The sequence below is a fragment of the Flavobacterium sp. M31R6 genome (assembly GCF_013284035.1).
Classification (GTDB): domain Bacteria; phylum Bacteroidota; class Bacteroidia; order Flavobacteriales; family Flavobacteriaceae; genus Flavobacterium.
Map to the genome: position 1 here is coordinate 2,768,229 of NZ_CP054141.1, position 57,671 is coordinate 2,825,899.

Below are 57,671 nucleotides of genomic sequence, written 5' to 3' on the forward strand. Positions count from 1 at the left end.
ATTAGATTCATTTTCTATTAAAGTATTTTTTATAGTAATCTTTGATTTTTTACCCAAAACATAATTTTGGGCCAATTGCTTATAAAGCATTTCTTTTTTGTTGACATAAGCCGAATCAATATCACTGTAATCATTCGTTATTTTGGCAATATCTTCTTTAATTTCTGAGTGAAACTGTGCCACTTTATAATCATAAGTGGTTTTTACCAAATAGCATTGCACGGCAGATAAGACAATCAGAGCAACTATAGAAAATGCGATTAATAAATTAATTCTTTGTTTCATTTGGTAATAATTGAATTCAAAAATAATTCTTTTATCATTCAAATTAGCCATTAACTCCGCATTAACCTTCGATTAACTTAGATAGTGAGTATTTAGAATCATTTTTGCAGTGTTTCATAATCAAAAAACTTACTATTATAAATGAAAAATAGATTAGGATTTAAAAATGCATTAATCACCATTTGTCTTGTTATTTCTGGATTGAGTTACGGACAAAATACTACCGAAAATGACAGTATATCCAATAAATTAAAGGAAGTAGTTGTCACTAAAGAAAAAAAAATGTTCACCAATAAAAATGGCAATATAAAAGTTGATGTTGCTAATTCTATTCTAAATTCAGCCCCAAATACGATAGATTTGTTATCCAAACTACCCAATATTACTCTCAGTGCTGACAAAGAGAATATCACGGTTATTGGAAAGGGAAATCCTTTAATATACATAGACAATCAAAAAGTGGGAATGAATGATTTGACTGCCTTGTCGGTAGATGACATAAAAACCATCGAAATCATCAATAATCCATCATCAAAATATGAAGCCGAAGGAAGAGCGGTAATTTTGATAACCAGAAAATTTAGTAAAAAGGAAGGCTCACAAACGACTTTATCCGAGGTGGCTTCGTTCAAGAAAGAATTCAATAATTATTTGGGAATAAATTCGAGTTTCAAAAAGAATAAATTGGAATGGAAAGCTAATTTTAATTACAACAAACTAAGTCCTTGGGAAAGCCACAGCATTAATTATCAAATTCCATCTGAGGGTATAATTTCGAATTATAATGTTGCTACTGCAAATACCAAAAGAAAGCAATTTATTTTTGGTGGAGGCCTTTTTTATAAAATCAATGAAGAAGATTATTTTTCAATTAGCATGAACAGTAAATTACAAAGCGAACCTTTCGACATAAACACAACAACTTATAACAAAAACGGAGATGTCGAAAATAATGTTGTAACGTACAGCGATAATAAGAGCCAGAAGAATTTTATCAACTCTTTTGTTAATTATTCAAAGAAAATTAAATCTATTGACACGCAATTGTTTACGGGTTTACAATATTCTAATTTTAATCAGGATTCAAAGTCGTTGGCCCAGAACAATTTTAATGACACTCAATTTGAATTGGCACAAAACAGCGATCAAAAATTCAATGTAAATGTTTTTTCGGGTAGGGTAGATCTTGAAAAAAAATTAAAAAATGAGATGAAGTTGGAAGCGGGAGGCCTTTATTTATCAGCTGATGCAAAAACTGATTTTGCCAATTTTAATTATGATTCCAACGCTACAATCATTTCAAATTATAATTTTGAAGAAAAAAATAGCGCAGTATATTCTCAATTGTCTGGCAGTATGAAAAAGATTGGATATTCTTTTGGCTTGAGAGTTGAAAATACAAACATTATAGGAAAATTCAAAAATGACAATGTGCCATTAATCAATAAAAGTTATACCGATTTCTTTCCAAAAGCACAGCTTGACATCCCAATTGACAGTACAAAATCAATAACCTTAAATTATTCAAAAAGTATTCTGAGACCTAATTATTCATCGACAAGTCAGGGTTCAACTTATATCAATCCGTATTTTTTATATTCCAGAAATATCAATTTAAATCCAACTATTAACAATCAAATTTCGTCTAGCTTCCAATATCATGACAAATCGGTAAAGCTAAGTTTTTATCAAAATTTGGATCCTGTGTACAGCAGTTTTTTATTTGACAGCAAGAATAATATATTGATTTTTAAAGAAACCAATTTTGATAAAGAATCGGGACTTAACTTAGAATTTACTTTGCCTTTTACTTATAAAATTTGGACTTCAACCAACAGTCTAAGCTGTATTTTGAATAAAATAGAAGATGATTCTGCCGAATTTATTACATCAAAACCGTATTTATATTATTATTCCAGTAATGAATTTAAACTGCCAAAAGGTTACACAATTGTAGTATCAGCTTGGGGATTAACCGAACAAAAAGAAGGAGTATTTGAAAGAAAACCTGTATTCATAATGGATTTGGGCGTTTCAAAATCATTTTTAACCAATTGGAACTGCACCGTAAGTTATAATGATATTTTTAGAAACACAATTTATGAAGAAAGATTTACGATTAATGGAATAAGTTCAAAAGCTAGATATCTTGTCGATGCACATGAATTTTCGATAGCTGTTAAATATTCATTTGGCAAAATAAAATCGGCAGAGTTTAAGGAAAAAAATATTGATGATAATTCTAATAGAATTCGATAATAATTTTCCCAGTCAATTTTCTTAATCAGACAATCTTAATCTTATTAATAAACTAAAATGATTACAAACATGGTTTAAATATAATAATTGTATTACATTTGATTACAAATTAATTATTAGTACCAGCCTTTATGAAATTACTGCATCCCTTTGTTCTTTTTTTATTTTTTACACCTTTGATTAAAACAATTGCTCAAGACATGCCATCAGTTGAGAAAAATTTATTCAAAATTGATTTCCTAGATCCAGGTTTTACTTTCGAACATGGTTTAACAGCAAACAGCACTTTAAATTCGGAAATTGGATTAGGACTTGGTTATAAATATAGTGATTACTATGGCTCAACCTTTATTGCTTATCCTTTCATATTAGAAGAATATCGTTATTATTATAATTTTGCAAGACGAATTCGAAAAGGTAAAAGCATTTCGAGAAATTCAGGAAATTATTTTGGAGCTAACGCAGGTTATTTTTTTAAGCCAATTACGAAACAGCAGGAAAAATTTGTTGAATCTTCCCAAATAGCCGCTTTTTATGGTTTACAAAGAACTTATAAAAGAGGGTTTAATATTGGGTATCAGGTTGGAGTTGGGTATCAAATATCAAAATCTAATGATGATGGATTTACACCATATTTTAGATTTACAATAGGTTGGGTAATTGGTAAAAAGAAGTAAAAAACTAACTCCCTTATACAAATAAAGCCCTTGCGATTGCAAGGGCTTTATTTGTATAAATTCTTAAGTATCTTAACCTTCGTCTTCTTCTGTATCTTTTTGATTGGACTCATCGTCAATTTCTTCCTCTTTAACTGAATCCAATTCAAAGAAACTAAAAATAGAGCCACCATAACTTTTCTGGAAAGAAAAATTAATCATGTGATCCAGTTTGGTGTACTTCGAATGCTCAATAACCATCATGCCATCTTCATTGAGTAATCCTTTTTCGAAAATCAATAAAACAATTTTCTCAAATATTTTTTGATCTAAACCATAAGGAGGATCTGCAAAAATAATATCGTAAGTTGTTTTACATTTTTCCAAAAAAGAGAAAACATCACTTTTGGTGGCCGCAATATTAAAATCATATTCAGATGCCACTTGCTTGATGAATTTCACACACCCAAAATCACCATCAACTGAAGTAATTGGCGTACTTCCTCGTGAAGCAAACTCATAGCTGATATTGCCTGTTCCGGCAAATAAATCCAATACTTTCAAACTGTCAAAGCTGAAATGATTATTCAAAACATTGAATAATGCTTCTTTGGACATATCGGTTGTAGGTCGAACGGGGAGTCCTTTTGGTGGAGAAATGCGTCTTCCTTTGTATTTTCCAGATATGATTCTCATGAGTTAAAAAGTATAAAATGTTGCAGATTCTGTCCTGCTGAAAAGTTGTTGCTTTTTTGTAAATCTGTTACATCAAGAAAGGATACATTTCGAATGTATTTGAAAGCGATTTTATAAAAATCATCTTCTTCCGAAATGGCTCCTAATAATTCCAATTGGAAACTTTCGGGATTCATATTTAGCTGTTCGGCTGTAAAAAGCAGATAGTAAATGAAATCCTCTGGCGTTTTATATTCGAATGAATTGAATAAAAGTAATTTTTGATTCTGAATCACAATAATTTCAAAATGTCCAGGATTAAAATGGACAATCATTTTCTTATTGTCATTGTTTTTGGATGCATCCAAAAGCTTTGAAACCAAGATACTGTTGGCGTGTTTGTAATCGAAAGAACCAAATTGATCTATAAAAAAGTTATTGATATTCACATACGGAATGTAAACCGCATTCATCTGATAATTGTTGATTTCATCAAATGCAAAAAAGTCGGTTTCAAAAACTTTGGTGTTGTATTGCAAATAACTGCCTAGAAAATTTTCATCAAATAGGGCAGTGGGAACAAATGTCGAAAGATTGTTATTATGAATCACTTGAATTTCATCGTAACTGTCATTCAGTTCCGGATAATTTCGGAAAGCATCCGAAAACAATTCCTCAATCTTGGTCGATTTATGGAAAGTGTCAAAATGAATTTCATTTATAGATACAATTGTATTATGAAGCGTATCAAAACAACAAAAAGAGAGTCCTGTCAGTGAAACCTGAATGGAAAGCTTTTTGTATTTTTTATCGGTTATATTGGTGCTCATAGTATTTTCTTCAACAATGCAAACTTACGAATAAAAAGGCAATGGCAATATCAAAAATCAATGGCAATGGCAATATCAATGGCAATAGAAAAAAAATAAAGTTTAATAGTAAATAAAAAATGGAATAGGCTTTCAATCTAAATTGAAATTCCAAGTTAATAATGATTTTTGATATTGCAATTGTAATTGTTTTTTGCCATTGATATTGCAATTGATTTTTGAAATTGATTTTTGAAATTGAAATTGCCATTGAAATAGCCTTACTTTGCAATCAAAATATACCCAATGAATTCCTCCTCATTTTACAGCCATTTACAGAAAAAATTCCCTTTTCAGCCGACGTATAATCAGGATATATTTTTTCAAAAAATCGCTATTTTCTTGACCGACACTCAAAATGAAACCATTTTTGTGCTGAAAGGTTATGCAGGAACTGGGAAAACAACGGTTATTTCCACGATTGTAAATAGCTTACTGGAGATTGACAAAAAGTGTGTTTTACTTGCTCCAACTGGGAGAGCGGCCAAGGTAATTTCTAATTACTCGAACAAATCGGCTTTTACGATTCATAAAAAAATCTATTTCCCGAAGAAGAATTCAGGGGGAGGCGTTTCGTTTACTTTACAACAGAACAAACATAAAAATACTGTTTTCATAGTCGATGAAGCTTCGATGATTTCGGATACGAATTCGGATTCCAAATTATATGAAAATGGTTCTTTGCTCGATGATTTGATCTCCTATGTATATTCGGGAACCAATTGCAAAATGATTCTATTGGGGGATACGGCTCAGTTACCGCCTGTGAATTTGGACATAAGCCCGGCTTTGGACATACATACGCTTAGCATAAATTACAACAAAGAGGTAGAATATATTGAGCTTGATGAAGTAATGCGTCAGGAGGAAAATTCAGGGATTTTACACAATGCGACAGAATTGAGGGAATTGTTGAAAGATACTTTTATAACCGAATTCAAATTCAATGTTCGGAAATTCAAAGACATTGTTCGTTTGGTTGATGGCTATGATATTCAGGATGCAATTCATTCGGCTTACAGCAATTTTAGTATAGAAGACACCGCTTTTATTGTTCGTTCCAATAAAAGGGCAAATCAATATAATGAGCAAATACGGACAAAAATTCTCGATAAAGAAAGTGAACTCTCCACAGGAGATTTCCTGATGGTGGTAAAGAATAATTATTTTTGGCTAAAGGATTCGGATGAAGCCGGATTTATTGCCAATGGTGATATTATCGAGATTTTGGAAATGTTTGGCATAATGGAACTCTACGGTTTTAAATTTGCAAAAGTAAAAATCCGAATGATTGACTATCCCGATCAGAAACCTTTTGAAACTGTGCTTTTGATGAATACCATAAAAAGTGAATCCCCGTCTTTGACATTCGAGGAATCAAATCGTTTGTACCAAGAAGTGATGAAAGATTATGAAAGTGAAACTACAAAGTACAAAAAGTTCCAAAAAGTTAAGGAAAACGAATATTTCAATGCATTACAAGTTAAATTCTCGTATGCTATTACTTGTCATAAATCGCAGGGAGGGCAATGGAATACGGTCTTTATAGAACAACCGTATTTACCAAATGGTATTGACAGAGATTACATTAGATGGTTATACACCGCTATGACGAGAGCCAAAAATAAGTTATATTTGATAGGTTTTAAGGATGAGAGTTTTGTGGAATGATTAAAAAATTAACCACAGATTCGCAGATCTTGAATGAATAATAGATTACTATAGATTTATAAAAAAATCTGCAAATCTGCGGTAAAAAAAATAAATACAATGAACACACTAAATGACTTACATAAAATATCAGGTTCATTTTCAAATACTGAAAAAATGCCTGTTTTGTTTTTGGGACACGGAAGTCCAATGAACGCCATCGAAGAAAATCAGTTTGTGACCGGTTTTCGTGATTTGGCAAAAACGCTTCCCAAACCCAATGCTATTTTGTGTATATCGGCACATTGGTTTACTAATGGAACCAAAGTTACCGCAATGGAAATACCAAGAACAATTCATGATTTTGGCGGATTTCCACAAGAATTATTTGAAGTGCAATATCCCGCCAAAGGAAGCCCTGAATTAGCAACCGTAACCCAAGAATTATTATTGCCAAACAGTGTAGAATTAGATCAACATTGGGGTTTAGACCACGGAGCTTGGAGTGTAATTAAACATTTATATCCAGATGCTGATATTCCTGTAATTCAGATGAGTATCGATTATACAAAATCAGGACAATATCATTTTGATTTGGCGCAAAAACTAAGTGCGTTGCGCAGTAAAGGAATTTTGATTGTAGGCAGTGGCAATATCATCCATAATTTGAGAATGGTTGATTTTAGAAACATCAATACTGAAAATTACGGTTACGATTGGGCTGTAGAAGCAAGGGCAGATATAAACGATTATTTACTCGATGGCAATTTTCAACCGCTTATTGATTTTGAAAAACAGAGTAAAGCTTTTCAACTGGCAATTCCAACACCGGATCATTATTTACCTTTAATTTATACTTTGGGACTAAAAGGGAAATCAGAAGAATTGAGTTTGTTCAATGATAAATTGGTAGGAGGGTCGTTGAGTATGACTTCGGTGAAGATTTCGAATTAATTTATAGAAAAATCTTATATTTGACAAAAATATATAGCTTATATAATTTTATAAAATGTCATATTTAATTTAGAATACTCAATAGATGGCTAAAATTAAAGTTAAGGATACCGAAGTTACCGTAGTATCAATCAATAATAATGATTATATTTCTATTACAGACATTGCAAAACACAAAACTGATGATACAAGTGCAACCATTGGAAATTGGATGCGAAATAGAAATACATTAGAATTCTTGGGGCTTTGGGAAACATTATATAACCCAAATTTTAAACCCCTCGAATTCGAGGGGTTTAAAAAAGAGGCCGGTTTAAACGCCTTTACAATGTCTCCTCAAAAATGGATAAATACAACTGATGCCATTGGTTTTGTTTCAAAATCAGGGCGATATGGCGGAACGTTTACTCATAAAGATATTGCCTTTAAATTTGCAAGTTGGATTTCAGTTGAATTTGAACTTTATATTGTTAAAGAATTTCAGCGTTTAAAAGAAGAAGAGCAAAAACATATTGGTTGGTCGGTACACAGGGAATTAACAAAAATAAACTACCACATCCATACCGATGCTATTAAACACAATTTAACACCCAAAACACTTACTACTTTACAAATCTCAATAGTATATGCTAATGAAGCCGATGTATTGAATATGGCTTTGTTTGGGATGATTGCTAAACAATGGCGAGAACAAAACCCTGATTTGAAAGGAAATATTCGGGATTATGCCTCAATAAATGAGCTAATTTGTTTATCTAATCTGGAAAATTTAAACGCTCTTTTTATCAACGAAAATTTATCACAAAAAGAACGATTAGTAAAACTCAATCAAATAGCTATACAGCAAATGATTATTTTAAAAGAGGTAGAAAATAAAAAATTAAAATAAAACTTTGCAATTTACCACCTTCGTGGCAATTAAAAAACATATAAAGTAATGAAAATAATAGCAGTCATTCCCGCCCGTTACGCATCCACACGATTTCCAGCAAAACTGATGCAGGATTTGGGAGGTAAAACGGTTATTTTAAGAACTTACGAAGCAGCCATAAACACTCAATTGTTTGACGATGTCTTTGTGGTAACTGATTCCGATTTGATTTTTGATGAAATAGTTTCCAATGGAGGAAAAGTCATTCGAAGTATCAAAGAACACGAATCGGGGAGTGATCGTATTGCAGAAGCAGTTGAAAATCTAGATGTTGATATTGTTATCAATGTGCAAGGGGATGAACCATTTATTGATGCAGTACCTCTAGCAAAAGTCATCGAAGTTTTTAAAAATGATACTTCAAATCAAGTTGATTTGGCTTCTTTGATGAGAGAGATAAAAAACGAAGACGAAATCAACAATCCTAATAATGTTAAAGTGGTAGTTGACCAAAACGGATTTGCATTGTATTTTTCACGTTCGGTGATTCCGTATCCACGAGAGAAAAATGTTGGTGTTCGTTATATGCAGCATATTGGAATTTATGCTTTTAGAAAACAAGCGCTTTTAGATTTTTATAGCTTACCAATGAAGTCATTGGAAGCCTCCGAAAAATTAGAACAATTGCGTTATCTGGAATTTGGAAAACGCATCAAAATGGTAGAAACCACACACGTTGGAATTGGAATCGACACTGCAGAAGATTTGGAAAAAGCCAGAAAAATGATAGGATAAAAAAATCCCCGTTTCAAAGATTTTATTTATAATCTTCGAATCGGGGGTTTTATCTTTTTAAAACAAATTAGTATCGCAATCCAAACCCAAAAGCATACAAAGGATCTTTTGAATCATAAGGGACATCTTCTTTTTGGTTTCTGACCGCCTCCATTGATGAAGGTAATTCAAAAGGTAATTTACCTTCTGGTTTGGCAACACCAAAAATAACATCCAAAAGAGCAGCATCACTTGCTCCATAATTACCGAAAACAGCTTTGGCAGCCCCATTTATTTCAGGAAATACAGCAGGACGATCCAAATAAATGTCTATAATAGTTGGTACGGTTTTGCAAAGTGTCAAAACATCTTCTAAATCCTTTCCTTTAAAATCCAAGTCACCATGGTGAAATCCTTTGGCAAACGGATTGTCAGTATCAAGAGGAACCCAAGGCGTATTCAAACGGATAATGGCGATATCTGCTTGCTCAGGTAAAGCAACAATAATACCGTATTGAGAAGCAATTTTAGGATCTACATTTTTTACATAAATCTTCAATTTATTTGATACAGACAAAGGAAGTTTTAAATCATTTTTCAATAAAGTCATGGAGCGACGTTGGGTATCTTCACCTAATTTTTTAAAATCGGCACGACCTACTATTTTTGTTGCATTTTCTACATCAATATAAGGGTTATCAAATAAACCTAAAATGAATTTTTGGCGTAATAATCTTCGAACTGATTGATCAATTCTAGATTCTTTAATTTTTCCTTCTTTGACTAATTGAACAATATATTGAGGGCAATTTTCTCCACCGAATTGATCACAACCCGCATCAATTATCTTTTTTACTCTTTCAATTTCGCTAAGATTTTCAACTCCCCAAGCTCTTGCAGGCCATATTACAGCTCCCATGTGTGTATCTGAAACCAAACCCCAATCGGTACAAACTACTCCATCAAATTTATATTTTTCACGCAGTAATTTGGTAATTATGTCTTTATTGTAGGAGAACCCAACATTTTCTGAAGTTTGATCCATTGGTACTCCATAATACGGCATAATGCAAGCAGTATTTGCTTTGAATGCAGCTTCAAAAGGAATTAGATGATAATTGAAATTTTTTCCAGGATACACCTGACCTTTTTGATATTGAAAATGTGGATCCAAACCTTCTTTTTGAGGACCGCCACCCGAGAAATGTTTAGTCATACAAGCTACACTGGTATTTCCCAATTGTTTTCCCTGAAAACCTAAAATATAAGCTTGAATCATTCGAGCAGATAAATTTGCATCCTCCCCAAAAGTTCCACTTACACGAGGCCAGCGAGGTTCTGTTGCCAAATCGGCCATGGGATGCAAAGCTTCTCGGATTCCAACAGCTAGATATTCTTGTCGAGCAATATCTCCAAATTTTTGGGTCAAAACGGGATCGTTTATTGCAGCAAAACCCAATTGCTCTGGCCACTGAGAAAATCCATTGGCTTCCATCGCAAATACATTGTTACTGAAATAATGACGTGGATCTGATGCAATGGTTACAGGAATTCCAAGTCTGGATTCTTCGGCAACTTTTTGAATGGCATTATAACCCATTGCCAATTCTTTTACACCTGGTGCTTGCCAATAATTAAAATGATTCATTTTTTTATTAACAATCAAATCTCTTGCAGAAGGAATTCTAGCAGCCATTCCCGTAGCACCTTCTTGCTTATCAATACTTCCATCAGTGTTGATAAGCGTTCCATTGATGAACATCAATCCTGCTTTTTCATCAATATTCATTAGCGAAATAAGATTGTCAATTCGCTTTTCAATCGGAAGATTTATATTTTCATAGGGATCCATTTTACCATTTTTATTGAGATCTCGATATTTTGGAGGATCAATAAATGACAATGAAACAAAGCCAGTAACAAATAGTACTGAGATAAATAGTGGTTTGAATTTATTTCCCATTTTGAATATGAATTAAAAAATTATTACAATGTGTTATTTCGACACAATGTACAAACATTTTTTTAATTTCAAACAATAGATATACATAAAAGTTTGAATAATAGAAAATTACGATATTTGAAGTAAGTAAATTTGAACTTTTCAAACCATGTATTCACTATTTAAATTATTATTTTACTAATTCATTTTTTCAATAATAATTAATTCATTGTGAACTTCTACCCTTGGTATAGACTGTATTTTGTAATTATTGTCATTGAGTTCCTTAATTAAATTTTGATTTCTAAAATTATCTCCGGCGGTCAAACACATTGTATTAAAAAGCACAACCCCTTTGCTCTTTAGTAAAAAGCAAATTCTATTGATAAAAAACTTTTCAAATAAGAAATTAGGCATTGTGGTATCTTGAAATATATCAATTATAATCAAATCGTAACGATCTTTTGTTTTTAGAACAAATTCAAAAGCGTCATCAATTATAATATTCAGATTTTTTATTTCATGTAATTTGAAGTACTCATTAGCAATTTTAATGATATCTGGGTCAATATCAACACCAGTGATTTTACCTTCAAAATGAATTTCATCTACCAATGTTTTAATGACGCTTCCGCCTGCAACTCCAAGTACTAGTGCGTTATCCATTTTTGCAATTCTCTCAAATCCAAAGTGTTTCAGACCTTTTCTTAATATGCGTTGCAAGCTGCCATAAGAATAATTGGTGTTTTCAGAATCGAGTACTAATTCACCATTGGCCCATGTAACTTCAATGGTTTTACTCAAAGTAGATTTCGTTTTGAATATTTTAATGGGAATAATATAACTTAATAATTTACGCATCATTAATTTAGGTTTTTATCAAAAATAAGATAATAATTATTTAATTTGTATAAAAATAATCATAAATGAAGAGACGAATCTATAAATGGATTTTTGAGAATCTAATGGGCTGGAAAATAGAAGGTAGCTTGGATGAACAAATAAAAAAAAGTGTTTTAATGGTTATGCCACATACAAGTTGGCATGATTTTTACGTAGCCATTATTTGCAGAGGTGCTATAGGGGTAGATATCAATTGGGTTGGAAAGAAAGAATTATTTCGTTTCCCTTTTGAATATTTTTTCAAATCTTTGGGAGGTGCACCACTAGATAGAACAGGAGGGTTAAACAAAGTAGAATCTATAGTAAGTATTTTTAATTCGAAAGAAACGTTTCGATTGGGATTGTCTCCTGAAGGAACTCGCAAAAAAGTTGAACAACTCAAGACTGGTTTTTATTATATAGCCTTAAAAGCAAATGTACCAATCATTCCTGTATCAATAAATTTTGAAAAGAAAGTAGTCGATTTTGGACAACCATTTTACCCAACAAGCGATATTGAATCGGATTTGTCATATTTGAATAAACATTTTGTTGATGCTAAGGGCAAAATACCTAAACATGGATATAAAGTATCTTAAAATAAAACTCGCTGAGAATTGCATAAAATATTTTTTCTGAATCCTTGCAAAGAATATTCAATTCTCACAAAACGTATTTTATTTACTATTTTAATTGTTCCTTTTGAATTTTACGAAATTTCTTCTACTATTTATTTTCTTAAATAAGTTGGGTTCTGTTTTGTTTTTTTTATTCAAGAAAAAAACAACCTCAATTGATTTTAAAATTATCTTCAAATTTTAAAATCAATTGGGTGAATATATTTTAAATGTACCATTTTTATAAAAGAAGACAATTTTTTCTATTTCATCAGAATTTTCATTTTCTATCGAAGTTTTAATTTGATTTGTTTTTGGATGATCTAAATTAGAGTCTATAGGTGTCACAATTTGAGAAAATAAATCAATAGGGGTAGGAGTGTCAATCTTTGAAGCAATAGAATTAGAATTTAAATCTGGGCTTATTTCAGAATTCTTTGGAAAAAATCCCTTTCCATTCAATATCCAATACAAATCTACATCAGGAAAAATTTCAACAATTTTTAGAATAAAATCCAAACTTGGCTTGTTTCTTCCAGAGAGTAGGTGAGACATGCTGGAACGTTGTACGCCAATTTTATCGGCAAACGAAGAGGCATTTAGACTATAATAATCAAGTATAATCTCCAATCTTTTTATGAAATCATCCATGTTTACCATTGTAAATTGTGTTTCAAATTAGCGTATTTACAAATGTAACTAATAGGACTGTAGTAACCTAATTTACAATGTTAAATCATTAATTCAGTGTCTTTTGTACTAATGTATTCATAGAGATAAATAACTATAACGCATTGATTAATTGTAATTAATAGAAATATATTAAAACACCTATTAAATACAAATATTAATTACACTTGTCTACAGTTGACTTTGAAAAGATAGTTTACAATCTTAATATTTTGAAAAAATACATGGTTTACAAATGTAAAAATAAAGATGTTTACTTTTGTAAATCAAATATTGTAACATGAATTTAGAACAACTATTCAATCAAAATAAAGAACAGACAATTCACGGCCGCTATATTACGTTAGAGAATATTGAGCCAATATTAAATAGAGAATCCTTAAAAAAGGATGTGAAGATAATTGGAAAATCCGTCTTGGGAAAACCTATTTATAGCTACCAAAAAGGAACCGGTAAATTAAAAATTTATCTTTGGTCACAAATGCACGGAAACGAAAGTACTACGACTAAAGCATTATTCGATTTTATAAATCTACTAAACAGCGGATCGGATCTGGCCAATCAACTTTTAGAAACTTTTACTTTTTATTGCATTCCGATGTTAAATCCTGATGGAGCGCAACTATATACCAGAGCCAATGCTAATGATATTGACTTGAATCGGGATTCCCAGAACCTCACACAGCCTGAAAGTAAAGTATTGAGAACAATTTTTGAAGACATTAAACCTGATTATTGTTTTAATCTCCATGATCAACGTACTATTTTTGGAGTCGCAGATAGCGGGAAGCCTGCAACGGTATCTTTTTTAGCTCCTTCTTATAATGAAGAAAGAGAGGTTAATGAGTCAAGATTAAAAGCTATTAACTTGATTGCTGGTATTAATGAAGTTTTACAAAACTATATTCCAGGTCAAATAGGTCGATTTGATGATTCCTTTAATATTAATTGCATAGGAGATACATTCCAATATTTAGGAGTACCGACCTTGTTGTTTGAGGCTGGGCATTTTACAGGTGACTACGAGAGAGAAGTCACACGTAAATTCATTTTTATAGCTCTACTTTCGAGTTTTATTATTCTCAGCGAAAACGATATAGTTAGCAATATAAATGATAAATATTTGAACATTCCTCAGAATAAAGTCGTTTTTTTTGATTTTATGTATAAAAATGTCAAAATAAATTATGATGGTATCGAAATAATCACGAATTTTGTTGCTCAATATAAAGAAGAGTTAATTAACAATGAATTAAATTTTAATGCTTACATAGTTGAAGTAGGTGATTTAGAAGGTTATTATGGTCATTATGAATATGATGCGAAAGGAGCATTATATGGAGATGATTTTACTAATTTCCCAAAACCAAATCAAAAAGCCGATTTTAATTTAGATAAAAAAGTGTTTTTCGTTAACGGAACTATAATAAAATAATATTTTTGCCGTTTATTTAATTTTTATTTATAAATTTAACTTTTTTAGTATCAAATAACCATATAATAAAAGAATTATGAGTAAATTTCGTTTAGATGAAGTAGATCACCAGATTTTAGATATGTTGATAGACAACACAAGAGTTCCGTTTACAGACATTGCAAAAAAATTATTGATTTCAGCTGGAACGGTTCATGTAAGAGTAAAAAAAATGGAAGATGCCGGTATCATTATGGGATCCTCATTAGTCCTTGATTATGATAAATTAGGATACTCATTTATTGCTTATGTAGGTGTTTTTCTTAATAATACTTCTCAAACAAAATTTGTCTTAGAGCGTATTAATGAAATTCCTTTTGTGACTGTTGCTTCTGTAACTACAGGTAAATTCAATATATTTTGCAAAATCAGAGCAAAGGACACTAAGCATGCCAAAGATGTTATTTTTATGATAGACGATATCGAAGGAGTATATAGAACCGAAACTATGATCTCACTTGAGGAGAGTATAAATGATAAGAAGCGTTTGATGCACACCATTTTTAAGGAAATGTAAAAAAATCTTGAATGCTATATTATAAAATATAACCTCAAGTGTAATCTTGGGGTTTTTTTATGCCAAATTAACCAACCATTAAACTAATAGTATAATTATGTATACGTTGCCAAAAATAGAACGTTTTAATCAAAATGTTTTATCGAAATACCATATTTACAATAGTGTATTTATAACATTACCCTTTGATTCTGTTGATAATACGGGGGTTTTGTTGCCTATATTCACGGAACTTTGCGATAATGGATTTAAAAAACAAGAAACTCCAAAAGAAATTTTTGATTTCTTTTCAGATAAATATTTGACTAGCGCGACCGAAAAGGATAAGATTAATCTGATGTTTCATTTTATACAATATATTGAACGCCAAATTGTTTTATTTGATGCTATTGAAGATGCTGCATTTCCAGTGGTAAACAATATGGAAGGAAGAGGCTCGCTTCGTGATATCAAAGAGAAATCGGATGTAAGGGATAATAAAGAAGAACTGATTCATTTTCTTGAGAATTTTAATGTTCGTACCGTTTTAACTGCACACCCAACTCAATTTTACCCTGGGCCAGTTTTAGGAATCATAAATGATTTGACAGAAGCAATACGAAATAATAATTTATTGGAAATAAAACAGTTACTTGCACAATTAGGAAAAACTCCTTTTATTCAAAATGAGAAACCAAATCCTTTTGATGAAGCGGTAAGTTTAATTTGGTATCTAGAAAATGTTTTTTACAACACTTCTGGCGAAATGGTGCATTATCTGCAAAAAAACGTTTTTGAAGGAGAGTCCATAAATAATCAATTAATTAAACTTGGGTTTTGGCCAGGAGGAGATCGTGATGGAAATCCATTTGTTACAACTGAAATTACTTTAAAAGTAGCAGAGCGATTGAGAACTTCTATTTTAAAATGTTATTATATTGAGATACGAAATCTAAAGAGAAAACTTACTTTCCCAGTTGTGGATTCTTTAGTAATGGAGCTGGAGCAAAAATTGTATCGTTCTGTTTTTTATTCTAAAGGAGAAATTTTTATTACACTTGAAGAGTTCAAAACACAATTAAATAAAATAAAGACTATTATAATTGAGCAACATCAATCACTTTATGTAGATCAAATTGATGCTTTGCTTATTCGACTGAATTTATTTGGTTTTCATTTCGCAACTTTGGATATCAGACAAAACAGTAAAATCCATCAAAGTGTTTTTTATGATATCGTAGATTATTATTCTAAATCCAAAACAAATATTTTTCCAGCTAATTATTTTCAATTAACTGAAGATGAAAAAATTGAAATTTTATCATCTGTAAAAGGAAATTTAGATCCTGCCGATTTTGAAAACGAAATGACAAGATCCACAGTCGAATCAATTCAAGCTATCAAAACGATTCAGGAAAATAATGGCGAATTTGGTGCAAACCGTTATATTATCAGTAATAATGAGAGCGCACTTAATGTGATGGAAACTTTTGCGTTATTCAAATTATGCAATTGGGAAAATGCTACCGTAGATATTATTCCGCTTTTTGAATCTGTTGATGATTTGCAAAATGCACACTTGGTAATGGAAAAATTATACACCAATGCTGAGTATGCCAAACATTTAATAAATAGAAATAACAAGCAAACGATTATGCTTGGTTTTTCTGACGGTACAAAAGATGGTGGATATTTGATGGCGAATTGGAGTATCTATAAAGCCAAAGAAGCATTAACTGAAATTTCCAGAAAATATGGAATTCACGCAATTTTCTTTGATGGACGTGGTGGACCTCCAGCACGTGGTGGTGGAAAAACACATAAATTTTACGCATCGCTAGGTCCAAATATTGAAAACAACGAAATTCAAATTACAATTCAAGGACAAACAATTAGTTCAAATTTTGGAACATTGGATTCTTGTCGCTATAACTTGGAAAACCTTTTGAGTGCAGGTGTTGCCAATCAAGTTTTCAATCAAGGTCAAAATGAATTGTCAGTTGAAGAAAAAGAAATTTTGGATCAAATGGCCGATTTGGGATATAATAAATATTTAAATTTCAAAAATCATCCTAAATTTATTCCTTATTTGGAACAAATGAGTACTTTGAAATATTATGCAAAAACCAATATTGGAAGCAGACCTTCTAAAAGAAGTAAGTCTGAAACTCTTGATTTTGCTGACTTAAGAGCAATTCCATTTGTGGGTTCTTGGAGTCAATTGAAACAAAATGTACCAGGTTTTTTTGGAGTGGGTTCTGCTTTGAAACATTTTGAAGATACCAATCAATGGGAAAAAGCTCAGAATTTATACAATAATTCACTATTCTTTAGAACATTATTGGAAAACAGTATGATGTCATTGGCAAAATCATTTTTTCCTTTAACTGCTTATATGAGTAAGGATCCTGAATTTGGAGCTTTTTGGCAAATTATCTATGATGAATTTTTGGAAACAAAAAGATTATTATTGAAAATTGCAGGTCATACAGAACTGATGGAAAACTATCCTGATGGTATAGCCTCTATTCAAATGAGAGAGCGTATTGTCTTGCCTTTGTTGACTATACAACAATATGCTTTGTTGAAAATTAATGAATTGAACAAAGAAGAGAACCCAGATTTAAACCTAATAAAAGTGTATGAAAAAATTGTGACTCGATCACTTTTCGGAAATACAAACGCAAGTAGGAATTCAGCATAATTTGAATATAAAATTTATTATTTTTAATTCTTAAAAAAAAACTATCATATGAGATCTGATCAATTGCCGGTAAATGAATATTCAAAATTCAACGCGACTTACATAAACGCTCTTGAGAATGTTGAATTATTTGAAGAATTAGAAATTAGTTTACATGACTTTATCAAATTTGTTCAAAATATTCCATTGGATAAATTTGATTACAGTTATGCCGAAGGAAAATGGACGATTAAAGAAATTATTCAGCATATCATTGATGCTGAAAGGATATTTGCATATCGTGCACTTCGAATTTCCAGAAATGATAAAACGCCATTGCCGGGATTTGAAGAAAATGATTATGTTGACAATACCGATGCCAAAAGCAGAAGTATTCAAGAATTATTAACTGAGTTTTCGACGGTAAGACATTCCAACTTGCTAATGTTCAAAAGTTTTTCTGACGAACAATTGAGAAGAATTGGAATTGCTTCAGAAAATGAAGTTTCAGTGAGAGCTTTAGGATTTTTAATTATTGGTCACATGAAACATCACCAAAAAGTATTCGCAGAAAGATATTTGTAAATTTTAAACAAATAGTTTCATTTAAAACAGCTTGACCAAATTTTTAACTTATTCTCAAAAGTCATTGTATTTGCAGGACTTGTAGAAGGCATTACATAATACGTAATGCCTTTTATTTGTCCAAAACTTTTATAAAAAAAGGCATGGCTTTGTTTTCCGTTAAAGACAATTTTGTTGATTTTAGGAAATTTTTCAAACAAAGCAAAAAAATCATTTTCTTTTTGATTTTTGATATGAATGTCCAAACTCCCTTTTCTTTCACAATTTTCCAAAACATCCCAAAGTCCAATTTTGTTAGATTGAAGAATTTTGACTTTCTCGTCAAAATTTTCAGGAATTGGCAATGCATCACAAATTGTACATATTATTTTCCAAAAATGATTCCTTGGATTCCCATAATATTCCTGTTTGGCAAGAGAGACTGAACCAGGCATAGTTCCCAAAATTAATAATTCGGTATTTGAATCTACAAAATAGGGGAAAGAAGATATTGTCATAAATTAAGAAGCTACATTTTCTTTTTCGAATATAGCCAAACACATTCTGAATTTATCGTATGAAATTTGTTCTTCGAAAAATTCTAAATTTGAATTTGTATTCATTTGGTTATTCTTATTTTTTATTTCAAACCGATTTTTTTTAATCTAGAATTTATCGATCCCTGATTTCTGCCAAATAGTATAGCTAACTCGTTTACTTTCTTACCTTCATTATACAAAAGCTCAAGTTTTAAATCTTCCTCTGTACTCCATTTTTTATAGGCTTCAGAATGTTCTAATCTTATATCTTTTACAGAATATGCTTTTTCGTTATTGAAGTTTTCTACATTTTCTTTTTCGAGTATGGCCAAACCAACTCTGATTCTATCATATGAGATTTTCTCTTCAAAAAAATCAAAATAAGGTTTCAAAGCAGTTGGTGATTCGAGTTTAATTTTTGCTTTTGCAATTTTTGCGATTTCTTGCTCATTTATAAAAACACTCAAATCTATCGGATGACCATCACTGTATAATTTTGCTAAATGTGAAAATATGGTAGGCGTACCTAATTTTCTTTTAATTGCAATTTCTTCAACTGTCATTCCGCTTTGAAACATTTCCAAAGTTTCTTTATAAGTTGTATTTACTTTTTTAGCCCTAACCTTTTTAATTTTTTCAAATTCAATAATAGCTTTTATAAATACATCACCATATTTTTCCAATTTTGCTTTTCCAACTCCATCAATAGCAAGAAATTCGGAATCACTCATTGGTCGCTGAATTTCTAATTGCTTTAAAGTGGCATCATTAAAAATTATGTAAGCAGGAACTTCTTCTTCTTTAGCAATTTCCGAACGTAGCTTTCTAAGAAATTCAAAAAGCGAATTTGTTGTAGATTTTGTTTTCGTAGTTTTAATATCAACTGCCTCAGCTTTCATTTTTTGCACTGTTGTCAATTGAACTTTTTCCCCATCAAACAAAACCTTTTTTGCGAAAGGTGTTAATTTTATTTTATTCTGTTGGTGAAAGGCAATTTCGCAATATCCTAAATTTATTAATTGTATTAAATATTGATTCCAATCATACCAAGAAATATCTGCACCAACTCCATAGGTTTTTAAATTTTGATACCCTTTGTCATAAATGGAAGTATTTTTTGAACCTCTCAAAAAATCTACAATCACTGGTAAAGCTTCAGATTCCTGCAAACGAATTATTGCAGACAATGCTTTTTGGGCAATTATGGTTCCGTCAAAAAATGCTGGAGGATTTTTGCAAATATCACAGTTTCCGCAATTTTCGGAAACCAATTCTCCAAAATAGGAAAGTAATATTTTTCTGCGACAACTCAATGCATCAGCATATTGTTTCATTCTTTCAAGTTTAGCCAATTGAACATCTGCATTCAATCCTTCGGAAGCAAATTTTTGCAACTGAATCACATCACCGTAACTTTCGAACAAAACGGTTTCAGATGGCAATCCATCTCGACCCGCTCTTCCAATTTCTTGATAGTAACCTTCAATATTTTTTGGTAAATTATAATGAATTACCCAACGAACATTTGATTTATCAATTCCCATTCCAAAAGCAATCGTAGCACAAACCACTTGACATTCATCGTTGATAAATTGATCTTGGGTTTTTGAACGTATTTTATTATCCAATCCTGCATGATACGCTTTTGCTTTAATTCCAGTTTTTTGCAATTTTTCAGCTAGTTCTTCTGTAGTCTTTCTACTTAGGCAATATACTATACCTGATTCATTTGGTTTGTTTTTTATAAAATCAATAATTTGTTTGACGCGATCCAAAGCCGGCCTAACTTCCAAGCTTAAATTTTTTCTATCAAAAGAAGCTACAAAAGTTTTAGGATTATTTAAATTTAGTTGATCGCAGATGTCAGTACGCGTAGCTTTATCGGCAGTTGCGGTCAATGCCAGGATTGGAGTAGAAGGGAAGCGGTTTTTGAGATATCCCAAATTGGTATAAGCAGGACGAAAATCATGACCCCAAGCTGAAATACAATGTGCTTCATCGATAGCAATTAAACTCACAACTATTTGACTGAATGCATTTTCCAAAAAAGACAGACTCTCTGGTGCAACATAAACCAACTTGACTTTATTGTCTTTCAAATTTTGAATATGTAATTGCTGCTCATCTGGAGACTGGCTGCTATTGATAAAACAAGCATCTATTCCATTGGCTTTCAGGCTGTCAACCTGGTCTTTCATCAAGGCTATTAAGGGGGAAATAACTATGGTTGTTCCCGGTAATACTAAAGCGGGGAGTTGGAAACATATTGATTTTCCTCCTCCAGTTGGCATAATTGCCAAAGTATCGTTTCCGGAAAGGATACAATTGATAATTTCTTCTTGATTGGGTCTGAATTTTTCAAACCCAAAATTTTCTTTTAATTTGGCGTGTAAATTTTCTGTAGTCATTTTGGCGTATATTTTTAGGAACATAAATCTAATAAAAAAAGGAACTCGAAATAGAGTCCCTTTTATTTTTTTTATAAAATCATAGAATTAATCTTCGTCATCATCATCTTCTTCGTCGGCAATATCTTTATCATCACCATCTTCATCGTCGTCATCACCGTCAACATCTGGTTTGTCAAGATTTTCATCTTCCTCATCGTCATCTGCATCATCAACATCCAATTCTAAACCGCTGATTGGTTCTACAACATCATCAATTTCATCATCTTCGTCAAAATTTCCAATTCTGTCAGCCAATTTAGTACTTACTTTTACTAAATATATAGTATCTTCTGTTCTCACTTCGACAGCCTCAATCAATTCGTTTTTAGCATTTCTAAATCGAATGATGTCGGAATCATCATAACCATCAGGAAATTTTTCGACCAAAAGATTTAAAATTTCATTGGTCAATTTGGCGTAATCAACTATTATTCTTTTCATAAATAATTATTATAAATCTAACAAATATGCAAAAATTAATGGAGCCACAATAGTAGCATCAGACTCAATAATGAATTTAGGAGTATTGATATCCAATTTACCCCACGTAATTTTTTCATTAGGAACTGCTCCGGAATATGAACCGTAACTAGTTGTAGAATCTGAAATTTGACAGAAATAACTCCAAAATGGGATATCATGCATTTCCATATCTTGATATAACATTGGCACTACACATATTGGAAAATCACCGGCAATACCTCCTCCAATTTGAAAGAAACCAACACCATTAGTACTGTTTTTTGGATACCAATCTGATAAGAAAACCATGTATTCAATACCAGATTTCATGGTAGAAGCTTTCAAATCTCCTTTAATAACATAAGATGCGAAAATATTCCCCATTGTACTATCTTCCCAACCTGGTACGATAATTGGCAGATTTTTCTCGGCAGCAGCATACATCCAACTGTCTTTTAAGTCAATTTCGTAATACTCTTCCAAAACACCGGAAAGTAACATTTTGTACATGAACTCATGAGGAAAATATCTTTCTCCTTTGTCATCAGCATCTTTCCAAATTTTATAAATGTGTTTTTGAAGACGGCGAAATGCTTCGTGTTCCGGAATACAGGTATCAGTAACTCTATTCAATCCTCTTTCCAATAAATCCCATTCGTCTTGTGGAGTCAAATCACGATAATTTGGCACTCTCTCATAATGAGAATGTGCTACCAAATTCATGATATCTTCTTCAAGATTGGCTCCTGTACAAGAAATAATTTGAACTTTATCTTGACGAATTATTTCGGCAAAAATCTTTCCAATTTCGGCTGTACTCATTGCACCTGCCATACTTACCATCATTTTTGCACCATTGGCTAATTGCTGTTCGTATCCCTTTGCAGCGTCAACTAAGGATGCAGAATTGAAATGCAAATAATGCTTTTCAATAAACTGACTGATTGGTCCTTTACTCATTTTCTTTTTTTTGTTTTTTATTTAATGTTCAAAAGGTTATTTGAGATTTGGATGTTACAAATAAAAGAAATTTATAAATATCAAATTTCCTGAATCCCAATTTTTATTCATTATTTATTATAACCTAATATTTTTAGTACATCTTCGGCTGTTTGTTGTTCAGAAAACACTTCGGTTGCCAATATTCCATTCTCATCACGGTCTATTAAAATGTGTTTTGGCTGTGGTATCAAACAGTGATGCAAACCACCATATCCACCAATAGTTTCCTGATAAGCTCCCGTATTGAAAAAACCTAAATATAGTGGTTTTTCTTTATTGTATTTTGGCAGATAAATAGCATTCATGTTTTGTTCTGAATTGTAATAATCATCACTATCACAAGTCATTCCACCCAATAAAACTCTTTCGTATGTTTCATTCCATCTGTTGATGGCCAACATAATAAAACGTTTGTTTATTGCCCAAGTATCAGGTAATGTAGTGATAAAAGAAGAATCAATCATGTTCCACTTTTCTCTGTCATTTTGTTGTTTTTGATACAATACTTGATAGATTGCACCACCACTTTCTCCAACTGTGAACGAACCAAATTCAGTAAAAATATTTGGCACATCTACTTCCGCTTCGTCGCAGGCAATTTTAATTTGATTGATAATTTCATCAATCATATATTGGTAATCATATTCGAATGCCAATGAATTTTTGATAGGGAAACCACCACCAATATTCAAACCATCAAGAGTAGGGCATTCTTTTTTCAAAGCAACATATACCTTGATACATTTTACAAGTTCATTCCAGTAATAAGCGTTGTCATTGATACCTGTATTAATAAAAAAGTGCAACATTTTAAGTTCCAAATTTTTATTCTCTTTAATTTCTTTCTTGTAAAAAGGAACAATGTTTTTGTATCCGATTCCTAATCTTGATGTATAAAACTCAAATTTAGGTTCCTCTTCGGCAGCAATACGGATTCCAATTTTGAATTTTCCGTTTATTTGTGCCTGCAACAAATCCAATTCCTCATAATTATCAATAATCGGAATAGTGTTTTTGTGACCATTATTGATCAATCTTGCAATGTTATCAATGTATTGATCTCTTTTGAAACCATTACAAATGATATAGGTGCTTTTATTGATTTTTCCTTTTTCTAATAAATTTTCAACGATATTAATGTCAAAGGCAGAAGAGGTTTCAATGTGAATATTATTTTTGAATGCCTCATTCATAATATATTCAAAATGAGAACTTTTCGTGCAATAGCAATAGTAATACTTTGCCTCGTATTTGTTCTTCTCCATCGATTTACGAAACCAGCTTTTGGCTTTGTTGATGTTGTTTGAAATTTGCGGCAAATAGGTAAACTTTAAAGGCGTACCATAAGTTTCAACCAATTTCATCAAATCGATATTATGAAATTGAAGATTGTCCTTGTTTAATTTAAATTCTTCCTGAGGAAAGTAATATGTTTGGTTTATTAAATCGGAATATTTTGTATTCATTTGTTCTGTAGAGTTTTATATTAATTGCATTTGAAAAATAGAATTAATAGAAATTCAAACTCTAATGTTGGCATAGATAATCTGAAGTTTATCATAATCGGCCTTGAAATATTGAAACACATCAAAACTAAAATTTCCTTTTATACCATAAAACCGTTTCAATAAGCTCAAGAAAGACCTATTGTTACCGTTCCTTTTGGTAGAAAATGATTTAGTATTTTGTTTTTTATTCATTGGCGCAAATGTAAAAAATAAAACAGACGCAAAGCAATCCTTTTTATTAAAAAATAGCTAAGATTTGTAATCCTGAAAAGCGTTTCGAATTAATTCGTTTTCAACAGATTGGTTAATTTTTATTTTTCCGATACCTTCGATCAATGCAAATTGTATCATGCCGTATTCGTTTTTTTTGTCGTGGATCAACAGTTCCAAGATAGGATCAATATCATTTTCTTCAAAAACTATATCATCATATATTGATTTTAATGTTGTTTTTATTTCATTATATTCCTCTCGTGTGATTAATTTTTTATGCAATGAAATGTAACTTTCTAAAATCATCCCCACCGCAATGGCTTCTCCGTGTAACAAGGTAGTTTTGTTTTTATTTTCTAAAAAATAACTTTCGATAGCATGTCCTAATGTATGACCGAAATTTAAAGATTTTCGAATATTTTGTTCCGTTGGGTCTTGCATCACAATGATGTTCTTAATTTCAACTGAACGATGTATAAGCGCATCTAAATGATCGAAGTCAATTGCCTTTAAATCTAAAAAAAATTCCCAATAGTCTTTATCAAAAATCAATCCGTGTTTCAACATTTCGGCAAGTCCAGAACGCATTTCATTTTGTGGAACTGTTTCTAAATATCGTGTATCAATCAACACCATTTTTGGCGTATTGATAACACCAATTTGGTTTTTTAAATTCCCCAAGTCCACACCGTTTTTACCACCTACAGATGCATCCACCATAGACAACAATGTTGTTGGAATATGAATAAAATCAACTCCTCTTTTAAAAGTAGAAGCCACAAATCCCCCCAAATCGGTAACAACTCCACCACCTATATTTATAATCAATGTTTTTCTGTCAGCACCTAGTTCTGTTAAGACATTCCAGATTTCGATACAGGTTTCAATATTTTTATTAATTTCTCCAGCTTCAAATTCTATTATTTCTATAGTCAAATCCGTTTCCAGCAAAGGAAGGAATTTAGACAAACAATACTCATTTGTATTGGTATCGGCAATTATAAATAAGTTTGAATATTTGTTCTCTTTTAAGTGTTGGTTTAGTTTTTCATATCCAATTTCGTTGAAATGAACAGGATAATTATTAGCTTGAATAGATTGCATGATTTTAATTTAATTGAAACCGCAAAATAAGGTAAATTTTGCTAATAATAATCGCTTACTCTCTTTATATTTGCATAAAAAATATAACAAAAAATGAATAATATTTTTGATAACACACAAATTGCATTTGCACTAAAAAGTGATACAGAACTCGACAGAGCTTATTTCCTTTTCAAATTAATCAATAGCCAACCTTTAGTACGCATAGGAACAGCAGTAACCAATTTTGCTATAAAAGCAAATCTTCCCGTTGAAAGCCTTATCCGTGCTACAGTTTTTGATCATTTTTGTGGTGGTGTAAATGAAGATGACTGCCTATCGGTAGTTGATAAAATGTATACCAAAGGAGTTTCTTCCGTACTGGATTATTCAGTTGAAGGTAAAGAAGAGGAAAATCAATTCGATGCAGCTTTGGAAATGACCTTAAAAACGATTGAATTTGCAAAAGAGCGTAAAGCAATTCCTTTTGCAGTTTTTAAACCTACTGGTTTAGGTCGTTTGGATTTATATGAAAAAGTTGGAGAAAAACAAACTTTATCGCCAGAAGAAAAATCAGAATGGGATAGAGTAGTGACCCGTTTTGATCAAGTATGTAGCGAAGCGCATAAAAAGAATGTAGCCTTGTTGATTGATGCCGAAGAAAGCTGGATGCAAGATGCAGCCGATGACTTGGTTACCGAAATGATGCGCAAATATAACAAAGAAAAAGTAATCGTATTCAACACACTTCAAATGTACCGTTGGGACCGTTTGGATTATTTGAAAAAATTACATGAGCAAGCGAAAACCGAAGGATTTTTTATTGGAATGAAATTGGTTCGTGGTGCTTATATGGAAAAAGAAAATCTTCGCGCTGAAGAAAAAGGATATCCAACACCAATATGTGTTTCCAAAGAAGCTTCTGATATCAATTATGATGCAGCTGTCCTTTATATGGCAGAACATTTAGATACAATGTCTATTTTTGCAGGAACTCATAATGAAGAGAGTACTTACAAATTAATGGAGTTGATGAAAACTAAAGGAATTCCATCTAATGATGACAGAATTTGGTTCGGGCAATTATATGGAATGAGCGATAACATCAGCTATAACTTGGCAGCAAATGGATATAATATTGCTAAATATTTGCCATTTGGACCTGTAAAAGACGTTATGCCATACTTAATTCGTCGTGCGGAAGAAAATACATCTGTAGCCGGACAAACTAGTCGCGAGCTTTCTATGATCAAAGCAGAACGCAATAGAAGAAAAGGGAAATAAAATTCAATTTATCTTTCATAAAAAAAATCCATTTGTCGAAAAAACAAATGGATTTTTTATGCAATTTTATCTTGAAACTAAGAATTACTGAACTGTAAATTACTTAGGTTTTTATACAAACCATTTTCTAAGTTAATTAATTCTTGATGCGTTCCTTGCTCGCTGATTTTTCCATTGTCAAGTACCAAAATCTGATCGGCAGAACGAATTGTAGAAAGACGGTGTGCAATAATGATACTTGTTCTTCCTTCCATCAAAATTTCCAGAGCTTCCTGAACTAATTTTTCACTTTCGCTATCCAAAGAAGATGTTGCTTCGTCCAAAATCAATATGGATGGATTTTTTAATAACGCACGAGCAATCGCAATTCGTTGTCTTTGACCACCTGAAAGTTTAATTCCTCTTTCTCCAACCACAGTTTCAAATTTCTCAGGGAAACTTTCTATAAATACATAGGCATTTGCTTGTTTGGCTGCCAAAATAATTTCCTCATCGGTAGCATTTGGTTTACCGTAAGCGATATTTTCCTTTATCGTACCTCCAAAAAGAATAACATCCTGAGGTACAATACTCATATTTCCGCGGAGATTCTCTAAATCATAATCGTAAATATTTTTTCCGTCGATTAGAATTTCGCCACTCTCAATATCATAAAAACGCAATAATAAAGAGGCAATTGTTGATTTTCCCATTCCGCTTGGTCCAACAAGAGCTATTTTTTGCCCAAAATTTGCAGTGAAATTAATATCTTTCAAAACTTGAACTTCTTTTCTGGATGGATAGCTAAAGGCAACATTATTGAAAGTCACTTCACCTTTTATTTTATTAATGGAAGGAATATGTATGTTTGAATTGATTTTTTCAGGTGTTTCATCCAATAGTTCAAAAACTCTTTCGGTGGCACCAATTGCTTTTTGCATTTGTGCATATAACTCGGCAATTCCTCCTGATGAAGCGCCTACATAACTTGAGTATAATATAAAGGTAAACAATTGTCCAACCGTAATTTCGCCGGCAATACTCAATTGCACACCATACCAAACAACAGCCACAATCGTTCCAAACAAACAGATAATAATAAAGGAAGCAAAGAAACCTCTAAACTGCCCTCCTTTAATCCCCATTTTCACTACTTCCTTTATTTTTTCCTTATAACGGGCAATCTCATACCATTCATTAGCGAAAGCCTTAACTATACTGATTCCTTGCATTGTTTCTTCAACAACCACTTGACTTTCGGCTACCTGATCTTGTACTTTTTTAGAATATTTTCGAATAAATCTTCCAAAAATAACGGCAGCAACTCCAACCAATGGCACAACTGAAACCATCATAATGGTCAATTTGATATTGATACTGGCCAGCATCGCAAAACTTCCGATAATTAATATGAATTGTCTTAAAAACTCGGCTATCGTTGTAGTTAAAGTATCTTGAATCTGGGTAATATCGTTACTGATCCGGCTATTCAATTCTCCAACACGTTTTTGGGAGAAAAACGACATTGGCAATTTAACCAAGTTGGTATATAAAGCCAAACGAACATTAGCCAATGTATTTTCGGTAAAATTTACAAATAAAGAAAGTCTAAAAAAGGAAAATAATGATTGTAATAGCAACACCAATCCTAAGCCTAAAGCTATTTCATTTGCCAAATGGGCATCTTTCTTATTAACACAATCTACAAGCATTCCCATAAATTTAGGAAAAGCTAGGGCAGTAACGCTAGTAAGTAGTAAAAACACCAATCCAACATAAAATTTCCATTTGTGATTGTTGGCATATTTGAAAATCAGGATAGCTTTTTGCAGAGAACTCGCAGTAATTTTTGATTTTGGTAAATCATTTTCTTGATATCGGGCCATTGTATTTGTTTTATCATACAAATGTAAGGCTATAAGAAGATGATAACCAAAAAAAATATAGAGATTCAACATTCAATAAAATACTGTTTATGAGTAACTAAAGAAAAACGAAGTAATTTTTATTCTATTTTTTTAAAATTTTGCTTGCAATTACGAGTTCTAGTTGTATATTTGCACACGCAATAGGGCGATTAGCTCAGCTGGTTCAGAGCACCTCGTTTACACCGAGGGGGTCGGGGGTTCGAACCCCTCATCGCCCACATAAAAGACAAACAAAGCCACTGGATGACAGTGGCTTTGTTTTTTTTCAAAACTTTTAAGTCTATTTGTTGACACTAGTCTTAAAAATAGGATTAAGCATAAAACTTGGAAACATATTTTTTTTAACATTCTCAATTTTTAAAATATTCTTTTATAGTTTCAAAAAAAGTCAAAACAGGTATTAAGTGTTCGACTGTGAACCTGATACACCATAATTTAAAAACCTCCAAAGTCATTTGATATTGGAGTTTTTTTTTGTTCGAAAATTTATTTTCCTTTTTCGGCTCCTCCATCATGCCCCAAAGTTTCTTTACTGAAAATGCCATTCGAACCTTAAGGGATCATTGAAAAATAATGTTGGATAAGCAACTAAAAATTTGTGAATCCTTTTGAATTAAATTACAATGACGAATCTACAAACTACGTTTATAATAAAAATGACAATAATTACAAAGTTTAATAAAATTATAAATAACGGCGATAATCGCCGTTATTATTGTATTTTGCAAATAAAATAATTTATATTATATTTGCATAACGGCGATTAACGCCGTAATTAGCAAAACTTTTAAATTATGGCTGTAAATGTAATGCGAAGAAAAGAGTTGTACGAAATAATGCCCGAGGGTTTAGTAACCACTCATAAGTGGCTTACGGAAAACAACTTAACCCGTCACGCAATAGACAATTTGGTAAAAAGTAACCAACTAGAATCCATAAGTAAGGGCGTTTATGTTAGAAATGCCAGTAAAATATCTTGGCAGTCAGTAGTTTTCTCTTTGCAGTCAATCTTGAAAACAGATTTTGTTGTAGGTGGTTTAACTGCACTTGAAATACAGGGATTATCACATTACTTGTCATTATCAGAATATAAAATAGTGCATTTATTTGGAAATGATGTACTACCTGAATGGATTACAAATTTAGATTTGAATGTAAAATTTGTAAGACATACTACCAACAGTTTATTTGCCAAAAAATTAGAAGAAAACAAACTATTACAACCTTTTACAGTAGAGAGAGATTGGGATAATGACAATAGAAAACTGATCATATCTTCACCAGAAAGGGCATATTTAGAAGTGTTATTAGACGTGCCACAAAAAATAACTTTTGAACACGCTGATCAATTAATGCAGGGGCTAACAACATTATCGCCTAGAAATCTCCAAAAAAACCTGGAATGCTGTCAAAATGTGAAAGTAAAACGGCTTTTCTTTTGGTTTGCAGACCGTCAAAATTATGTTTGGTTGAGTAAAATAAATCGAGAAAACATAACATTAGGTTCTGGAAACAGAATGCTGATAAAAGGTGGAAAATTAGATAATAAATATAAAATAACAGTTCCAGAATGGCTATAGATGCAAACAATATATACCGCAGACAAGTACAACTTTTAGTTCGTGTTCTACCGTTAGTGGACACCGAAAAATGTTTTGCGCTAAAAGGAGGAACAGCAATTAATTTATTTTACAGAGCACTTCCTCGTCTTTCGGTTGACATCGATTTACTATACATACCAATGGATGATCGAGAAACAGCTTTGATAAATATTAGAGCAGCTTTATCAAGAATAAGTAAATCGATTCAGCAAAAAATACCTGGAAGTAAAGTACAAGATGCTCACGAACAAAGCGATGCACTACGCTTAATTGTAAGTCAAGGAGAAGTACGCATTAAAGTAGAATTATCTCCGGTAATCAGAGGAACGGTTTTTCCAGAAGAAAGAATGGAAGTTATAGAAGAAGTAGAAAGAGAATTTGGATATGTAGAAATGCAAGTAGCATCACTTCCCGATTTATATGCGGGTAAATTATGTGCTGCTTTAGACAGACAACATCCGAGAGATTTATTTGATGTAAAATTTCTTCTCGAAAACGAAGGGCTAACAGATAATTTACGAAAAACATTCTTAATATTTCTAATAAGTCATCAAAGACCAATGTCAGAACTATTAGCTCCAAATCGAAAAGATATTACTGAAATTTATGAAACAGAGTTTAAACAAATGGCTGAAGTAGATGTTCCTCTAGAACAATTGGAAGAAGCTAGAGAAAATCTAATTCACCAAATCAATTTTCAAATGACAGACAATGAAAAGAGATTTCTTTTGTCATTCAAAAACAAAACTCCTGATTGGGATTTACTTGAAATGGAAAATGTTTCCGTAATTGCTAACCTTCCTTCTGTGCTTTGGAAAATGATAAATCTTGAAAAGATGCCCACTCAAAAGCACAAAGAAGCATTTGATAAATTGCAACATATATTATATCCAACACACAAAAATGGTCTGCAGATCTAGCAATTAATTCACTTTTGATTTCTTTAAAAATAAATTTTTGAATAATATAAACTATGCAATCAAACCCCATAAATAACATTGAACTATTTAAATCTGTTTTTACAGGAAGAGAAGATGTGTTTGCTGTTCGATGGGAAAAAGGAAGCAAAAGTGGCTATATGCCAGCCTATTTATATGACCCATACCGTTACCGAGTTCATAAAATGAATGGTGGCACTTTTCAAAATTATTTGGATAAGGAGCATTTACTACTTTCTGAAAGGGAAATTGAAAAACACTTAAACGGCGAACAGCATATTGGAATTTATCCGCTGCTTAAAGACAATACTTCTTGGTTTATTGTTGCCGATTTTGATAAAGTTGATTGGTTAGAAGACTGCAAAAAATTTATAAATGCTTGTAATGAAAAGGGAATTCCTGCCTATTTGGAACTTTCTCGTTCGGGTAAAGGCGGTCATGTTTGGATATTTTTTGAACAACCTTATCCAGCGATAAAAAGCAGAAAGATTTTCATTTCAATTTTAGAGCAAACAGGAGTTTTTTCTTTATTTGACAAGAGCTCCAGCTTTGACAGAATGTTTCCCAATCAGGATTTTTTGTCCGGAAAAGGATTTGGCAATTTGATAGCTCTTCCGTTATATAAGAAAACCTACGAACAAGGAAACAGTTGTTTTATTGATGTGGAAAGTCTAGAACCAATTCCGAATCAATGGGATTTTATAAAGAATATTCAAAAAATTTCGAGAATAAAACTTGATGAACTACATCAAATTTATAATGCACAACAAGATATTCCTACTTCAATTGTTTCAAAATCACAAAATGAAAAATTAACTATAAGATTAGCAAACGACATAAAAATTAATCGCTCTGCCATTTCAACTCCACTAATCAACTTTCTAAAAGAAGAATTGAATTTTCTGAATACGGAATTTTTAGTCAAAAAGAAGATTGGAAAAAATACTTTTGGGACAGAACGTTATTTTAAACTAGTTGAAGAAACGGAAAACGAAGTAATCATTCCTCGAGGTTTTATTGGTAAAATAATTCGATTTTGTAGAGATAACAAAATTGAATATGATTTCAAGGATGAAAGGAGAAAATTAAAAGAAGTTTCATTTTTATTCAATACACAACTCCTAAGACATCAGCAAATAGTGATTAATGCGATTGAAAAAAAAGATTTAGGAATTATTGTGGCACCGCCGGGTTCAGGAAAAACTATTGTTGGGCTAAAAATTATTGCAGATAAAAAACAACCAGCATTAATCATCACTCATCGCAAACAAATTGCCGACCAATGGATTGAAAGAATTGAAACTTTTCTTGGAATTCCAAAAAATGAAATTGGAAAAATAGGTCAAGGTAAAACCAAAATCGGTAAGCAAATAACTGTTGCTATGATTCAGAGTTTATCAAAAGAATTAGATAAACCTGATACCGGAAAAATTTTGAATGCTTTCGGAACTATCATTGTGGACGAATGTCATCATATCCCTGCTGAAACATTTAGAAATGCAATTTCAAAATTACAAACCTTTTATTTATATGGCTTAACAGCAACGCCATTTCGAAAATACAATGACAGTAAACTTATTTTTATTCATTTAGGCGAAGTAATTGCTGAAATAAAATCAAACGAAATAAGCACATCTAAAAGACCAAAAATTATCATTCGCAACACTGAACTTGATGTGCCATTCAACTCAAAAACAGACAAATTTGAAACTTTATCAAAAATTCTGGTTCACGATTCTACTCGAAACAAATCAATTCTTGAAGATGTGATTAATGAATTGAAATTTGACAAAAAAGTTGTTATTATTACAGAACGTAAAGAACATATTGACTCGCTAAATCAATATTTAAAACAATCTTACGAAGTGATCACTTTAAGTGGTGAAGATTCTGAAAGTGCCAAAAACTCAAAATGGAAATTACTAAAGGAAGGAAATTATCAAGTATTAATCACCACTGGGCAATTCTTTGGTGAAGGAACTGATTTGCAAAACACCAATTGTCTATTTCTTGTTTATCCTTTTTCTTTTGAAGGTAAATTAATTCAATACATCGGTAGAGTCCAACGATCGGAAATAGCTCCAACTATTTACGATTATCGAGACATCAAGATTGATTACTTAAACAAAATGTTTCTGAAGAGAAATACCTATTACAGAAAAATAGATAAACTAGCTACCTTATTTGATGAACCCGAAGAGGAAATTGCTGTTTCAAAAGATTCTTTCATAATTGATCAAAAAATAAAGGTTTCTTTTGAAAAACTTGAATTTAGATACGGAAGTATTGCTTTTAAACACAATGTACCTGAAATTAAAACAGAACTTGAATTTGATATTGAAAATCTTGAAATTAGGCCGGAATTTGAAGTTTTAAAAGATTATTTCTCTAAGACACTCAAAATTAAAAACATTACTGCTATAATTCACGCTGAATTTGAAAACGGAAAATTGATTTCACAATTGGCACTATCCAATGATCTAGAAAAAATAACTCAAAAATTGATTGAAGGGGTGAAGTTTAAATTCATTGCGAAGGCATTCTTAGGCAAAACAAACACAATAGGTCAAGAAAACTTGCTTGATATTAATCAATTGCAGAATGAAAACAATCAAAAATTATATGATTCTGGAGATGAATTATTGAATGATTTTTTGCGGAATCAAAATTACAAACACCAAATACATTTACAATATTTAGCCAAGCATCACGAGAGAACTATTCTTAAAATCCGATTTGTTTTGAATCCATTTTCATTTGTTTTCCTTCTAGCGGGAAAAACGGGATTTCATATTGTTTTAGAAACCTTAAATACAGAAGAAGCAACCTATATTTGGCATTTTTACAAAGACAGACAATTTATTCCCGATATATTAAAGCAGATTGACAACTACCTAAATACCATTAGAAATAACGGCAGACAAGCTTTTATAGAAAATCCGCCTGATAATTTCAGTAAAGTACTTCACGATTATTCCACGGATAGAAAAGGTTTTATCATTTGGAAAAATTTAATTGAAGAAAGGCTAACATAAAAGTCACACAGGTCAGGTCATAGACAGGATGTCTAGATCATATCAAAGGCATATCAAAGGCATGGATAGTGTATGGATAGTGTATGAAAAAGTGGGAAGTAATAACCACTGAAGAAATAAGAAGGAAGGCATAACAGCTTGATGTAATATGGCGGAATTAGGCTTACTTTTAAGTTTGTTTTGTACTTGTAAAATTAGCAATTAACCAAAAGTTTGTGCTTCCTTAATCCGCCACATCGCCAAGCGACCAAACTTTATGCATCACCTTATCTATAAATAAAGAGAAAATGCTGGACTCGATATTTTTTTCAAAGTAATATTCGATAAAATGCTTAATTTTGTAAAAAAAAAAATCAAACGTTTAACCTTTGAAAAAAAGTCAAAATCGGTATTAGGAGTTCGATTGTTGTCCCTGACAGCCCACAAAACTTCTCAAGAAATTGGGAAGTTTTTTTTGGGGGCAGTATTTTCCAAATTTAGATACAAATACTATTTTAACTATATTTGTTTCCCTAAAACGAACTTATAGTGGCTCAAATAAATAAATTAAAAATATTCAATGATCCCATTTATGGGTTTATTACCATCCCGAATGCTTTAATCTACGATTTAGTTCAACATCCCTATTTTCAACGCTTGAGACGCATTTCCCAAATGGGCTTATCCTATTTGGTGTATCCTGGTGCCAATCACACTCGTTTTCACCATGCACTAGGCTGTATGCATTTGATGCAAAAAGCGGTCGAAGTTTTACGCTTCAAAGAGGTAATCATTAGCCCTGAAGAAGAAAATGCGCTATATATTGCCATATTATTGCACGATGTGGGACATGGTCCTTTTTCGCATGCTATGGAAAGTAGTATTGTGGAAGATGTTCATCATGAAGAAATCTCATTATTATTAATGAACGAACTCAATATTGAATTTCAAGGTCAATTGAGTCTTGCTATTAAAGTATTTAAGGGAGAATACCATCGTAAATTTATGTTGCAGCTAATTTCGAGTCAGCTCGACATGGATCGAATGGATTATTTAAAACGAGATAGCTTTTATTCTGGGGTTTCAGAAGGAAATGTCAATTCTGAACGATTAATTCAGATGATGAATGTTGTGGATGATGTTTTGGTAATTGAAGAAAAAGGAATCTACTCGGTCGAAAAGTTTCTTATGTCCCGACGATTGATGTATTGGCAGGTGTATTTGCATAAAACAAGTTTGGCTGCCGAATTAACTTTGACCAAGGTCTTAAAACGTGCTAAAGAATTGACCGAAAGAGGTGTTGTTTTGCCTTGCAGCGAACCGTTGCTGTTTTTTATGCAAAACAAAGTGACAATGGGTACTTTTGATCCGAAAACCGTGAAATTATTTACAAAATTGGATGATTTTGACATTATCAGCGCCTTGAAAGCCTGGGAAAATCAAGATGATTTTATTCTGTCATCTTTGAGCAAAATGATTATCAATAGAGATCTTTTGAAAATTAAGTTAACGAATGATAAAGTTCCTTTGGAAGAATTACAGATACAAAAAGAACGCTTTTCTATTCAAAATAAAATTTCTCTGGCTGAATCCAATTATTTTATCTTTAAAGGTAAAATAAAGAGTCAAGCGTACAGTAAAGTTGCAGAACCCATACGAATTCTAAATAAAGACAAGACAATTGAGGATGTTGTTGAAGCCTCTGACCAGCTGAATTTGAAATCATTATCCAAGTTGGTGACTAAGTATTATATATGTTTTCCAAAACAACTGCTTTAAAATTAACATTTAAAACCTATTTTTTATATTTTTGTCGCAATAAAACAAGCCAATCTATTTTTATTAAATATTGTGAGAACTAACACTAGTATGTTCCATCTTATACTTTTTAAAAATACAATTCAATAAGATGAAATTTACAGCTGAACAAATAGCAGGAATATTGGAAGGAGAAATTGTTGGAGATCCCAACATTGAAGTTTCTCGTTTATCTAAAATTGAAGAAGGGGCTGAAGGGTCGCTTACTTTTTTATCCAATCCCAAATACATCAACTATATATACACCACAAAAGCATCAATAACAATCGTTAACGATACTTTTGTTCCTGAATCACCAATAACTACTACTCTTATTAAGGTTGCCGATGCTTATAAATCTTTCTCTAAATTATTGGAGTTTTACAACCAAGTGAAATTAAATAAAAGCGGTATCGAAACTCCTTCTTTTATTTCTGAAAGTGCAAAATATGGTGAAAATCTATATTTAGGAAGCTTTAGTTATATAGGTGATAATGTTATATTAGGTGATAATGTAAAAGTATATCCAGGAAGTTTTATTGGTGACAATGTAACTATTGGAAATAATGTGGTTATTTTTGCTGGCGCTAAAATTTACTCCGAAACAGTCATTGGAAATAATTGTACAATTCATTCTGGTACAATTATTGGAGCAGATGGTTTTGGTTATGCGCCAAATGAAGATGGTACGTACAATAAAATACCACAAATTGGAAATGTAATTATAGAAGATAATGTGGATGTTGGTGCCAACTCAACTATTGACAGAGCCACATTAGGATCTACAGTTATCAGGGCGGGTGTAAAATTGGACAATCAAATTCAAATTGCACACAACGTTGAAATTGGTCGTAATACTGTTATTGCAGCCCAATCTGGAATTGCGGGTTCTACCAAAATAGGGGAGAATTGCATGATAGGGGGGCAAGTTGGTATTGTGGGGCATTTGACTGTTGGTAATAATGTTCGTATTCAGGCTCAATCCGGAGTAGGAAGAAATATAAAAGATAATGAAATACTGCAAGGAAGTCCAACTTTTGGATATTCTGATTACAGTAAATCATATGTACATTTTAAGAATTTACCAAAATTGGTAAAAGAAATAGAAGAGTTAAAAAAACAAATATTAAACCAAAAAAATGGAAACAATGGTTAAACAGAAGACCATCAAAACAGAAATTTCGCTTACGGGAGTTGGATTACATACTGGAAAAGAAGTTAAAATGACTTTTAAACCTGCTCCGGTAAATAATGGCTTTACATTTGTTCGTGTCGATCTTGAAGGTCACCCTGTTATTGAAGCTGATGCTAATTATGTAGTCAATACACAACGTGGTACTAATTTAGAAAAATTAGGTGTCAAAATTCAAACTCCAGAACATGTTTTGGCAGCTTTAATGGGTTGTGACTTGGACAACGTTATTATTGAGTTGGATGCCTCTGAACTACCAATTATGGACGGTTCTTCTAAATTTTTCATGGAAGCTGTTGAGGAAGCCGGAATTATTGAGCAAGAATTAAACCGAAACGTATATGTTGTAAAAGAAGTAATTTCTTTTACAGATGAAGCTTCTGGAAGTGAAATCATGGTTATGCCAAGTGATCATTATAGTGTTACTACAATGGTTGATTTTGGAACAAAAATATTAGGCACTCAAAATGCCACTTTAAAAACTATAGGTGATTTCAAAACGGAAATTTCCAATGCAAGAACCTTTAGTTTTTTACATGAATTGGAAACTCTATTGGAAAATGGATTAATTAAAGGAGGAGATTTAAACAATGCAATCGTATATGTAGACAAAGATATTTCTGAATCTACAATGGAAAGCTTGAAGAAAGCCTTTGGAAAAGATGAAATTACGGTCAAACCGAATGGAATTTTAGACAATCTAACTTTACATTATCCAAATGAGGCTGCAAGACACAAATTACTTGACGTGATTGGTGATTTAGCCTTAATAGGAACAAAAATTCAAGGGAAAATCATTGCTAACAAACCTGGGCATTATGTAAATACTCAGTTTGCAAAAAAAATGGCAAAAATCATCAAAAGTGAACAACGAAATTATGTTCCAACCTATGATTTAAACCAAGAGCCATTAATGGATATTCATAAAATTATGGCGATGTTACCGCATAGACCTCCATTTTTGTTGATTGACAGAATCATCGAAATGTCGGATAGTCATGTTGTAGGGATGAAAAATGTGACAATGAATGAAAATTTCTTTGTAGGACATTTCCCCAATGCACCGGTAATGCCAGGAGTTTTGATTGTTGAAGCAATGGCGCAAACAGGAGGAATTTTAGTTTTAAGCACTGTTCCCGATCCTGAAAATTATTTGACCTTTTTCATGAAAATTGACAACGTAAAATTCAAGCAAAAAGTTTTGCCGGGAGATACACTTATATTCAAATGTGATTTGATCACCCCAATACGAAGAGGTATTTGTCACATGCAAGCCAATGCATATTCAAATGGACGATTGGTTGCCCAAGCGGAACTAATGGCGCAAATTGCAAGAAAACAATAATTTTTGTTGATTTGATTAATTGCTTATGCGATTAATTGATTAAACAGTTTAACGATTAAACAAAATATATGAATCAACCGTTAGCATACGTTCATCCAGGTGCAAAAATCGCCAAAAACGTTGTAATCGAGCCTTTTACAACCATCCATAACAATGTTGTTATTGGTGATGGAACTTGGATAGGTTCTAATGTTACAATAATGGAGGGAGCAAGAATTGGTAAAAATTGTAATATTTTTCCAGGAGCAGTAATTGCTGCCGTCCCTCAAGATTTAAAATTTGGAGGAGAAGATTCTCTTGCAATTATTGGAGATAATTGTACTATAAGAGAATGCGTAACTATCAATAGGGGAACTATAGCTTCAGGTCAAACTGTAATTGGGAATAATTGCCTAATCATGGCAACAGCCCATATTGCACACGATTGTCATGTTGGAAACAATGCTATTATTGTAAATGGCGTTCTTTTAGGAGGACATGTAACAATTGGAAATTATGCTGTTATTGGTGGATTATCTGCTGTACATCAGTTTATCAGTGTTGGTGACCATGCGATGGTATCAGGAGGTTCTTTACTAAGAAAAGATGTCCCTCCATACACTAAAGCAGCAAAAGAGCCTTTATCTTATGTTGGAATAAATTCCGTAGGATTGAGAAGACGTGGGTTTACATCCGAAAAAATTAGAGAAATTCAAGAAATTTACAGAATTTTATATCAAAAAAATTATAATGTAACTCAAGCTCTGGACATAATAGAAGGAGAAATGGAGGCTACACCTGAGCGCGATGAAGTCATAGACTTTATTCGAAACTCATCAAGAGGTGTAATGAAAGGGTATTCAGGGAATTACTAAATAAAAGTTCAATCGTTTATTTGTTTAATCGTTTAGGTGAAAAACAAATATGAAGGATTGAACGATTAAGCAAAATAATAAATAAAACAAAACAACAATGGCATCTACATCAGATATTAAAAACGGATTGTGCATCAAATACAACAATGATATTTATAAAATCATTGAATTTCTACATGTGAAACCAGGGAAAGGACCTGCATTTGTAAGAACAAAATTAAGAAGTTTAACTAATGGAAAAGTATTGGATAATACTTTCTCTGCTGGACATAAAATTGATGAAGTAAGAGTTGAAAACCACAAATTTCAATTTTTATATCCTGAAGGCGACTTATTCCATTTTATGAATGTTGAAACTTTTGAACAAATCTCATTGAATAAAAATATTTTGGATTCACCGGATTTATTGAAAGAAGGAGAAAGCGTAATGGTAAGTATTAATACAGAAACTGATTTACCTCTTTCTGTTGATATGCCTGCATCTGTTGTTCTTGAAGTTACTTACGCAGAACCTGGCGTTAAAGGAAATACAGCTACTAATGCAACGAAATCTGCTACTGTTGAAACTGGTGCAACCGTAAACGTTCCTTTATTCATTAATGAGGGAGACAAAATTAAAATTGATACTACTTCTGGTTCTTATATGGAGCGAGTTAAGGAATAGTTGTCTCTGTTTAGTGTTTGGCTTAATTAGAAACTAAACACTAAACACTGATTTCTGAATACTATATTTATGAAATTTCCAAAAGTTTATTCTCTACAAGATATTGCAAATTTACTTCAATGCGAATTTGTTGGTGATGCTTTGTTTCCAGTTTATGGCATGAATGAAATTCATGTTGTAGAATCTGGGGATATTGTTTTTGTAGATCATCCAAAATATTACGAGAAAGCATTACAATCTGCAGCTACGATTGTTTTAATCAACAAGAAAGTAGATTGTCCAGAAGGGAAAGCTTTGTTGATTTCAGATGATCCCTTTAGAGATTTTAATGTATTGACAAAACATTTCATGCCTTTTGTGCAATCTAATGTTTCTATTTCCGCTTCCGCAAAAATTGGAAAAGGAACTATGATTCAGCCAAATTCTTTCATTGGAAATAACGTTGTCATTGGAGAAAATTGTTTGATACATGCTAATGTTTCCATTTATGACCATACAATTATAGGTGATAATGTGATTATCCACGCGGGTACCGTTCTTGGAGCCGATGCTTTTTATTATAAAAAAAGACCAGATGGTTTTGATCAATTAATTTCAGGAGGTCGAGTTGTAATTAAGGACAATGTTGGTATTGGAGCTCTTTGTACGATTGACAAAGGAGTTACTGGTGATACTACTATTGGAGAAGGTACCAAAATTGATAATCAGGTACATGTTGGGCACGACACCGTAATTGGAAAAAAATGTTTAATAGCTTCACAAACTGGTATTGCAGGTTGTGTCATTATAGAAGATGAAGTTACCATTTGGGGACAGGTGGGAACAACAAGCGGCATTACTATAGGAGCAAATGCAGTAATACTTGGACAGACAGGTGTTACAAAATCAGTAGATGGTGGTAAAAGCTATTTTGGTACTCCAATTGAAGAATCAAGAGAAAAATTGAAGCAATTGGCAAATATTAAAAAAATTCCCGAAATTTTAAAAAAACTAAAATAATATGTCTGCTAAAGAAATTGTAAAAAGTTTTTATAAATCAGATGCCTTCATTAACACAGAAATAATGAAAGAATATTTACATCCAGAATGTATTTTGGATTGGAATAGTAGCAAAGGTTTTATTCAAAGGAATTATGAAGAAATATTAAGTATGACTGGTGAAATAAGTAGAGCTTATGTTCGTACCAAAGCTAGAATTAGTCATATTGTTGAAGAAGGTAATATCGTTTCTGTTCGTTTTGATCATTATGCCAAAACGATAGAAAACCCACGAGAAGAAATGTTTTTGGCTCATATGATGGTTATATGGGAAATAAAAGATAATAAATTATACAGAGGATATCAAATGAGTCAAGTGATGTAATTATTTTTATTTTAAAAAAAGTACAAAATAATTACAAAAGCCTTACTTTTGCGTCACAATTTTAAAAACTACATAAAAAATATATCATGAGTGTTTTAGTTAATAAAGATTCAAAAATAATTGTTCAAGGATTTACAGGTAGCGAAGGAACTTTCCACGCTTCACAAATGATTGAATACGGTACAAATGTTGTTGGTGGTGTTACTCCTGGAAAAGGGGGGACGACACATTTGGACCTTCCAGTTTTTAACACAGTAAAAGATGCTGTTGAACAAGCCGGAGCCGATACAACTATTATTTTTGTACCACCTGCTTTTGCTGCAGATGCAATTATGGAAGCTGCTGATGCTGGAATAAAAGTAATCATTGCTATTACTGAAGGAATTCCAGTTGCGGATATGATTAAAGCAAATAGCTATGTTAAAGAAAGAAATGCTAGATTAATTGGTCCAAACTGTCCGGGTGTTATTACTCCAGGAGAAGCTAAAGTTGGAATTATGCCAGGTTTCGTTTTCAAAAAAGGAACTGTAGGTATTGTTTCAAAATCAGGAACTTTAACTTATGAAGCTGCTGACCAAGTTGTAAAACAAGGATTAGGAATTACTACTGCTATCGGTATTGGTGGAGACCCAATTATTGGAACAACTACGAAAGAAGCTGTTGAATTGTTGATGAACGATCCAGAAACTGAATGTATCGTAATGATTGGTGAAATTGGAGGACAATTAGAAGCTGATGCTGCTAAATGGATTAAAGCTGATGGTAACCGTAAACCAGTTGTAGGTTTCATCGCAGGAGTTACGGCTCCAGCTGGACGTACAATGGGACACGCAGGTGCAATTGTTGGTGGTTCTGACGATACAGCTGAAGCTAAAAAACAAATTATGAGAGAAAACGGAATTCACGTTGTTGACTCTCCAGCTGAAATTGGAAAGAAAGTAAAAGAAGTATTGGGATAATCGCCAATATTTAAGATAATAAATTTCAGAAAAGTCTCAATATTTTGTTGAGACTTTTTTACATTTTTAAAATGTCTGGAATATAATTAAAAACTTAGCAACTTAGATTCTTAGAACCTTAGTAGCTTAAAAAATTAAAAATATGTACAAAGAATTAGAAAAGTTTACAGTAAAAGGGAATTTTACGTTTACACAGGAAGATAATTTAGAAGCTGTTTGTAACGCTTCAGAAGCAGGAAGCGGTGTTTTTGTTGTTTATGCTGACAAAGAATTAATTATGGTTGGTTCTACGGGAACAGTTCAAAACGACGGAACGTTGAAAAGCAAAAATGGTGGTTTACATGACAAGATTGTAAATGGACATCAATTTGCAAAAACAGGAAGAAAATATTCTTGGCCTGCTCAAATGAAAAAAGAAAGTATTGATTCGTTAGAAGTTTTCTGGTTTGAAACTTTTAATGAAACAGAAAAATCGATTCCAACTAGCGTTGAAGGTCAAGTTTTGCAAAACTTCCTAGATGAAAATGGTAAATTGCCAAGATGGAATGTAGCTTTTTAAAAAATTCTAGATTAAACAAAAAATGCTTTACAGAATTGTAAAGCATTTTTTGTTTAATTGTATTTAAAAAAAAAACAAAACGTTTACTTTTCTTTAAAATCTACCGACAACGAATTAACACAATATCGTTGACCAGTTTTCGTAGGACCATCTTCAAAAACATGGCCTAGATGTCCACCACAATTGGCGCAAACAATTTCGGTGCGCTTCATACCGTGTGTATTATCAACAATATATTCTACTTTTCCAGGAATCGATTCGTCAAATGATGGCCAGCCACAATGTGCATCAAACTTAGAATTACTTTCAAATAGGGGAGTACCACAGCCACCGCAACAATAAACTCCATTCTCAAAATGCAAATTATATTTCCCTGTATGCGGATATTCTGTTCCTTTTTGGCGAAGAATTCTATAGCGTTCGGCACCTAATTCTTCTTCCCATTCTTTTTCTGATTTTACAAAAGGATAATTCATATATGTGAAATTTATTTTTTAGTTGTCATATAGGTTATGCTTCGCCAGTTCGCTACCGCTCGGGTCGCCTTTTATTTATTGGTGTTTGCTTACGTAAACTTGTCGTTAATGGCGATTTCATAATACTTATTTTTCAATAAAATTAGTTATTTTTTCAATTACTTGATGATCCGCAAGTATCTTTCTGTGACCTAATCTTTTAGTCAACATTAATTCTCCGTTTTTAAGATGCTGATGTATATGAATTCCAGCTTTTACAGGTACTTCAGGATCGTTTTCATCGTGAATTACCAAAGTCGGAATTAAAGTCGTTTCAGCTGCTTTGTAGGCACTGTAATCGTCCATGATTCCTCCATATTTTTTTTCAAAACGCTCACATAATAGTTTGCTTATTTCGGGTTTTAATCCCAATTTGGCAATAAAATCATCTGTAATATCTTGTACAATATCTCCACTGCCAATAATTACAGCTTTTTTTACTTGAAGCCCTTCTTTTATAGCATTCATAACTGTCATTCCCCCCAAAGAGTGACCAATAGCAATTTCAAAAGGTCCAAATTGTTTGTCTATTTCAATAACTGAAGCAATAAAATCAACCATGATAGTTGAATTTCCTGGAGATTTTCCATGTGCTGGCGCATCAAAACTAACAGTCGAATATCCCAATCTGATCATTTCATCAGCAATTTTACATAATTGGGTTCCTCTACCTGACCATCCGTGAACCAATAAAACTTTTTTACTGCTTTTTCCATACTCATATACATTTACTTTTCTTTTTATGGAAGGAACAATAATTATTTGTTGTACGCTCTTTTTGTCCATTTCAATTTCTCGTTTAGGAATCTTATGTTTTATCGGCGTTGTAAACAATTTAGATGCATAAATCGTAACCCATTTTGTAGACAAAAAGGCAATAAGCTTACTGGATAGGATTATAATTTTGGGAATTTTCAAAGGCTTAGTATGATTTGTGGTATTTTTTGTCATATTGATAAAATTGTGAAATGTCTTTAAAAATTAATTTTTTTTAACTAAATTTAAAAAACATAAAATTAGTATAAATTTAATGTTAATATAATTTTATTTCACACTATAAAAATATTAATTTTTTAAATTTTGTAAAGAATTGAGATGTCTGGATAGACCATCATAAAACAAAAATAAAAAGGAATTCATGGAAATATTTCACATTGGAGCAGAATGTTACCCAGTGGCAAAAGTGGGTGGTTTAGCCGATGTAATTGGATCATTGCCAAAATACCAAAGCAATGAAGAAAATAGTGTTCGTGTCGTCATTCCAAGTTATCAAACAGCATTTCGATCTGAAAATGATTTTGAATGTGTTCATTGGGGGAAATTAAAATTAGGTAACTTTAATTTTCCGTTTAGTGTATTGAAAGAAACGTCAAATAAGTTAGGATTTGAGCTCTATTTAATAGAAATACCGGAACTTTTTGACCGCCCCAATATTTATAATTACAGAGATGATATTGAACGTTTTTTATCATTTCAAATTGCAACATTAGACTGGATTTTAGGACGAAGTTCTATTCCTGATATTATACATTGTCACGATCATCATACGGGGTTAATCCCTTTTATGAAAAAATATTGCCCAAAATATGATAAACTAAAGGATATACCTACGCTAATTACCATTCACAATGGATTGTATCAGGGGATATTTACATTTAATAAATTATATTATTTACCTGAATTTGATTTGATTAACATAAAAGAACTAGAATGGGGAAATTGCATTAATTCTTTGGCAGCAGCAATAAAATGTTCTGATGAAGTTACCACTGTTTCACCAAGTTATCTCAATGAACTAAATCATTCTGACAATGGACTTGAGACATTATTCCAACAGGTTCGACACAAATCAAAAGGTATCTTAAATGGCATTGATATTGATGTTTGGGATCCTAATAAAGATCCAATGCTCGAAATAAATTATTCGACAGCAACAATGGACGAAGGGAAGCTAAAAAATAAAGAGGAATTGTGTGCGCATTTCAATATGGATCCAACAAAACCGCTTTTTAGTTTTATTGGCAGATTATATAATGAAAAAGGAGCCGATTTACTTCCGAAAGTAGTGTCATCAGCTTTGACAACTTTTAAGGGAGAAATCAATATTTTAATTTTAGGGTATGGAGATGTCGAAATAGAAAATCAACTCAAGCAATTACTTTCTGTTTATAATGGAAATTATAATACATTTATTGGTTACAACGAAGAATTAGCACACAAGACATATGCAAGTTCTGATTTTATATTAATCCCATCACGGGTGGAACCTTGTGGATTGAATCAAATGTATGCATTGCGATATGGAACAATACCGATAGTAAGAAAAACTGGAGGACTAAAAGACACAATTGTTGATTTTGAAGATAACGGAAATGGAATTTGTCATGATCAAGCTTCAGTCGAAGATGTTTGCGATTCTATTCAAAGAGCAGTCGATTTGTATAAAAACAAAGAAAATATAAACCAAATAAGAATAAAAGGAATGAATACTGATCATTCTTGGAAGAACGTTAGCCAAGAATACTTAGAATTATATAATTTAATTATTGCAAAGACATATGAAAGCTAAAAGAAAAAAAGTTATCGCTATTATTTTAGGAGGAGGTCAAGGTTCAAGATTGTATCCCTTAACTGCCAGAAGGTCAAAACCTGCAGTTCCGATAGGAGGAAAATATCGATTGGTAGACATCCCAATTTCAAATTGCATGAATTCCGACATTTATAAAATGTTTGTGCTGACGCAATTCAATTCAGCTTCTTTGAATGCCCATATAAAGAACACTTATAATTTCAGTATTTTCAGTCAGTCCTTCGTAGATATTTTAGCAGCTGAGCAAACACCGGACAACCCAACTTGGTTTCAAGGAACTGCGGATGCCGTAAGACAATGTATGCCTCACTTTTTAAACCATGAGTTTGATTATGCTTTAATTCTTTCGGGCGATCAGTTGTACCAAATGGATTTTAACGCAATGCTTGAAGCTCACATTGATGCAGAAGCCGATATTACCATAGCCACTTTGCCTGTAAATGACAAAGACGCTCCTGAATTTGGGATATTGAAAACAAATTCAGAAAGTTGTATTGATTGTTTTATAGAAAAACCTGCCAAGGAGTTATTACCCGATTGGAAATCGGAGGTAAGTGATGAGATGAAAAGCCAAGGAAAGCATTATTTGGCCTCTATGGGTATTTATATTTTCAACAGAAAATTATTAATCGATTTGATGGCTAATCCAGAAACAAAAGATTTTGGAAAGGAAATCATACCACAAGCCGTTGGGAATAAAAAACTATTGAGTTATCAATACGAAGGTTATTGGACAGATATAGGTAACATTGACTCCTTTTTTGAAGCCAATATCGGTTTAACGGATGATATTCCTCAATTCAATTTATTTGATAACAATAATAAAATTTATACCAGACCTCGTTTATTATCCCCTTCTAAGTTTCATAAAACAATGGTTGAAAGATCATTAATCTCTGAGGGCTGCATTATTCATGCTAAAGCAATTACCAAATCTGTTATTGGGAATAGATCCCGAATAGGCGAGGACACAGTGATTCAACACTGTTATGTTATGGGTAATGATTTTTACCAAAATATCGATGATATTAATGACGATAACACGAACGGAATACCATTAATAGGAATAGGAGAAAGATGTTTTATTGATAATGCCATCGTGGATAAAAACTGTAGAATCGGTAACGATGTATATGTAAAAGGAGGTAAGCATTTGGCCGATACATCAAATGATTTGTATTGTGTAAAAGAAGGGATTATCGTGATCAGAAAAGGAGCTATAATACCAAATAATTTCATTATTAAATAATTACAACTTAGAAAATTCTTCTTAAATATTTATTACAAAAAACTCAATACACCAAATAGTCAGTACAATTTATTGCACTTTCGATTTGGTGTAATTAGTAACTATTAGGTAATGAAATTTTTAATTCAACCTTAAACTAAAAGAAAAACTACTAATTAATGCAATTTGATTTATTATTCACAATAAACAAAGTTTAATGAATCTAATTAATAGAATATCTGCATTTTTTAAAATAAGTTTCGATAAATATTCAATATTTACTAAATTACATGTTCAATTTAACTAATACCATGCAAAATCAAACTCGTATAATTATAGAAAATGTTTTGCCACAACTCAATGGTGGCAGCTTTGCAATAAAAAGAATTGTAGGTCAAAAAGTAGTGGTCACCGCAGATGTTTTTTCAGATGGACATGATGTTATTCAGTGCTGCGTAAAATTCAAACACGAATCTGAAAACAATTGGCAAGATGTTCGAATGACACCTACACACAATGATGAATGGTTTGCCGAATTTCATGTTGAAAAGCAAGGGAAATATACTTATTTTATTGAAGGATGGGTAGACTATGCATTGAACTGGCAACACGGTACCGAGCGAAAAATTAATGACAATCAATATGTAAAATCAGAATTACTGGAGGGTGCGGAATATATTCGAGCCATTCTTAATACTGTTGATGCTTCTGAAAATGAATATCTCAATCGACTCGTTTATTATTTCACAACAGAGTCTGAATATGATAATGCTGTTCAAGAAGCAAAATCCGAAGAACTTACTAGAATTTTCAATAAATACCCAATACTCTTTTTAGAAAACAAATCGATAGATTTAGAAATATATGTCGATCGTAAAAAAGCACTTTTCAGTACTTGGTATGAATTTTTCCCACGTTCAGCATCTGAAGAAGATGGTAAACACGGTACTTTTAAAGATTGTGAAAGATTGCTACCCAGAGTTGCCGAAATGGGATTTGATACACTTTATTTCCCTCCAATTCATCCAATTGGTGAAGTGAATAGAAAAGGTAAAAACAATTCCACAAATGCCGAATGTGGTGATGTTGGTTCTCCTTGGGGAATTGGCTCTCATCATGGTGGGCACAAATCAACTCATCCAGAATTAGGATCAATTGAAGATTTCAAAGAATTGGTTAAAAAAGCCCAAGATTTAGGAATCGAAGTAGCTATGGATTATGCCTTACAAGCCGCTCCGGATCATCCTTATGTAAAAGATTTTCCGCAATGGTTCAAATGGAGACCTGATGGAACGGTTCAATATGCCGAAAATCCACCAAAAAAATACCAAGATATTCAGCCTATTTATTTTGAAAGTTCCGACTGGAAAAATCTTTGGAAAGAACTATTGGATGTTGCATTATTTTGGATTGAAGAATGCAATATTAAAATATATAGAGTTGATAATCCGCACACAAAGCCTTTTTACTTCTGGGGTTGGTTAATTGCCGAAATCAAAAAAAAGCATCCCGATGTTTTGTTTTTGGCAGAAGCTTTTACACGTCCGAAAATAATGAACGAATTGGCCAAACAAGGTTTCAGCCAGTCCTACACTTATTTCACATGGAGAAATTCCAAAAAAGAATTAACCGAATATGTTGAAGAGTTAACCCAAACAGAACAGAAAGAATTTTACAGACCTAATTTTTGGCCCAATACGCCAGACATTAATCCTTTTGCTTTGCAAAATGGAAACGAATCAGTTCACTTGCAAAAATACTTTTTGGCTGCAACCTTAAGTTCTAACGTTGGAATTTACGGCCCTGTTTTTGAATACATGGTCAGTACTCCAATGGCTCCTGGAAAAGAAGAATATCTTGATTCCGAAAAATACCAATACTACAAATGGGACTGGACAATTCAAAACAAACTCACCACTCTAATTGCACGCATCAATAACATCAGAAAAGAACAAATTTCGTTGCAACAAACCAATAATATTGTTTTTTGCGAGACCAATAATGACCAAGTAATAGCATATTATAAATTTGATGATGATAAACAAGATGAAACGCTGATGATCGTAAGCTTAGATGCATTTCACACAGGCAGAGCAATGATTAAACTGCCTTTAGACAAAATTGGAACTCAAAACATTAGAGTTACCGATTTGATTACTGGAAATACCTATTCATGGGATAATGAATGGAATTATGTTGAACTTCCTCCAGAATTGCCTTTTCATCTATTTAAAATTCAGAAATAATGGTTGATAAAATTAACGAAGCCGAATATCAAAATCCGTTTGTATTTCATACAGATTGGGAAGATGCGCTTGAAGACGAAAATTTTAATAAAATTTTTGCCTCCGATATTTTAGAAAATTACATTATCAATAAAAGATGGTACGGAGGCAAAGCCAGTACTTTAAAATATATTGAGATTGTGCATTCTTTTAAAATAGCTTCAAATGACAATACATATTACGGCGTTTTATTAGAAGTTAATTTTAAAGAAGCCTTTTATCAACATTACTTCATGCCATTGGCTTTTATGTCTGAAGAGGATTTAGATACCAATACCGTTATTGCTCCAGTTATTATGAACGAGCAGGAGGGATATCTCGTGGATGCTTTACATCAAGAAGATTTTAGAAAATTACTTTTTGATAAAATCATCCATTCCAAAAAAAATGAAGAGTCAAAAGTTACTTTTCACAAAGGAAAAGCATTGCATAGCAAAGAATATATTTCATCTCACTTTATGGGAGTAGAACAAAGTAATACTTCTATAGTTTACAATGATAATCTTGTTCTGAAAATTTTCAGAAGAATTTACATCAGCATGAATCCTGATTATGAAATTAGCCGGTTCCTTACTGAAAGAATGAATTTTAAGCATTCACCTGCTTATACAGGAAGCATTAGTATAGTTTCCTCTGATGGAAATATTACCCTTGGTTTAATGCAAGAATTAGTTCCAAATCAAGGAGATGCATGGAAATATATGTTGGAAGAAGTAGATCGAATTTTCGATAATTTGAATGCCAAAAAAATTTTAATAAGTAAACTTCCGGATATAGATTTGTTCAAAAGATTAAAATTAAATGATGTTCCGCATGAAATCATTGATTGGGCAGGATTGAGTATTTTTCTAAAAATCCAAACCTTGGCTACAAGAACTGCCGAAATGCATATTGCTTTGGGTAGTGATATTCATGAAACAGCATTTACACCCCTTACTTATAATGGAGATTATTCTGTTTGGTTAAAAAACAGATTAACCTATCAGTTTCAAAACCGCTTAAATATTTTGGAAAACAATTTGCATAAATTGGATGGTTTAGCTTTAGAGTTAGCCAATCAATTTTTGGATCATAAAAAAGAAATAAGAAAAGCGTTCCTTGATTTTGACTGGACACAAATGAAATCAGAGCGGATTCGTATTCATGGAGATTACCATTTAGGCCAAGTTTTGGTTAATGGAGATGATTTTTATATACTCGATTTTGAAGGTGAGCCAGAAAGCACAATTCGCGACCGTAAAGTAAAACAACCTCCTTTAAAAGATGTTGCAGGAATGTTTCGTTCTTTTCATTACTCTATTTATGCCACTATTTTTAACAGTAATGATAAATATCCGTATGAACAAGAAGAACTTTTTCAAGCTAGCGAAATTTTATATAAATATTTTGTTGGCGTTTTTCTGAATACATACGTCGAAGTGGCTCAAGCAGGTAATCTAAATATTGGATATCAAAAAGAAATTGATTTTTTATTAAGATATTGTCTTCTGGAAAAAGCTATATATGAACTGGGCTATGAATTAAATTCCAGACCTAGATGGTCTGTGATTCCTTTGAGAGGAATTGCTAGTATAATGAATTTTTAATAGAAATTAGTTGATTACAATTTCAACAAAAAATAAAACACAAAAATGAACAAAGTACAAACCCATTCGCTTTTTACAGATTTTGACATTGATTTATTCAAAGCAGGGAAACATTTTAGACTTTACGAAAAATTAGGAGCACATCTTATTGAAGTTGATGGAGTAAAAGGTGTTTATTTCGCCGTATGGGCGCCATCGGCAAGAACAGTTTCAGTAATTGGTGACTTCAACTACTGGATTCAAGGTGAACACCCATTGCAGGTGCGTTGGGATTCATCAGGAATTTGGGAAGGTTTTATTCCCGGAATCGAGCAAGGGACTACCTATAAATATAAAATACAATCCAACAACGGAGGTATAATTACAGAAAAAGCAGATCCATTTGCTTTTTATTGCGAAAAACCACCTCATACTGCTTCGGTTATTTGGGATCTTGACTATAAATGGAAAGACAAAAAATGGATGCAAACCCGCAAAGAACATAATGACTTAAATAAACCGTATTCAGTTTATGAAGTTCATTTAGGTTCATGGAAAAGACATGGAGAAGAAAATCGATTTTTAACCTATTTAGAGTTTGCCGAAGATCTTGTAAAATATGTAAAAGAAACTGGATTTACTCATGTGGAGTTCATGCCGGTTATGGAATATCCTTATGATCCATCCTGGGGCTATCAATTAGTTGGATATTTTGCACCAACTTCCCGTTTTGGGGAACCACAGGATTTTATGGTATTGGTGGATAAATTACATCAGGCTGGGATTGGCGTGATTTTGGACTGGGTTCCTTCTCATTTTCCTGATGATGCCCATGGATTAGGTTTCTTCGACGGATCCAATTTATTTGAACATCCGGATCGTAGAAAAGGATATCATCCTGATTGGAAAAGTTTAGTTTTTAATTATGGACGAAATGAAGTTCGTTCCTTTCTAATTAGTAATGCGCTGTTTTGGCTGCAACATTATCATATCGATGGACTTAGAGTCGATGCAGTTGCATCTATGTTGTATTTGGATTATTCCAGAGAAGAAGGGGAGTGGGAACCTAATATTTATGGTGGAAGAGAAAATTTGGATACCATTAGCTTTTTGAAAGATTTTAATGAAGCCGTATATGCTAATTATGATGGGGTACAAACAATCGCCGAAGAAAGTACTTCTTTTCCAATGGTTTCAAGACCTACATTTGTTGGGGGATTAGGTTTTGGGATGAAATGGATGATGGGTTGGATGCATGATACATTGGAATATTTTCAAAAGGAAACGGTCTATAGAAAATACCACCAAAATGATTTGACATTCTCCATGACATATACCTACACCGAAAATTTTATGTTGCCGCTTTCACATGATGAAGTGGTATACGGAAAAAGATCTATTGCAGGAAGAATGCCTGGGGACGAATGGCAAAAATTTGCCAATCTGCGATTACTTTATGGCTATATGTTTATGCATCCCGGAACCAAATTATTATTCATGGGAGCCGAATTTGGACAAAGCAGCGAATGGAATTTTGAAAGTAGTTTAGATTGGCATTTGTTGCAATATCCATTTCATGAAGGGATAAAAAAGGTCATCACCAAACTTAATAAATTATATAAAACAGAGCCTGCTTTATATGAAAAACAGTTTAGCCCTGAAGGTTTTGAATGGATTAATTATTCAGATCATGAAAATGCGGTAATGTCGTTTATTAGAAAAGGAAACAATCCCGAAGACAATTTAATAGTTGTTCTTAATTTTACCGAAGTAGTGCGTGAAAATTATCGAATAGGTGTACATAAAACAGGGAAACTTGTAGAACTATTCAATAGTGATGATTCTGATTTTGGCGGAAGCGGAGTAAAAAATACAAAAAAACTAAGTATTGAAACCAATCCTTATGATGGTAAAGAATATTCTACCGCTTTATTACTTCCACCACTAAGTGTTGTGATTTTTAAAATATCCTAGAGCAATAATTTTTAATAATTATCGGAAAGTTGATACTTTTGAATTTAATTATGTAAAATATAAAACTAATAAAAGTTGCATTTTTGTATAGATATTTAAAGATAAGATTATGAAAAAATATTTATTAATAGGTGCAGGTGTAATTGGTTTATTTTATGCTTGCGCTACTAATCCTATAACAGGGAAAAACGAACTAAATTTTGTTTCCAACACTGAATTATTTCCTTCTTCATTCCAACAATATGGAACTTTTTTGAAGGAGAATAAAATAATTTCGGGAACGGCTGATGCCAAAAGGGTAGAAGTAGTTGGATTAAAAATTAAAACAGCGGCTGAAAAATATTTAGCTTATCTGGGACAGACCGGATATTTAAATGGTTACCAATGGGAGTATAAATTAATTGACAGCAAAGAAATTAACGCCTGGTGTATGCCTGGAGGAAAAATCGTTGTTTATTCAGGAATTTTACCAATAACTAAAGATGAAGCTGGTTTAGCAACCGTTTTAGGACACGAGGTTTCTCATGCATTGGCAAATCATGGCGCACAAAGAATGAGTGCCTCACAATTGCAAGAATTAGGTGCAGTAGGAGTTGCAGTTGCGACAGGTCAGCAAAGTGCTGAAAAACAACAAATGTGGCAACAATATTATGGTTTAGGTTCTGAAGTAGGAGTAATGCTTCCATTTAGTCGAAACCATGAAAGCGAAGCCGATAAAATTGGACTTACTTTAATGGCAATAGCTGGTTACAATCCAGATGAAGCTATTGTTTTTTGGCAAAGAATGACAACACAATCGGGAGGTCAATCACCACCAGAATTCTTAAGTACACACCCTTCTGATGCTACAAGAATGGCAAATTTAAAGGCATTGATTCCAGAAGCAAGAGCAATGGCTGCAAAAGTTAATGCCTCTTATAAATAATTACCATCAGCAATAATTAAATTTTTAGAACTATTTAGGCTATTCTTTTTAAGAATAGCTTTTTTTATAAATCATATTGAACCCAATAATAGTAATAATTTATTATTAAAAATTTAATATATGAAAAAACGCTATTTATTGTTATTCCAACTGAAAAATAAATAAATTCGCAAATAAAAAAACAAACATGGCAGAATTAGCAAAAGGAAGCAAAAAGTTATTGAATGCATGGGCATTTTACGATTGGGCAAATTCAGTATACCCATTGGTAATTTCTTCGGCCATATTTCCAATCTTTTATGAATCTTTATTTTCAGACAGAGATCATTATATAGCCGTTTTTGGAATGAATTTAAAAAATTCGGCGTTAATTAGCTTTGTTACCGCTGCAGCGTTTCTGATGGTTGCCCTTTTTTCACCTTTATTATCTGGAATTGCCGATTATGTTGGGAATAAAAAATCTTTCATGAAATTCTTCTGCTATACTGGAGCTCTTTCTTGTATTGGTCTAAACTGGTTTAGTCTAGATAATATTTATGTCGGACTATTTTTTTACTTTTTCGGATTAATCGGCTTCTGGGGAAGTTTAGTTTTTTATAATTCTTATTTACCAGATATCGCTTTCAACGAACAGCAAGATGCGGTCAGTGCCAAAGGATATTCTCTAGGATACATTGGGAGTGTGATTTTATTAATAGTAAATCTTGCTATGGTAATGATGCCCGATACTTTTGGAATAACCGGAAATACTAAAGGCGAAGCCGCAATGAAAGCAATGAAATATTCCTTTGTAATGGTTGGAGTTTGGTGGATTCTATTCAGTCAATATACCTATTATTTTTTGCCAAAAGGAAATAAAAATACAGACCGAAAAGTGACCAAAGCTGTTGTCTTTAATGGTTTTAAAGAATTGAAAAAAGTTTGGGGATTATTGGAAGCCAACATTCCGCTAAAAAGATATTTACTTAGCTTTTTTGTTTACAGCATGGCCGTTCAAACCGTAATGCTTATTGCTACTTATTTTGGTTCTCAAGAAATTGCTTGGGAGTCAGCAAGTCAAAGTCAAACTGGTTTAATTATATGTATTTTATTGATACAAATTATTGCTGTGGTTGGAGCTATTTTAACATCAAAAGCATCAGCTAAATTTGGAAACATTCCAACCCTTATTGTAATTAATTGTTTTTGGGTTATACTTTGTTCTGCTGCTTATTTTATTGTAACTCCTAATCAATTTTATATCATGGCTGCACTTGTGGGACTTGTAATGGGTGGAATTCAGGCTTTGTCACGTTCTACCTATTCCAAACTTTTGCCAGAAACAGAAGATACTGCTTCTTTTTTCAGCTTTTATGATGTTACCGAAAAAATCGGGATTGTAATTGGGATGTGTGTGTATGGTGCCATTGATCAAATTACCGGAAGCCCAAGACTCGCAATTGTGTTTTTGGCTGTGTTTTTTGTAATTGGCGTTTTACTTTTGAATAGAGTTCCCAAAAAAGAGAACAAATAGTTTTCTAAACGAATTTCGTTTCAAAAGCCTTTTTTTACACAGAACGCATAAAAATACCACAGATTCATGGATTTTTATATAATCCACAAATCTGCGGTATTTTTTTTAGTTTTTATTATACTTTTGAAATATCACCAGAGCCACTCACTTTGGTGTCTTTTGTTTTAGGATCTCCTTTGTATTCAATATCTCCAGAACCTGAAACTCTTGCAAATAAACTCTCACTACAATTTACTTTCATATCTCCTGAACCTGAAATCGTAAGATTCGCATTTTTTGTTGTCAAATTAATAGCGTTCACATCTCCTGAACCTGAAGTTTTTGAAACAAAATTATCCGAACTCCCTGTTAAAACAACGTCTCCGGAACCACTCAAATTGGATTCAAAATCGGTTGCCTTAACATCTAAAGTCAAATCACCAGAACCTGATAATTTAGCTTTAAAAGTAGGACTGACGATGGTATTTTTAGAGCTGACGTCTCCAGATCCGGAAAGAGAAACTGAACTTATTTGTTCAAAAGGCACTGTCACAATCAGCTTCTTCTTTGTGTCGATTTGAACATTTTTCTCGTTGGAAATTTTCAATACATTTCCGGTCACTTCAACTATGATGTGAGGGATTATATTTTCCTCCCCTTCAATAGTTAATGCACCTTCAGTTCCCGAAACCAAAACCACATCAAAAGAACCTGTAAGAACTATTTCGTCATATCCCGCAGTAGTTCTTTTCTCAGTAACTACTTTTCCGTTACCTTTTATTCTTGACCATTGTGCATTTGCAATTGTTGTAAAAAACAAAGCACTAAAAACAACTAATAAAATCGATTTTTTCATTTTTTATTGATTAAAATTATTGATTGATTATTGAAACCTTTTTGCCATTGCTATTGAAATTAAATTAACTATTGAACTTCTTTTTTATACAATTTTACATTACCATAATCGGAGGTAATTGAAATCTTGTTTTCTCCTTTTTTCTTGTAAAATCCGCTGACTCTTTTAGTGTAATTAGTTTCTTCTCTTGAATTTACGCTCAACTCGTTGTCATATTTAAAATCGCCATATCTTACCGATACATCAAAATCAAAGGCATAATTAGATTGGAAACCAATATCAATCCCTGTGTAACCTGCCACAATGTTTATATTATTCGCTTTGGGCTGAATGGCATCAATCGAGATATTACTGTATTTTGTGTTTAACTTCATTTGATTTGACACAGAACCCACATCAATAGTCAGATAATTTCCATTTCCATCCAATGAATTGATTTTTTTGATTCTAACACTACCATATTTACTGTTGTATTTTACATCATTCCCTTCGTTGATCTCAATTTCAGAATAATCCGAAAGTAAATCAAGTTTGGCTACTTCATTCATTTTTAATCCAGAATATTTAGAAGTTATTGCTCCGTTTTTTAGATATTCAATAGTAGAACTTGAACAATAACCAATTTGTACGGTATTATTATTACCGTTTAATTTTCCCAAATTAATTTTTCCGTATTTACAATTGATGTCAGTAGTGGAAAAGAGATCTGAAGTACCAATATTTCCGTACTTGTTATTCAATTTCACAGTCCCGTTCTTAGGAATCTTGATAGTGTAATTGATTTCGAAATTATTATTTCTCCCATTGGTTTTTGTGCTCATATTTCCAAAAACAGTTTTGGCGCTAACCATGCTTTTTAAAGCTACAAAATCCACATCGATACCAGCTAATTTTTCGTTAACCCATTTCTCATTATCGCCACTGACCTTAATGAGAACTTCAATTTCAATTTTATCCTCATTCCAAGTGGTCACAAAAATACTTCCATAGGAGTTCTCAATATTTATTCCCGCATCGCTGTTCACGATATAGGCTTTATTGATAACTTTTTGTTTTGTATAATTAAAATCATCATTCGAAAATCCTAAAAAAGGGATTAACAAAAGAAGTAATAGTAGTATGTTAAATTGTTTTTTCATCGTTTAATTTTTTAAGTTTTTCAGTTT

General features: G+C 32.3%; 50 protein-coding genes and 1 tRNA gene (2 of these 51 cut by a window edge). 32 read left to right on the plus strand and 19 right to left on the minus strand.

Going from position 1 to position 57,671, the window contains the following annotated elements; all coding sequences use genetic code 11:
* Positions 1–285, minus strand: partial view of a sensor histidine kinase gene (locus HQN62_RS11325; RefSeq protein WP_173504430.1) — the beginning only. It extends 1,074 nt beyond the left edge of the window; the window shows 285 of its 1,359 coding nt (coding positions 1–285); the start codon lies at positions 283–285; its stop codon lies off the left edge, out of view.
* A gap of 141 nt (positions 286–426) precedes the next feature.
* On the opposite strand from HQN62_RS11325, the gene HQN62_RS11330 reads away from it, so the two are divergent.
* Entirely contained in the window at positions 427–2,544 is a 2,118-nt protein-coding gene (locus HQN62_RS11330) for an outer membrane beta-barrel family protein (protein ID WP_173504431.1), read from the plus strand.
* 131 nt (positions 2,545–2,675) lie between these two features.
* The gene (locus HQN62_RS11335; protein WP_116798225.1) at positions 2,676–3,221 is read left to right on the plus strand and encodes a hypothetical protein; all 546 of its coding nucleotides are present in this window, start codon (positions 2,676–2,678) and stop codon (positions 3,219–3,221) included.
* A 72-nt stretch (positions 3,222–3,293) separates the two neighbouring features.
* On the opposite strand, the gene HQN62_RS11340 is transcribed toward HQN62_RS11335, so the two are convergent.
* Both HQN62_RS11340 and HQN62_RS11345 read right to left on the minus strand, forming a co-directional pair.
* Positions 3,294–3,896, minus strand: a complete 603-nt coding sequence (locus tag HQN62_RS11340) for an RsmD family RNA methyltransferase (protein WP_116798224.1) — start codon at positions 3,894–3,896, stop codon at positions 3,294–3,296.
* Positions 3,893–4,705 carry a DUF3822 family protein gene (locus HQN62_RS11345; RefSeq protein WP_116798223.1) on the minus strand — a complete coding sequence of 271 codons (813 nt, stop codon included), beginning with the start codon at positions 4,703–4,705 and terminating at the stop codon, positions 3,893–3,895. Before HQN62_RS11345 ends, HQN62_RS11340 begins: the two co-directional genes overlap by 4 nt.
* Positions 4,706–4,990: 285 nt before the next feature.
* Here HQN62_RS11345 and HQN62_RS11350 point away from each other — a divergent pair, with 285 nt between their 5' ends.
* The 4 genes from HQN62_RS11350 to kdsB all read left to right on the plus strand — a co-directional run bounded on the left by HQN62_RS11350 (position 4,991) and on the right by kdsB (position 9,014).
* Positions 4,991–6,415 (plus strand): ATP-dependent DNA helicase, encoded by a 1,425-nt coding sequence (locus HQN62_RS11350; RefSeq protein ID WP_173504432.1) that lies wholly within the window; start codon positions 4,991–4,993, stop codon positions 6,413–6,415.
* A 99-nt stretch (positions 6,416–6,514) separates the two neighbouring features.
* A complete protein-coding gene (gene ygiD, locus HQN62_RS11355) occupies positions 6,515–7,348 on the plus strand; it encodes a 4,5-DOPA-extradiol-dioxygenase (RefSeq protein WP_173504433.1) in 834 nt (277 codons plus the stop codon).
* An 85-nt stretch (positions 7,349–7,433) separates the two neighbouring features.
* Complete coding sequence (locus tag HQN62_RS11360) at positions 7,434–8,237, plus strand: KilA-N domain-containing protein (RefSeq protein ID WP_173504434.1); 804 nt, start codon at positions 7,434–7,436, stop codon at positions 8,235–8,237.
* A 48-nt stretch (positions 8,238–8,285) separates the two neighbouring features.
* Positions 8,286–9,014 carry a 3-deoxy-manno-octulosonate cytidylyltransferase gene (gene kdsB / locus HQN62_RS11365; protein ID WP_173504435.1) on the plus strand — a complete coding sequence of 243 codons (729 nt, stop codon included), beginning with the start codon at positions 8,286–8,288 and terminating at the stop codon, positions 9,012–9,014.
* A 67-nt stretch (positions 9,015–9,081) separates the two neighbouring features.
* Here the strand turns inward: kdsB and HQN62_RS11370 are convergent, their stop codons facing one another.
* Together HQN62_RS11370 and HQN62_RS11375 are read right to left on the minus strand one after the other, a co-directional pair.
* Positions 9,082–10,956 (minus strand): glycoside hydrolase family 3 protein, encoded by a 1,875-nt coding sequence (locus HQN62_RS11370; protein ID WP_173504436.1) that lies wholly within the window; start codon positions 10,954–10,956, stop codon positions 9,082–9,084.
* A gap of 177 nt (positions 10,957–11,133) precedes the next feature.
* A complete protein-coding gene (locus HQN62_RS11375) occupies positions 11,134–11,799 on the minus strand; it encodes a spermidine synthase (protein ID WP_173504437.1) in 666 nt (221 codons plus the stop codon).
* A 62-nt stretch (positions 11,800–11,861) separates the two neighbouring features.
* On the opposite strand from HQN62_RS11375, the gene HQN62_RS11380 reads away from it, so the two are divergent.
* Positions 11,862–12,416 (plus strand): 1-acyl-sn-glycerol-3-phosphate acyltransferase, encoded by a 555-nt coding sequence (locus tag HQN62_RS11380; RefSeq protein WP_173504438.1) that lies wholly within the window; start codon positions 11,862–11,864, stop codon positions 12,414–12,416.
* A gap of 225 nt (positions 12,417–12,641) precedes the next feature.
* Here HQN62_RS11380 and HQN62_RS11385 read toward each other — a convergent pair whose 3' ends face one another.
* Positions 12,642–13,094 (minus strand): helix-turn-helix transcriptional regulator, encoded by a 453-nt coding sequence (locus tag HQN62_RS11385; protein ID WP_173504439.1) that lies wholly within the window; start codon positions 13,092–13,094, stop codon positions 12,642–12,644.
* Between the two features lie 310 nt (positions 13,095–13,404).
* Between HQN62_RS11385 and HQN62_RS11390 the strand changes: the two genes are divergently transcribed.
* From HQN62_RS11390 to HQN62_RS11405, 4 genes are all read left to right on the plus strand, one after another.
* A complete protein-coding gene (locus HQN62_RS11390) occupies positions 13,405–14,559 on the plus strand; it encodes a M14 family metallopeptidase (RefSeq protein WP_173504440.1) in 1,155 nt (384 codons plus the stop codon).
* A 76-nt stretch (positions 14,560–14,635) separates the two neighbouring features.
* Positions 14,636–15,115 carry an Lrp/AsnC family transcriptional regulator gene (locus HQN62_RS11395; RefSeq protein WP_024981770.1) on the plus strand — a complete coding sequence of 160 codons (480 nt, stop codon included), beginning with the start codon at positions 14,636–14,638 and terminating at the stop codon, positions 15,113–15,115.
* Between the two features lie 97 nt (positions 15,116–15,212).
* Positions 15,213–17,798 carry a phosphoenolpyruvate carboxylase gene (locus tag HQN62_RS11400; protein WP_173504441.1) on the plus strand — a complete coding sequence of 862 codons (2,586 nt, stop codon included), beginning with the start codon at positions 15,213–15,215 and terminating at the stop codon, positions 17,796–17,798.
* 48 nt (positions 17,799–17,846) lie between these two features.
* On the plus strand, positions 17,847–18,362 hold the full coding sequence (locus HQN62_RS11405) for a DinB family protein (protein WP_116798212.1): 516 nt from the start codon (positions 17,847–17,849) through the stop codon (positions 18,360–18,362).
* A 17-nt stretch (positions 18,363–18,379) separates the two neighbouring features.
* Here HQN62_RS11405 and HQN62_RS11410 read toward each other — a convergent pair whose 3' ends face one another.
* The 7 genes from HQN62_RS11410 to aroB all read right to left on the minus strand — a co-directional run bounded on the left by HQN62_RS11410 (position 18,380) and on the right by aroB (position 25,619).
* Complete coding sequence (locus HQN62_RS11410; RefSeq protein ID WP_116798211.1) at positions 18,380–18,859, minus strand: DNA-deoxyinosine glycosylase; 480 nt, start codon at positions 18,857–18,859, stop codon at positions 18,380–18,382.
* A 122-nt stretch (positions 18,860–18,981) separates the two neighbouring features.
* Positions 18,982–21,288 (minus strand): DNA helicase RecQ, encoded by a 2,307-nt coding sequence (gene recQ, locus HQN62_RS11415; RefSeq protein WP_173504442.1) that lies wholly within the window; start codon positions 21,286–21,288, stop codon positions 18,982–18,984.
* 87 nt (positions 21,289–21,375) lie between these two features.
* The gene (locus HQN62_RS11420; RefSeq protein WP_116798209.1) at positions 21,376–21,771 is read right to left on the minus strand and encodes a DNA primase; all 396 of its coding nucleotides are present in this window, start codon (positions 21,769–21,771) and stop codon (positions 21,376–21,378) included.
* 9 nt (positions 21,772–21,780) lie between these two features.
* Entirely contained in the window at positions 21,781–22,752 is a 972-nt protein-coding gene (locus HQN62_RS11425) for a deoxyhypusine synthase family protein (protein WP_173504443.1), read from the minus strand.
* A gap of 110 nt (positions 22,753–22,862) precedes the next feature.
* Positions 22,863–24,260: a type III PLP-dependent enzyme domain-containing protein gene (locus HQN62_RS11430; RefSeq protein WP_173504444.1), complete on the minus strand. Its 1,398-nt coding sequence runs from the start codon at positions 24,258–24,260 to the stop codon at positions 22,863–22,865.
* Positions 24,261–24,314: 54 nt separating this feature from the next.
* Positions 24,315–24,494, minus strand: coding sequence for a hypothetical protein (locus HQN62_RS11435; RefSeq protein WP_111411426.1), 180 nt, complete (start codon positions 24,492–24,494; stop codon positions 24,315–24,317).
* Between the two features lie 57 nt (positions 24,495–24,551).
* Positions 24,552–25,619 (minus strand): 3-dehydroquinate synthase, encoded by a 1,068-nt coding sequence (gene aroB / locus HQN62_RS11440; protein WP_173504445.1) that lies wholly within the window; start codon positions 25,617–25,619, stop codon positions 24,552–24,554.
* Between the two features lie 93 nt (positions 25,620–25,712).
* Between aroB and HQN62_RS11445 the strand changes: the two genes are divergently transcribed.
* Positions 25,713–26,882: a proline dehydrogenase family protein gene (locus HQN62_RS11445; RefSeq protein WP_173504446.1), complete on the plus strand. Its 1,170-nt coding sequence runs from the start codon at positions 25,713–25,715 to the stop codon at positions 26,880–26,882.
* Between the two features lie 77 nt (positions 26,883–26,959).
* Here HQN62_RS11445 and HQN62_RS11450 read toward each other — a convergent pair whose 3' ends face one another.
* Positions 26,960–28,747, minus strand: coding sequence for an ABC transporter ATP-binding protein (locus tag HQN62_RS11450; RefSeq protein ID WP_173504447.1), 1,788 nt, complete (start codon positions 28,745–28,747; stop codon positions 26,960–26,962).
* Between the two features lie 185 nt (positions 28,748–28,932).
* On the opposite strand from HQN62_RS11450, the gene HQN62_RS11455 reads away from it, so the two are divergent.
* The 13 genes from HQN62_RS11455 (at position 28,933) to HQN62_RS11515 (ending at position 43,075) form a co-directional block, all read left to right on the plus strand.
* A tRNA-Val gene (locus HQN62_RS11455) sits at positions 28,933–29,007 on the plus strand.
* 576 nt (positions 29,008–29,583) lie between these two features.
* Positions 29,584–30,369 carry a type IV toxin-antitoxin system AbiEi family antitoxin gene (locus HQN62_RS11460; protein ID WP_173504448.1) on the plus strand — a complete coding sequence of 262 codons (786 nt, stop codon included), beginning with the start codon at positions 29,584–29,586 and terminating at the stop codon, positions 30,367–30,369.
* Positions 30,360–31,310 (plus strand): nucleotidyl transferase AbiEii/AbiGii toxin family protein, encoded by a 951-nt coding sequence (locus tag HQN62_RS11465; RefSeq protein ID WP_254454434.1) that lies wholly within the window; start codon positions 30,360–30,362, stop codon positions 31,308–31,310. Before HQN62_RS11460 ends, HQN62_RS11465 begins: the two co-directional genes overlap by 10 nt.
* 53 nt (positions 31,311–31,363) lie before the next feature.
* Complete coding sequence (locus HQN62_RS11470; protein ID WP_173504449.1) at positions 31,364–34,363, plus strand: DEAD/DEAH box helicase; 3,000 nt, start codon at positions 31,364–31,366, stop codon at positions 34,361–34,363.
* Positions 34,364–34,891: 528 nt separating this feature from the next.
* Positions 34,892–36,121: an HD domain-containing protein gene (locus tag HQN62_RS11475; RefSeq protein WP_173504450.1), complete on the plus strand. Its 1,230-nt coding sequence runs from the start codon at positions 34,892–34,894 to the stop codon at positions 36,119–36,121.
* A 130-nt stretch (positions 36,122–36,251) separates the two neighbouring features.
* Positions 36,252–37,295 carry a UDP-3-O-(3-hydroxymyristoyl)glucosamine N-acyltransferase gene (gene lpxD / locus HQN62_RS11480; protein ID WP_116798202.1) on the plus strand — a complete coding sequence of 348 codons (1,044 nt, stop codon included), beginning with the start codon at positions 36,252–36,254 and terminating at the stop codon, positions 37,293–37,295.
* A complete protein-coding gene (locus tag HQN62_RS11485; protein ID WP_116798525.1) occupies positions 37,288–38,676 on the plus strand; it encodes a bifunctional UDP-3-O-[3-hydroxymyristoyl] N-acetylglucosamine deacetylase/3-hydroxyacyl-ACP dehydratase in 1,389 nt (462 codons plus the stop codon). The genes lpxD and HQN62_RS11485 overlap by 8 nt, the downstream gene beginning before the upstream one ends.
* Before the next feature lie 68 nt (positions 38,677–38,744).
* Positions 38,745–39,530, plus strand: coding sequence for an acyl-ACP--UDP-N-acetylglucosamine O-acyltransferase (gene lpxA, locus HQN62_RS11490; RefSeq protein WP_111410775.1), 786 nt, complete (start codon positions 38,745–38,747; stop codon positions 39,528–39,530).
* A gap of 97 nt (positions 39,531–39,627) precedes the next feature.
* Positions 39,628–40,194, plus strand: a complete 567-nt coding sequence (efp, locus tag HQN62_RS11495; RefSeq protein ID WP_111410776.1) for an elongation factor P — start codon at positions 39,628–39,630, stop codon at positions 40,192–40,194.
* 69 nt (positions 40,195–40,263) lie between these two features.
* The gene (locus HQN62_RS11500) at positions 40,264–41,193 is read left to right on the plus strand and encodes a UDP-3-O-(3-hydroxymyristoyl)glucosamine N-acyltransferase (protein WP_116798201.1); all 930 of its coding nucleotides are present in this window, start codon (positions 40,264–40,266) and stop codon (positions 41,191–41,193) included.
* Position 41,194: 1 nt separating this feature from the next.
* On the plus strand, positions 41,195–41,557 hold the full coding sequence (locus tag HQN62_RS11505; RefSeq protein ID WP_077376542.1) for a nuclear transport factor 2-like protein: 363 nt from the start codon (positions 41,195–41,197) through the stop codon (positions 41,555–41,557).
* Positions 41,558–41,643: 86 nt separating this feature from the next.
* A complete protein-coding gene (gene sucD / locus HQN62_RS11510; protein WP_077376539.1) occupies positions 41,644–42,516 on the plus strand; it encodes a succinate--CoA ligase subunit alpha in 873 nt (290 codons plus the stop codon).
* Positions 42,517–42,658: 142 nt separating this feature from the next.
* Positions 42,659–43,075, plus strand: coding sequence for a hypothetical protein (locus HQN62_RS11515; RefSeq protein ID WP_173504451.1), 417 nt, complete (start codon positions 42,659–42,661; stop codon positions 43,073–43,075).
* An 83-nt stretch (positions 43,076–43,158) separates the two neighbouring features.
* Here HQN62_RS11515 and msrB read toward each other — a convergent pair whose 3' ends face one another.
* On the minus strand, positions 43,159–43,551 hold the full coding sequence (msrB, locus tag HQN62_RS11520; protein ID WP_077376532.1) for a peptide-methionine (R)-S-oxide reductase MsrB: 393 nt from the start codon (positions 43,549–43,551) through the stop codon (positions 43,159–43,161).
* A gap of 126 nt (positions 43,552–43,677) precedes the next feature.
* Entirely contained in the window at positions 43,678–44,541 is an 864-nt protein-coding gene (locus HQN62_RS11525; protein WP_173504452.1) for an alpha/beta fold hydrolase, read from the minus strand.
* Positions 44,542–44,728: 187 nt separating this feature from the next.
* Here HQN62_RS11525 and HQN62_RS11530 point away from each other — a divergent pair, with 187 nt between their 5' ends.
* The 7 genes from HQN62_RS11530 (at position 44,729) to HQN62_RS11560 (ending at position 55,670) form a co-directional block, all read left to right on the plus strand.
* Positions 44,729–46,159, plus strand: coding sequence for a glycogen synthase (locus HQN62_RS11530; RefSeq protein ID WP_173504453.1), 1,431 nt, complete (start codon positions 44,729–44,731; stop codon positions 46,157–46,159).
* The gene (locus tag HQN62_RS11535; RefSeq protein ID WP_173504454.1) at positions 46,149–47,429 is read left to right on the plus strand and encodes a glucose-1-phosphate adenylyltransferase; all 1,281 of its coding nucleotides are present in this window, start codon (positions 46,149–46,151) and stop codon (positions 47,427–47,429) included. Before HQN62_RS11530 ends, HQN62_RS11535 begins: the two co-directional genes overlap by 11 nt.
* A 290-nt stretch (positions 47,430–47,719) precedes the next feature.
* A complete protein-coding gene (locus tag HQN62_RS11540; RefSeq protein ID WP_173504455.1) occupies positions 47,720–49,654 on the plus strand; it encodes an alpha-1,4-glucan--maltose-1-phosphate maltosyltransferase in 1,935 nt (644 codons plus the stop codon).
* The gene (locus HQN62_RS11545) at positions 49,654–51,279 is read left to right on the plus strand and encodes a maltokinase N-terminal cap-like domain-containing protein (RefSeq protein WP_173504456.1); all 1,626 of its coding nucleotides are present in this window, start codon (positions 49,654–49,656) and stop codon (positions 51,277–51,279) included. Before HQN62_RS11540 ends, HQN62_RS11545 begins: the two co-directional genes overlap by 1 nt.
* Before the next feature lie 45 nt (positions 51,280–51,324).
* Complete coding sequence (gene glgB, locus HQN62_RS11550; RefSeq protein WP_173504457.1) at positions 51,325–53,232, plus strand: 1,4-alpha-glucan branching protein GlgB; 1,908 nt, start codon at positions 51,325–51,327, stop codon at positions 53,230–53,232.
* Positions 53,233–53,341: 109 nt separating this feature from the next.
* Positions 53,342–54,157 carry a M48 family metallopeptidase gene (locus HQN62_RS11555; protein WP_173504458.1) on the plus strand — a complete coding sequence of 272 codons (816 nt, stop codon included), beginning with the start codon at positions 53,342–53,344 and terminating at the stop codon, positions 54,155–54,157.
* A 187-nt stretch (positions 54,158–54,344) separates the two neighbouring features.
* Entirely contained in the window at positions 54,345–55,670 is a 1,326-nt protein-coding gene (locus HQN62_RS11560) for an MFS transporter (RefSeq protein ID WP_173504459.1), read from the plus strand.
* 115 nt (positions 55,671–55,785) lie between these two features.
* On the opposite strand, the gene HQN62_RS11565 is transcribed toward HQN62_RS11560, so the two are convergent.
* From HQN62_RS11565 to HQN62_RS11575, 3 genes are all read right to left on the minus strand, one after another.
* On the minus strand, positions 55,786–56,505 hold the full coding sequence (locus tag HQN62_RS11565) for a head GIN domain-containing protein (RefSeq protein WP_173504460.1): 720 nt from the start codon (positions 56,503–56,505) through the stop codon (positions 55,786–55,788).
* A gap of 68 nt (positions 56,506–56,573) precedes the next feature.
* Positions 56,574–57,644 carry a DUF4097 family beta strand repeat-containing protein gene (locus HQN62_RS11570; RefSeq protein WP_116798189.1) on the minus strand — a complete coding sequence of 357 codons (1,071 nt, stop codon included), beginning with the start codon at positions 57,642–57,644 and terminating at the stop codon, positions 56,574–56,576.
* Positions 57,628–57,671 carry the 3' end of an anti-sigma factor gene (locus tag HQN62_RS11575; protein ID WP_173504461.1) on the minus strand. The gene runs 496 nt beyond the window's last position, so the window shows 44 of its 540 coding nt (coding positions 497–540); its start codon lies off the right edge, out of view; it ends in the stop codon at positions 57,628–57,630. Before HQN62_RS11575 ends, HQN62_RS11570 begins: the two co-directional genes overlap by 17 nt.

Coding starts and splice junctions, on each gene's coding strand:
- HQN62_RS11390 (WP_173504440.1), top strand. CDS start 13,405: ATGAATTTAGAACAACTATTCAATCAAAATAAAGAACAGACAATTCAC.
- HQN62_RS11410 (WP_116798211.1), bottom strand. CDS start 18,859: ATGACAATATCTTCTTTCCCCTATTTTGTAGATTCAAATACCGAATTA.
- HQN62_RS11525 (WP_173504452.1), bottom strand. CDS start 44,541: ATGACAAAAAATACCACAAATCATACTAAGCCTTTGAAAATTCCCAAA.
- HQN62_RS11380 (WP_173504438.1), top strand. CDS start 11,862: ATGAAGAGACGAATCTATAAATGGATTTTTGAGAATCTAATGGGCTGG.
- HQN62_RS11505 (WP_077376542.1), top strand. CDS start 41,195: ATGTCTGCTAAAGAAATTGTAAAAAGTTTTTATAAATCAGATGCCTTC.
- HQN62_RS11515 (WP_173504451.1), top strand. CDS start 42,659: ATGTACAAAGAATTAGAAAAGTTTACAGTAAAAGGGAATTTTACGTTT.
- HQN62_RS11465 (WP_254454434.1), top strand. CDS start 30,360: ATGGCTATAGATGCAAACAATATATACCGCAGACAAGTACAACTTTTA.
- HQN62_RS11450 (WP_173504447.1), bottom strand. CDS start 28,747: ATGGCCCGATATCAAGAAAATGATTTACCAAAATCAAAAATTACTGCG.
- ygiD (WP_173504433.1), top strand. CDS start 6,515: ATGAACACACTAAATGACTTACATAAAATATCAGGTTCATTTTCAAAT.
- HQN62_RS11395 (WP_024981770.1), top strand. CDS start 14,636: ATGAGTAAATTTCGTTTAGATGAAGTAGATCACCAGATTTTAGATATG.
- HQN62_RS11370 (WP_173504436.1), bottom strand. CDS start 10,956: ATGGGAAATAAATTCAAACCACTATTTATCTCAGTACTATTTGTTACT.
- HQN62_RS11540 (WP_173504455.1), top strand. CDS start 47,720: ATGCAAAATCAAACTCGTATAATTATAGAAAATGTTTTGCCACAACTC.
- HQN62_RS11400 (WP_173504441.1), top strand. CDS start 15,213: ATGTATACGTTGCCAAAAATAGAACGTTTTAATCAAAATGTTTTATCG.
- lpxD (WP_116798202.1), top strand. CDS start 36,252: ATGAAATTTACAGCTGAACAAATAGCAGGAATATTGGAAGGAGAAATT.
- HQN62_RS11570 (WP_116798189.1), bottom strand. CDS start 57,644: ATGAAAAAACAATTTAACATACTACTATTACTTCTTTTGTTAATCCCT.
- HQN62_RS11460 (WP_173504448.1), top strand. CDS start 29,584: ATGGCTGTAAATGTAATGCGAAGAAAAGAGTTGTACGAAATAATGCCC.
- kdsB (WP_173504435.1), top strand. CDS start 8,286: ATGAAAATAATAGCAGTCATTCCCGCCCGTTACGCATCCACACGATTT.
- efp (WP_111410776.1), top strand. CDS start 39,628: ATGGCATCTACATCAGATATTAAAAACGGATTGTGCATCAAATACAAC.
- HQN62_RS11340 (WP_116798224.1), bottom strand. CDS start 3,896: ATGAGAATCATATCTGGAAAATACAAAGGAAGACGCATTTCTCCACCA.
- HQN62_RS11405 (WP_116798212.1), top strand. CDS start 17,847: ATGAGATCTGATCAATTGCCGGTAAATGAATATTCAAAATTCAACGCG.
- msrB (WP_077376532.1), bottom strand. CDS start 43,551: ATGAATTATCCTTTTGTAAAATCAGAAAAAGAATGGGAAGAAGAATTA.
- HQN62_RS11485 (WP_116798525.1), top strand. CDS start 37,288: ATGGTTAAACAGAAGACCATCAAAACAGAAATTTCGCTTACGGGAGTT.
- glgB (WP_173504457.1), top strand. CDS start 51,325: ATGAACAAAGTACAAACCCATTCGCTTTTTACAGATTTTGACATTGAT.
- HQN62_RS11555 (WP_173504458.1), top strand. CDS start 53,342: ATGAAAAAATATTTATTAATAGGTGCAGGTGTAATTGGTTTATTTTAT.
- HQN62_RS11385 (WP_173504439.1), bottom strand. CDS start 13,094: ATGGTAAACATGGATGATTTCATAAAAAGATTGGAGATTATACTTGAT.
- HQN62_RS11445 (WP_173504446.1), top strand. CDS start 25,713: ATGAATAATATTTTTGATAACACACAAATTGCATTTGCACTAAAAAGT.
- HQN62_RS11430 (WP_173504444.1), bottom strand. CDS start 24,260: ATGAATACAAAATATTCCGATTTAATAAACCAAACATATTACTTTCCT.
- HQN62_RS11470 (WP_173504449.1), top strand. CDS start 31,364: ATGCAATCAAACCCCATAAATAACATTGAACTATTTAAATCTGTTTTT.
- HQN62_RS11565 (WP_173504460.1), bottom strand. CDS start 56,505: ATGAAAAAATCGATTTTATTAGTTGTTTTTAGTGCTTTGTTTTTTACA.
- lpxA (WP_111410775.1), top strand. CDS start 38,745: ATGAATCAACCGTTAGCATACGTTCATCCAGGTGCAAAAATCGCCAAA.
- HQN62_RS11535 (WP_173504454.1), top strand. CDS start 46,149: ATGAAAGCTAAAAGAAAAAAAGTTATCGCTATTATTTTAGGAGGAGGT.
- HQN62_RS11345 (WP_116798223.1), bottom strand. CDS start 4,705: ATGAGCACCAATATAACCGATAAAAAATACAAAAAGCTTTCCATTCAG.
- HQN62_RS11545 (WP_173504456.1), top strand. CDS start 49,654: ATGGTTGATAAAATTAACGAAGCCGAATATCAAAATCCGTTTGTATTT.
- HQN62_RS11530 (WP_173504453.1), top strand. CDS start 44,729: ATGGAAATATTTCACATTGGAGCAGAATGTTACCCAGTGGCAAAAGTG.
- sucD (WP_077376539.1), top strand. CDS start 41,644: ATGAGTGTTTTAGTTAATAAAGATTCAAAAATAATTGTTCAAGGATTT.
- HQN62_RS11360 (WP_173504434.1), top strand. CDS start 7,434: ATGGCTAAAATTAAAGTTAAGGATACCGAAGTTACCGTAGTATCAATC.
- HQN62_RS11500 (WP_116798201.1), top strand. CDS start 40,264: ATGAAATTTCCAAAAGTTTATTCTCTACAAGATATTGCAAATTTACTT.
- HQN62_RS11350 (WP_173504432.1), top strand. CDS start 4,991: ATGAATTCCTCCTCATTTTACAGCCATTTACAGAAAAAATTCCCTTTT.
- HQN62_RS11330 (WP_173504431.1), top strand. CDS start 427: ATGAAAAATAGATTAGGATTTAAAAATGCATTAATCACCATTTGTCTT.
- HQN62_RS11560 (WP_173504459.1), top strand. CDS start 54,345: ATGGCAGAATTAGCAAAAGGAAGCAAAAAGTTATTGAATGCATGGGCA.
- recQ (WP_173504442.1), bottom strand. CDS start 21,288: ATGACTACAGAAAATTTACACGCCAAATTAAAAGAAAATTTTGGGTTT.
- HQN62_RS11375 (WP_173504437.1), bottom strand. CDS start 11,799: ATGATGCGTAAATTATTAAGTTATATTATTCCCATTAAAATATTCAAA.
- HQN62_RS11420 (WP_116798209.1), bottom strand. CDS start 21,771: ATGAAAAGAATAATAGTTGATTACGCCAAATTGACCAATGAAATTTTA.
- aroB (WP_173504445.1), bottom strand. CDS start 25,619: ATGCAATCTATTCAAGCTAATAATTATCCTGTTCATTTCAACGAAATT.
- HQN62_RS11335 (WP_116798225.1), top strand. CDS start 2,676: ATGAAATTACTGCATCCCTTTGTTCTTTTTTTATTTTTTACACCTTTG.
- HQN62_RS11435 (WP_111411426.1), bottom strand. CDS start 24,494: ATGAATAAAAAACAAAATACTAAATCATTTTCTACCAAAAGGAACGGT.
- HQN62_RS11425 (WP_173504443.1), bottom strand. CDS start 22,752: ATGAGTAAAGGACCAATCAGTCAGTTTATTGAAAAGCATTATTTGCAT.